Consider the following 57404-nt stretch of genomic DNA (forward strand, 5'->3'; position numbering starts at 1 on the left):
CAGCATCGGATGGTCAACCAAACCGTATACTTGAAGATTCCATTTCGTCATATCTTCGTAATATGGGACATCTCCGGTATGAAGCACAGGAAATGAAGTGGTGACGTTTTGATTTGGCGGCACTCTTCCAGATTGATCGGACTGTCTTGTTTTTCCGAAATACATATGGGCCTCCTTTTTGTTAACCTAATTTAAAATCATGTTGACAATCTTTTTGTTCTTTATTACTCTATGATTGTGTATGTCAACCTAAGGGGGAACAACGATGAAACAACGTAAACTTCGTGCGGGAGATATGGCGCTGATTGGCATGTTCGCCGCACTTATGGCTGTCGGGGCCAACATTACATCAGTAGCACCCTTTTTACAAGTAGCCGGCATTCCGCTTTCGATGCAGCCGTTTTTCTGTCTCTTGGCAGCTTTGCTTCTTGGCAGCAAACGAGCAGCGATTGCCATGATTGTATATGCACTTGTGGGATTGGCCGGAGCGCCTGTGTTTGCTCAATTTTCAGCAGGCTTCGCACCGTTTGCAGGGAAAAGCGGCGGGTTTATTATCTCATACATCCCGGCAGCATTTGCAGCGGGGTGGTTTTTAGAACGAAACATTCAGCCAAGTAAAATTCGATTTCTCATTGCTTCACTTATCGGAACGGCGATCATGTATCTCATCGGCACTACCTATATGTATCTTGCACTGAAGCTGTGGATTCATACGCCAGTGAGCTACGGCACGGCTTGGGGCTTTATGATTTGGTTTATGGTAAAAGATACAGCGCTGGCTGTGATACTGTCGTTTATCGCACCAGCAATCTACCGCTCTATTCATAAAGCAACCGGCTTTAACAGAAATCACATATCATCTACGTAAAAACCGTTCTAGTGGACGGTTTTTTATCATAACGAGAAAAGGCTCCCCAGTAAAGGGGAGCCTTTTTCCTATAAAACAAGCGCTGCAATCCAGCCAAAGATGACAAGCGGAATATTATAAAATATAAATGTCGGCACACAAGTATCCCAAATGTGATGATGCTGGCCGTCCGCACTCAAACCTGAAGTCGGTCCAAGCGTACTGTCACTGGCAGGTGAACCGGCATCGCCAAGCGCAGCAGCAGCTCCGATAATCGCAATCGTTGCCATCGGGCTGAATCCTAGCTGCATGCATAGAGGCACAAAGATGGTTGTGATAACAGGAATCGTCGCAAAAGAAGATCCGATTCCCATTGTAATTAATAAGCCGACAATGAGCATCAGCAATGCGCCCAAGGACTGACTGTGTCCGATAAAACCAGCTGACGTTTTGACCAGTGACTCGACATCCCCGGTTTTCGTCAATACGTTTGAAAACCCGGCTGCAACAAGCATGACAAAGCCGATAAAGGCCATTAAAACCATTCCATCAGTAATCAGTGAGTCCGCTTCATCACGCTTCATCACACCGCTGACAAACAGAACAATCAGACCAGCGAGCGCCCCTATAATCATTCCTTCTACTCCCAAAGTCTGAGATAAGTAAAGCTGGACGCCGAGTGACACAACAATGGCTAGAACCGCGATACCAATACTTTTTCTCGTATATGGCGATGCTTCTGCACCTGAAATGTCTTTTGTTTCATATTGTTTCGGTTTACGGTATACGATCACTGATAAAATAAGGCCGACAACCATACCTGCAACTGGAATAATCAGTGCGTACGGAATGTCAGCAAGCGGAACGTTTAACCCGGCATCCGCCATATTGTCCTTCAGCATGCCTTGGAAGATTTGGCCGAAACCGACCGGAAGCAAAATATAAGGAGCCGTTAAGCCAAATGTAATTACACACGCGATCAGACGGCGGTCCATTTCAAGTTCATTAAAGATTTTCAAAAGCGGCGGAATCAGCACCGGGATAAACGCGATGTGAACCGGAACGACGTTTTGCGAAAAACAAGATACAATTAAAATAATCAGCACAATCAGCACCTTAGACAGTGCTTTTTTTCGAGAATCTTCTTTATTTCCGATTAATTTAACGGAGGCTTCCACCATTGCGTCCGGAAGACCCGTTTTCGTCAAAGCGGCGGCAAACGCGCCAAGCATGGCATAGCTGACTGCAACGGTGGCATTTCCGCCGAGACCGTCTGTGAAAGCTTTAACCGTTTCGCCAAGACCGAGCCCGCCTGTTAACCCGCCGGCCAAGGCGCCTATAATTAATGCGATAACAATATTGACACGCAGCAGGCTTAATACAAGCATAAGCATGACTGCGATGACGACTGCATTCATGATGATACCCCTCCAAAAATCCTTTAGTTTGCTAATGTAGTAGATAAATAAAGTACGAACGTATCGTATCATAACCGATCCACTTTAGTCAACTAAAGATTCCGGAAGAAAAAAATCCCTGCCGCATCATACAGCAGGGATTTTTCATTACTCGTTTTTATCTTCTTCCAATGTAAATCGCTCCGCAAGTGTAGCCAGTGTTCTTGCCATAACGCCAGTAGCCCCGGCCGGCCCGAAGCAGGTTGCTTTATTGGCAGTCGCTGTTCCTGCAATATCAAGGTGAACCCAAGGTGTTGACTCAGCGAATTCACCAAGAAACGTTCCTGCCATAATCGCATGTCCCTCGCGTCCCGGTGAATTGTTGAGATCCGCCATTTGGCTGCTTTTCACGCGTTTTTTATCCTTCTCTGTTATCGGCAGCTGCCAGATTGCCTCGCCGCACTCTTGTGCAGCATCAGCTACCTGCTGGTAAAAGCTTTGATCATTTGTCATTGCACCGGTTGTTTCAGTTCCTAATGCCACAACGACGCCGCCGGTAAGCGTAGCTACATCCACAAGAACTGACGCGCCATGCTGTTTCGCGTATGTAATGCCATCTGCAAGCACTAGCCTTCCTTCAGCATCCGTATTAAGGATTTCTATTGTTTTTCCGCTTAAAGATACGATCACGTCATCCGGCTTCATGGCCCCGCCGGAGATCATATTATCGGTTGATGGAATAACGCACAGCACGTTTTGCTCAGGACGAAGCTCTCCGATCGTTTCCATAGCACCGAGAACCGCAGCAGCTCCTCCCATATCTGATTTCATGCCGACAATTCCAGATTTCGTTTTAATGGAGTAGCCGCCTGTGTCAAAGGTAATTCCTTTCCCGACTAGTCCGACGACGTCTTCCCATTCCTTTTTGCCCTGATATTTCAACACAATCATTTTCGGCGGTTCGGTGGAGCCTTGGTTTACCGCAAGTATTCCGCCCATACCGAGCTCTTCCATCTCTGATTTCTCCAATATTTCACACTCAAAATCATATTTCGCCGCAAGCTCTTCAGCATACGAAGCGAGGTCAGTCGCTGTCAGCATGTTTCCCGGCATATTCACAAGCGTTCTAGCCGAATTTGTCCCTTGTCCGTATGCCTGGCCGACGCGAAGCCCGGCCTGCACTTCCTGTGTATCTTCATCTGTTACAACATACACGGCTTCAATTTGTTTGTCAGGCTCATTTGATTTGTGCTTATAATCCTGCACCTCATAGGAAGCAAGCAGGCAGCTCTCAGCTAAAGCATGCGCGGCATCGGCTGGAGGCACGTCTTCCGAAATAAACGTATCAAGCAGAACAGCAGTTTCTTGTTTTCGATCTTTATGAATGGCTTGAAAAACATGAGCAAAACGTTCCTTCGCCTGTTCAAACGAATAATTTGCTTCTCTCCCCAGACCAACGAAATAAATCCGTTTCATACCCGCAGAAGATGGAGGGAATACTTTTGATACTTGATTCGGTTTCGCAGAGACATCACCCTCTTTTAAAAGCTGTGTCAGATGGCCTTCAAGCATTTCATCAATTTCCAATGCTTTTCCTGTCAGCTGGCTTTTTTGAAAAAGCCCGACCACAAGGGTTTCTGTATGCTCTGATTGTTGAACCGCATAAAACATGAGGCTTACACTCCTAACGTAATGGGTATTTGTAATGAACAATGGTATAATAGGAAAAACATTCTTTCCACTATACTTATTTTAACAAACAACAGTCTAAGACTTGCTTTTTTCTTTTGAAACACGAAGGATTTTTCAAATAGAAAGGATGTCGCCGATGGAACTTTTAACGAATTTTCCTTTATTATCAAGCCTGGCCGCAATTATTTTTGCTCAGGTCATCAAAGTGCCCATACAGTTTATCGTGTCCAGAAAACTGGACTGGTCGCTGGTCACAAGCACAGGCGGCATGCCCAGCTCTCACTCCGCAGCGGTCACTGCACTTTCAACAGGCGTAGCCTTAGAGCATGGATTAGACTCCTCACTCTTTGCGGTTTCCGCCATTTTCGCCGTCATAACCATGTTTGACGCAACTGGCGTCAGACGTCACGCCGGTGAGCAGGCAACAGTCATTAATAAGCTTGTCATTGATTTTAACCGTTTCGTAAATGAAGCGAAGGACTTCCCTAAGGCAGCAGAGAAAGAAAAGCAAAAAAAGCTGAAAGAGCTTCTCGGACATCAGCCGATCGAAGTCTTTTTCGGAGGACTAACAGGTATTTTACTGACATTGGTACTCGCTTACTTTTTCATGTAAAAAAACGCTCCTGCTTTCGCTGGAGCGTTTTATTCTTTCACAGTTTTATATTGATTTCTGAACACTTGCAAAGATTTTGTTTCATTGAGCTTCTCAAGCTCATCCTCGGTAATCTTTCCCGTTCCCTTTTTAATCACATATACATCAAGGGTTTTTTTGCCCCATTCATTGTATACATCTTTGACGGTTTCAAAGTACAGATCAAGGCGGTTTCCCTTAATTGCCGATCCTGTGTCAGCTACAACGCCGAGACCGTAGTTCGGAATGAATAAGATCGTGCCAATCGGAAATACGGACGGGTCAGCAGTAACCGTGGAATATAAATCCCTTTTCACTTTCACACCGGAATATGTAAGCCCGTATAATGGATCACCGGGATTTTTGCCCGTCGACTCAGCTCCTGCTGTGTAGCCTGTTGCTGTTACTCTTTGGACTGGATATTCATCCCAATCAAATGCCTCTTCTAACGGTTTAGTTTTATCCTCAGCCGCGGACGTGGTTTGTGTTTGTTTCTGCTGCAATGCTTTTAATGTCAGTCCTGCATGCTTCAAGTGCTTTTCCTGATGTTCCTGCACCCATTTTGACAAGTCCTTCGCTTCAATTCCTGACACTGATAAAAATGTCGTGCCAAATGCAAGCAGAAATAAACAGGTCATCAGCAAACGTCTGATCATATTCACATCATTCACCTCTCCTCCGAATCATTGTTCCCAAGTGGAGAGAGCATTATTCAAAATGATGAATGAGCTGAACGCATAAAAAAAGCTTTCTTTAGAAGAAAGCGGCATTTAAAACATTTGATATCCTCTTTTTCTGAGCATGTTGATCGCTATACCGGACACGATGGCGCCGGCCAAACCGCTGACTAAAATCAGCACATCAGCAGCCGCTAATGATAAGACACGATGAAACAGACTGGCAAAGGATTCTCCCGGCGACTGGACATAGCTGATCAGCTTTTCTTTGCTGATAATGAAAAGGCATACAATTGGATAAATCACAGCCATAATCCAAGACATTCTCAGCAGCATGTTTAATAAGAAACCGATTCCAAAAAACAAGACAAAAAACAAAACAATTGAGATGATTACGACTGGCAGACTAATCAACCTATTCCACCCCCCTGCGTTGTTTTTAGTGTAACGCGGGGGCTGAAATAAAGTCAACGGCTGGAAAAAGAATGACTGTCTTTTCCTGTCCCCTGGCAAGACGGACAAGTCTCTGAACCGCCGAGAATCAATTGAAAATATCCTTTTCCTGAACAAAATGGGCATGCATGTGAAGCGGTTGTCGTTGCAGTTTTCATCTAATCATCACCCTTTTTTCTTAATTTTCTGATAATATACCATATCAAGCTGTCAACAATAAAGTCAGATCATGTGACAAATCTTTTGATGTAAGCGGAAACATACTTGTTTTCCTCTCGTTCTCTTTTTATTTTGGCGTTTTTTAATAAAGAAAACCCGCTTCCGCGGGTTTTTAGAAAAACTTGAACTTGCCTTTTTTCAGTGTCAGTCCGAGTCCGCCAATCATAAACAGCGAGCGGTTATCAATGACTTTTTTCATAAACGAAGCAGGCGTGCCTTTCAGCTTTCTGCCATAAACAACCCCAACCGCGTTATGCTCGCCAAGAGAAGCCACTGTTCCCTTAATGTCCGGCTTGAATTCCTCAAGCTCTCCGCCTTTAATAAGCCTGCCAAGGTTTTTAGCGACCGTTATGCCCTGCTGCATTGCAATTTGCGCAGTCGGCGGATACGGGCGCTCTGTATCTTCATTCATAAACAGCGAGCTGTCGCCGAGAATAAAGACATTGTCATGTCCCGGGGCGCGGAGATCAGGATTGACTTTGACTCGGCCGCGCATATTCTCAAAACCGGCTTCCTCCACAATCGGATGACCGCGGACACCTGCCGCCCATACAACGGTTTGCGATTTGATCTGCTCTGGTTCCTCATCTTTTTTGCCGACTCTGACTCCTTCTGGTGTACATTCTTGTACAGCCGTGCCGATCTTGAACTCAACTCCGTTTTCCTCAAGATAATGTACGGCGTAATCAACAAGTTCCGGATCAAAGCCCGGCAAAACGGTCGGCGCTGCTTCCACACAAATGATGCGGACAAGGCTTCTGTCAACGTCATATTCCTTACAGAGCTCGGGCACGCGAGCAGCCAGTTCGCCAAGAAATTCAATTCCCGTAAATCCGGCACCACCAACAACGATCGTTAACCTGTCCGGCCGTTTTTCCGCTTCCGTATTGTAAGTCGCAAACTGCAGCTCAATATGTTCCCGTAGCAGTCGCGACGTGTTGATGTTGGCAATCGGAAACGCATATTCTTTTAAGCCTTTAATGCCGAACGTTTCAGGCACGGCGCCGAGCCCGATGACTAAATAATCGTACTGCAGTTCTCCATTCGCAAGCACAACTTTTTTCTCATCAATTTTGATTGCCTTTACGGTATCCTGTACAAAATTCACCCGTGTCTGGTTGATTACATCTTTTATCTGATAACGGCAGCGGTCATGATGGAGCGTACCCGCGCTCGCTTCATGCATCCATGTCGTTTCATAATGATAATTGTGTTTATTTACAAGCGTAATGTCAGCATCATTCGGCCCGACATACTTCGTCAGCCTTGTCACCGTCATCAATCCGCCATATCCTGCACCTAAAATCACGATTTTGGGCTTATTCAATGCCATCACATCCACCTTCTCTTTTTTTGCTTTTGTTAGACCCATAATAAAATCATCATTTGTGTTAGCTTCAGCTTATTGGCGGGATTTTATGAAATATATTGAAAAGTTTTTTGTGAAGTCCTTACCCGTAGCACTATTATCATGTTTATCCGGCTGGCCCAAGAAACATTCAGAAAAAGATCATTTCATTTGGTTATTATCGTAGCGGCCTGCGGAAATATTTTCAAGAACGGATGGGCACGTTAGATCCTTACGATTTTTTCTGCTGACTCGTCAATTTGAACGGCAATATGGTATAATTAATAACAATTTTCATTTAGGAGGCAATTTTCGTATGCGAGAGGATACAAAGGTTTATGATATTACAATTATAGGCGGGGGACCGGTCGGCTTATTCACCGCTTTTTACGGCGGGATGAGACAGGCAAGCGTCAAAATTATCGAAAGCCTGCCTCAGCTCGGCGGACAGCTTAGCGCCCTATACCCTGAGAAGTATATATATGATGTAGCGGGATTCCCGAAAATCCGTGCGCAAGAGCTTATCAATAACCTAAAAGAGCAAATGGCAAAATTCGACCAAACCATTTGTCTGGAGCAAGCGGTTGAATCTGTTGAGAAACAAGCGGACGGCGTGTTTAAGCTTGTAACAAATGAAGAAACCCACTACTCTAAAACGGTCATCATCACTGCAGGAAACGGCGCATTCAAACCGAGAAAGCTGGAACTTGAAAATGCCGAGCAGTATGAAGGCAAAAACCTCCATTACTTCGTTGATGATCTGCAAAAATTCGCCGGCAGACGCGTTGCGATCCTTGGCGGTGGAGATTCCGCGGTTGATTGGGCGCTTATGCTTGAGCCAATCGCAAAAGAAGTATCGATCATTCACCGCCGCGACAAGTTCCGTGCGCACGAGCACAGTGTGGAAAACCTTCATGCGTCGAAGGTTAATGTCCTGACACCATTCGTCCCTGCGGAGCTGATCGGCGAAGACAAAATCGAACAGCTAGTGCTTGAAGAAGTGAAAGGCGACCGCAAAGAGATTTTAGAAATTGATGACTTAATCGTCAACTACGGTTTCGTTTCATCTCTTGGACCGATCAAAAACTGGGGCCTGGACATCGAGAAAAATTCCATTGTCGTGAAATCAACAATGGAAACAAATATCGAAGGCTTCTTTGCAGCAGGTGACATTTGTACATACGAAGGAAAAGTCAACCTGATTGCCAGCGGCTTCGGTGAGGCACCGACAGCAGTGAACAACGCCAAGGCTTACATGGACCCGAAAGCCCGCGTACAGCCTCTTCACTCAACAAGTCTTTTTGAAAATAAATAATAAAAAAAGAGAGCTTGTGTCTGCGACACAGCTCCTTTTTTATTTGAAGATATTTATATAATTCAATGCAGTTCCTACAACCAGCGCAATCACAAGGGCTGCGACTACCCAGATCATTGCCATAATAATGCGGTCCTGAATCTTTTGGGACTTCGGTGTTTTTTCTTCGTTTTGGGCCATTTTATTCGCTCCTTTCCCATGTCCATGCCATAAAGAAAGCCTGGTGCTGAACGACCAAGCTTTGCTGAACGTATATCATTCGCGTTTTGATCCGCTCTCTAAGACCATTCGTTAAAACTATGATACCTAAACTCACCCTGCATGACAAGCTTCGGCACTTGCACCACACCTGCCAGCAAATCATAATGTTTGACATCCTAAATAAAACAGAGTACATTATAGAAGGCGAACATTTAATATAATATAATTTTAAATATTCGTTTTTAGGAGTGAAAACCATGGAAAACGTATTTGATTACGAAGATATTCAGCTAATTCCTGCAAAATGCATTGTGAATAGCCGTTCAGAATGTGATACATCCGTACGTTTAGGCGGACGTACATTTAAATTGCCCGTCGTCCCTGCCAATATGCAGACGATTATAGATGAAAAACTAGCGATTTCATTAGCCGAAAATGGCTACTTTTATGTGATGCACCGATTTGAACCTGAAAATCGGATTGATTTTATTAAAGATATGAACGCACGCGGGTTATTCTCTTCTATCAGCGTGGGCGTCAAAGATGAGGAGTATGAATTTGTCCGCCAGCTGGCAGAAGAAAATCTGACTCCTGAATACGTGACAATTGACATTGCTCACGGGCACTCAAATGCTGTCATTGAAATGATCCAGCACCTTAAAAAACATTTGCCGGACAGCTTTGTTATTGCTGGCAACGTCGGAACGCCAGAAGCAGTCAGAGAGCTTGAAAATGCGGGAGCGGATGCCACTAAAGTCGGCATCGGACCGGGAAAAGTATGTATTACGAAAATCAAAACCGGCTTCGGCACAGGCGGCTGGCAATTAGCAGCGCTGCGCTGGTGTGCCAAGGCTGCCAGCAAACCAATTATCGCGGATGGCGGCATCCGCACCCATGGTGACATCGCAAAATCAATCCGATTCGGCGCAACGATGGTCATGATCGGTTCACTATTTGCCGGACACGAAGAATCGCCAGGCCAAACGATCGAAAAAGACGGAAAGCTTTACAAGGAGTACTTCGGCTCAGCCTCTGAATTCCAAAAAGGCGAAAAGAAAAATGTCGAAGGAAAAAAAATGCATGTGGAGCATAAAGGCTCAATCAAGGATACACTGATTGAAATGGAGCAGGATCTTCAATCTTCTATTTCTTATGCAGGCGGAACAAAGCTTGACGCCATCCGCAATGTGGATTATGTGATTGTGAAGAATTCCATTTTTAATGGGGATAGGTTTTAAACATAAGAAAACCATTCTTTTTAGAGAAAAAATCTCCTAAACCTAAAAAAATGACATTCATGAAATGAATGTCATTTTTCACTAAATACGAAAATATAGAGCAGCACTTGCTAAAAGATTAATCAGAAATACAAATAAAAAAAAGTAACGAACGAATCTATTTTGTATCGGAGCAAATATAAATATATATAATCCTGCTGCTCCGAATGTAAGAACAGGAAATAACCACTCAAAGGATAAGGAAATGATATAACCGATAATCATAACAATTGGCACACCGATCAATGATAACTTGCTTCTCATATTATTTCTGCCCCCTTTACTTAAATATTGGTGTGATATAAGCTTCAATAATTGCAGCGGTGATTAGTAAACACATAATAACCAGTATCAAAATTCCGATATGCATAAAGGTTGGGGTTATTACCTTTTTTTCCTTAGAAAAACATAGTCTAATGACTAATTCAATCCCCTTAAAACCAATAGCACCACTTAATAATAACGCTGGAACTTCAAATATACCATGAGGAATTAGCAGTAAAATAATCTGATATAAAGGAACCTCATTATGCAGATTTTCTATAATTGAGCCGCTTAAAATAAACCCATTGGTGAATAAATAAAAAATCGAGGTTAAGCCAAAAGTAAAAAAACCTGCCACTAAAAACAGACAAGCTATTGCATTATTCTTTAATAATTCAACTGGGCCTGACGAACCATTATAGGGGGCTGTTGAAAAAAACTGATCGGAAAATATCGCAGCGATAGCACCGACTAAAAAAAACAGCAATGATGCGGTTAACGGAATAAACGACATCTTGATTGATAATGAGATTCGATTCATCATGTATAAATACTCTCAGCCAATTCTTCAATTTCTTCTAATGAATACTTTGATGATTGATACTCCGCCGCAAAAGTCCCCTCATGAATAATCCCAATTGTATCACACAAAGAATGAGCCAGTTCCAACAAGTGAGTCGATAGCAATACCGTATTTCCTTTTTTGACGTACTCTCTTAATAACATGCGTATAGTCTTGCCGCTGATTAAATCAATGCCTGTAAGCGGTTCGTCAAGAATTAAGATTTTAGGCTGATGAATGAGTGCAGCTGCAATTGATAATTTTTGTTTCATTCCATGTGAATATGATTTAATAAGCTGATTTCCATCTTTTGAAAGCTTCAGCGTCTCTAACATATTCTCTATATAATCATTTGCCCGCTGAGTCGGTACTTGAAACATCTCAGCAGTAAAACGCAAGTATTCGACTCCCGTTAAATATTCATATAAAAAGGCATGATCGGGCACAAATCCAATATCAGCCGATATTTGCCCTTCCCTTTCTGAATCCATTTCTTTATCGTCAATCATGACGCAACCTGAAGTGGGATTAAGCAGGCCCGAAATAATTTTCAAAGTTGTTGTTTTCCCGACTCCATTGGTTCCCAGCAAAGCATAAATGGAACCTTTTTTCACTTCAAAAGAAATATCTTTCAACACCTGTTTTTCACCATAGCTTTTTTGGATATTCTTTAATTTAATCATTGTTCGCAAACCTTTCCGCCATATTGATTCTGCGAAGAAACAGAAACATGACTCCATAGTTTAATAGCGTGAACAGGACAAAAATACCTGATGCAGAATGAATAAGCATCGTTTCAAGTTCCGGGTTTTTATAGATAAAATACGAGGTGATCGCAGCGATTTGAAGCGATACAATGAAAATGAAAGAACCATATAAGTTGTTATACGTCTTTGCTTTCCCCGCTTCTCCAATTTCGTACAGATGCTCCCAGTTTTTCTTAGGATACAGAGCGGTGCTTGAAATCTGGACAAGACTGTATAAAAAACCCGAACACAAAAATACAATAAACAAATAGATCGTCAGCGCAACGGAAGACGGAAAAAACACCGTAATTAAAATGGTAATGATGAACGAATAGATGAGAGCTGCAAGATTATAAATACATACTTTCGGAAATACCAGTTGCCACGCATGTTTGATATTCCGATGAAACAGATGCTGATTTTTTATTTCTCCGTCAACAGATAATACTGTTTTGAGCGCATCCCCGACAAGCTGATACGAAAAGTTCGCAATGATGACCGCCGCCGATACGATGGCAGCTGCCGAGTACTCGGTAAAATGATGAGAGAGCAGCGGCACACAAAAACCTAAAAACAGCATGAATAAATAAAGCATACTGCCGAAATTCCTGATAAAAAACCCGTCAATTCTTGATAGAAACAGCAGATCTTTTTGAAAAATGGCATGAAATATTTTGTTATTTCTATATAATTTCAGCTTTGGCGCAAAATCAGAGTTTGTCAAAAACATATAAGGAATAAGATCCATTTTCTTCAGGGTAGCCGACCACAGCTTAAACTGCACCGCCGTTAAAAGGACGGCAGCCGCAAACACCGCAGAGAAAACGAGCACAGAATGTGAGCGGAACGTTAACCATACATACGGCGTATTCATGAGGATATTACGAAAAGCCGGTGATTCTGTAAACCCGGAGATATCCTTTACCGTATACTCTCCAAACACGAGAAGATAAACAGCATACCCGACTGCAAGCGGAACCAGCAAGCTAACACTGAATAAAATGCCTTTTAGGATTTTCAAGTAAAACATTTTGCTCCACATATTCGTAAGAAGGTAAGCAACATAAGAAAACAGCATAGATAAAAATAAATTGAGAAGAAAATAAACGAAGCCCAGGAAAAATACGATGACCGCTTCAGATCCAGCCATGCCTGCGCCGGTTAAAAATAAAAAGATCGGAAAAACAAAAAGATACCATATGAAAATGGTTTTTTTGATCGCCTGACCGGCAAAAACAGAAAACAGCTGTAAAAAACGAACCTTCTTTAATTGATGAATAACCTTGCGTGTATCGAGCAGAAAGGCATTTTGATGTTCTTTAAAGAAGCCGGCAGCCCAAAAAAGCTGCTCGAGTGAAACGGCGATTAAAACAAATTGTCCCCATGCGCTGAGAGGGAGCTGAATCAGTTTTGACCCGAATAGAACACCGCATCCCAGTAAGATGAGATAAACACATAACAGAGAAATAATAATAGCAGACAGCAGTTTGCCGCTGAGTTGAGGAATTCCCCAATCTTCTTTTCTTTTGCGAAACGATGACAGGGTATTATATTTGATAAGAGCCGCAATTTGTTTGACTATCATACTTTCAATCCTTACCATATGTATTTGGGAGAGAGGCTCTTTTTGCAGCTAGTACAAAAAGAGCTATTATTTATTGATTGATTTTACCAAGCGGCTGCATATTTTTTGCCGTATTTCTTAATCATTGTTTTTGCTGTTGCAACAATTGCATAAGAAATAGCACCTGCTCCTGTAACAATACCGATTAGAGAAATGATAGAAGCAACTGTTGAAGCAGCATCAATAATATCAATTGCTTTTTTAGCCGCTGCTGTAGAGATCCCAAGAGTCGATGCTAATTCAGCATTGGCTGAGAATGCATGAGCCGCCGCCACATTTAATTCTGTACCAGTTAACAAAAGTGCATAAACCAATGTTGCTGCAGCAAGAGCTGCACCAAATAAAATGAATGATTTTTTATTAGATTTTACTAAGTTCATCTTAACATCTCCTACTCTTCTTTTTAATATATAATAAAATTTAGCTGAAATTACTCTCTCCCGAGCTAAATTTTATCCACCATAAAATAATTAAATAAAATATTAAAGAGCTTTAATAAAACAAAACATCCCGTCAATATTATTCTCTTGCTTTTGTCGAGATCGGTAAGTTTTCCTGCGACAACATATACAGCCGCAATTGATATAAGCAGAAATGGGTCCAGCAGCTGTAAACTCAATTCAGTGCCGCTGGCTGAATATATAAGTGAGGAATCGGCAGTCAAATAGTTAACTACTGAAAGAATTAACATTTTAAACGCCGAAATTAAAGAAGTTAATGTATATAGAACCAAATATGTTTTTTTTGGTTTCTTTGAACCAAGAATAAAAGCAACAATAAATAATATAAATCCGCCAATTAGAATCTCTAAGAAAGTTGTGAAGATCATAAAGCCTTGCAGAAACATGACAATTGTACGAACACTTTTTTCCCCGATATCAAAGGTACCTTCTCCGACAGAAGAGTAATATGTGTGCAAAACCTTATCTGAAATACTATATTGGAAGAGAAATGAACAGATCAAAATTATGAAAAACGAACCGAAAAGTATTTTTTTATTGCTCCATTGACCTATCATAATATCATCCTTTTCTTACAAAATAAATCAACTATTCTATACTTTTACAATTTACTCTATCTCTAGAAAAAAATCAACATATTTTTACAAAAAATATTTTTGAATTAAAATTATCAGAAAATAGAATACCTCTCCTTAATTTTAGTTCTAAACACCCTTTATTTTTATACAAATATTTTTTTCCTCCGGATTAAGGGCGATTACGGCGAAATGGCTCCACCATCTGGGGCAACTTCAAGCTATTTGTATGTTAGCTTGACAGTTTTAATCGCATAACCCTTTTCATTATAAATAACCTGATACTACTATCTTTTGGAGGAAGCCAACCAACCCGAACTAGGCTGATTGTACCTATTAATATCAGACAGATGAAAAATGCTGAAACTATACTTTGTATCATTTTCCGCTTACTCCAGACTTCAATCGTAAAGACTCTTCCTTTCTCGTCATTGTAGACTCTTCAAAAACGTGCGGTTTCCCATTTGTAGGGTGAAATCCTATGCTTCATCACTTAGTCTGAACGACCTAATTTTAATCATGTTTTCTCTCGGCATATCTATCCCTTTCCTTTTTGGGGCAATAAAAAAAGCCTCTTAAAAAGATGAATCTTTTCAAGAAGACTTGCCATGATCATTCTAGTGCACTTTAGGCATACATTCATTACTATTCTAAACGAAGAACAGTTACTACAGACAACCTGTTTACAGTAGATGAAAACACTAACATATCGACGTTTATATAGTACGATGTGAAAATTATTATTGTTCAATTAAATTGTTTACGCTGCGTACTCCTGACGACTAAGTAATGCCCTTTTACCTGAATTTCACTTTTTGTTTAAATGCCTCCGTTTTTAGGTACAATCTTTCATGTTTGAGGAAAAGCTGCAATATAAGAGCTCCGTTTTCTTTAATCTGAGGGTTTCATAATAGGTGAGCTTTATAATTGATCTTTCAATCTGTTTTCCATCAGTTCTGCCATTTGTTTTGCATTTGGATTTTCTTCATTTTGCAACTGTTCAATGATGTTCATATAATCCGTTTCATTTCGGTTCTGGCTTAATTTATATGCCGCTTGAATGTCTTCCACCTTAATCTTAAATCCAACGATACCTTTCAATTCACGTTCTAAGAGTTTTGGAGAAAGCTTATCCCATAAAACAGGATTGTCACGATGTTTTTCGTATTTCTCCAGCATGATTGTTAATTCTTCTGCTAATTCATCTTTCTCTAACATACTTGCTTTTCCATACATGTGGACAGTCTGATAATTCCACGTCGGAACATTTTCGCGTGAATACCAGGAAGAAGAAATATAAGCGTGCGGTCCCTGAAACATGACAAGCACATCTTCACAGGCTTCAAACGTTCTCCACTGAGGATTTCCATAAGCGAAATGCCCCGTAATATAGTAATGATCATCTTTTTTATTGAATCCTAACGGCAAATGTGTGGCAATTGGTTTTCCTTGTTCTGTTGTGACAATCGTACCAAAGGAGTTTTCTTGTACAAAATTCCAAATTTCTTCAGCATTTGTGACTTTAAAATATTTTGGAATATACATCATCATCCACCCTTCGAAAAATATTATATGAGTGTTTTAGCCATGATTAAATCCGTTTGCTCTTCATCACCCATATAAAAAGAGTGGGCGCCGGTCTGAACAAACCCCATTCTCTTATAAAAGGCAATGGCATTTTCATTTTTTTCCCACACACCTAGCCAAATGTTCTTTTTATTACGTTCCAGTGCAATTTCTATAGCTTTATTCAGCAGATGTTTGCCAAGCCCATGTTTTTGAAAGTTGTTCTTTATATAAATTCTCTCAATTTCAAGTGATTCAGCACCCATTTCTTCAGACTGAGCATCATCGATATTGACCTTTACATATCCAGCGATTTCATGATCAAAGTAAATAAAAAAGAATTGCGAAGACATATTGGATAACTCTTTTTCCAGCTGCTCAGTGTTAAATGCGCTTTCTAAATAGGCTTTCATATTTTCAGGTGAGTTCTGTTCTTTAAAAGTGTCATTGAATGTTTCAATACTCAATTGTTGAAGTGTTTGTAAATCTTCCCGGCTGCATTTTTTCATTTTTACACTCATTGTTCGGATTCAGCCCCTTTATTTAAAATTCAATTGTCTTGTGTCCCTTTTTAATATATTTAAACACGGAACAGATACTGACCTTGTTACCATTCCAAAAATCTTCTTCAACACCAACTCCCTATCGTGATTTTGTTGCAAATGCAATAAAACATACCCCGCATTAAATATAGCGTAACTTTGCTGTATTTACAACAAAAATCAAACAACAAAGCAGCGTTTCTCTTGCCGAAGTTCCCGGAACTCTCTGCATCATTTCCCCATAATAAAAACGCCTCCCTTAACGATGATTTATCGCTAAGAAAAGCGTCAGTAATAGTTGCTATCCGTTTTTAGTGCTTAGCACTCTTCAGGCTTGCCTGCATTCGTTGCTGTTCTGAACGAAGAACCGCAGCCGCATGAAGCGATGGCGTTTGGATTGTCGATGGTGAAGCCGCCGCCGAGCATGGATTGTTTATAATCAATCACGGTGCCGTTCATGATGTCAAGGCTTTCTTTGTCAACTAGAACAGTGATGCCGTGCTGATCAAACACACTGTCTGATTCACTCTTTTCATGCTCAAAGCCCATGCCGTAAGAAAGTCCGCTGCAGCCGCCGCCTTTGACGCCTACACGCAGAAACGCGTTTTCTTCTTCATGCTCTTTCATCATATCTTTTATATGCAAAGCTGCTGCTTCTGTAATTGTTACCGGGTTGCTCATCATTGTGAACCTCCTTTTAAAAACCGGTTGCTGTCTTTTATTATAAACATGATCGTTCCAATTCTCAAACAAGGTGTTTTACAAGAAATAGACACCCTCACAAACGGTTTCAGCCGGCCCTGTCATCATTACATGGCCGTTATCTTTCCAGTTTATCACCAAATCCCCGCCTGCTAAATGCACCGTGATGTCTTGATTTCGCTTTGATACGCCGTTTAATACAGATGCGACTGCCGCTGCACATGCTCCTGTCCCGCATGCCTGAGTAATCCCTGATCCCCGTTCCCAGACGCGGAAATGCAATTCTTGTTCATTCACGGTTTCAACGAATTCCACATTGATGCCTTCCGGAAATCTCGGATCTTTCTCAATCACCGGCCCCAGTGTCGTTAAGGGTGCCTGTTCAATGTCTGCGATCGGAAAAACGATATGCGGATTTCCCATTGAAACGGCAGTGCCTGTTAGTTCTACTTCACCAAATGCCATCGTTTCATTGATTGTGTGCTCTCCCCCGCCGTCAAGCATCGGAAGCTCGGATTTTGTCAAGCGCGGTTCGCCCATATCGACAGTGACCACATTCACTTTTCCGTTTTCGACTTGAACCTCCGCTTTCACAAGCCCGGAGAGAGTTTCAATCAGAAAAGATGTTTCCTCAACTAGCTTATGCTCATATGCGTATTTTGCGACGCAGCGCAGGCCGTTGCCGCAGTTTTTCCCTTCAGATCCGTCATTATTAAAAATCCGCATTTTAACAGGCGCTTGGTCTGATGGGCATATCAGGATCATTCCGTCCGATCCGATCCCTGTATAAACAGAAGAAACCTGAATTGCAATCTCTGACAGTTTTTCTTCTGGAAGCTGTTCTTCAAATTGATTCACATAAATATAACTGTTTCCCAGGCCGTGCATTTTGGTAAATCGAAATGAGTTCATAGGTGCCTCCAACTTTTTTTCTTTTTCTTAGTATAAAAGCTATTATAAGCGGACACAATACAATTTTCCCCCGTTTTTCATACATAAAAGCTCCTTGCACTGACGCAAGGAGCTTTTATCGTTTATATAAACATGCCGGCAATGGCTGCGCTGAGCAGATTGGCTAATGTTCCTGCAAGAACAGCCTTCAGGCCGAGACGCGCGATATCTGAACGGCGGCTGGGTGCTAATCCGCCCAGCGTACCAAGCATAATCGCAATTGATGAAAAATTGGCGAATCCGCATAACGCGAAACTGATAATGGTAGCAGTTTTCTTAGAAAACTCGCCGATGTGCGGACCGAAGTTAGAATAAGCGACAAACTCATTCAGCACCAATTTCTGACCGATATAGCTTCCCGCCTGCAATGCTTCATGCCAAGGCACGCCAATCAAAAAGGCGATAGGAGAAAACACATAACCGAGAATGGATTCTAATGTTACGCCTTTTAAACCGAACAAGCCGAAAGCCCCGCCGAGAATACCGTTTACTACAGCGATTAACGCAACAAACGCAAGCAGCATCGCCCCAACGTTTAACGCTATTTGCAGTCCTGTTGACGCTCCCTTTGCAGCTGCGTCAATGACGTTGGCTGCGCCTTCGCCTTCATCCATTTTGAAATCGCTTTTTACGGTTTGCGTTTTTTCCGTTTCGGGTATAATCAATTTACCAAAGACTAGTCCAGCTGGAGCAGCCATAAAGCTGGCCGCCAGCAAGTATTCAATCGGAATACCGAGAAGCGCGTACCCAAACAAGGTAGATCCCGCAACTGCCGATAGACCGCTCGTCATAATCGTAAACAACTCAGAGCGCGTCAGCCCGGCAATCAGGGGTTTGATCACTAACGGAGATTCTGATTGTCCTACAAAAATATTGGCAGCAGCCGCCAGAGATTCCGTTTTGCTTGTTCCAAGGAGCTTCGACAATCCGCCGCCAATGACACGGAAAACGAGCTGCATGATTTTCAAATGATATAAAACTGCAATCAGTGCTGAGAAGAAAATGATAACGGGCAGTACACTTAATGCAAATGCCGGACTGTCTCCGACCTTTAGAAGCGGTCCAAAAATAAAACTGATGCCTTCATTCGCATAGTCAATCAGAAGCTGTACACGGCTTGAAAACCATAAAAAAACAGCGCGTCCCGCTTCCCATTTCAACACGATGTATCCAAACGCCACCTGTGTGCATAAACCAACGATGACGGTTCTTATCTTAATATTGCTTTTCTTTTCTGAAAATAAAAACGCGATAGCAATGATCGCAACTGCGCCCAGCAGCCCCCACAGAACATTCATGAATACTCGTACACCTCTTAAATTTTATTTAAAAAAATATCTTTTATACGATAACAATAATATTTTTTGATGTCTACACATTTTTTTAGTTCTTTTGTACGGCAAAATAAAAAAGGGCCTGTCCAGGCCCTTTTCTTTAAAACATTGGATTTTCTTCAATAAAGGTATATATATTCTCAACAAGCTCAGCAGGCGTTTCACCCATGACGACTTCTCCGTTTACCAGAGCGAAAAGCGATTCCATGCATGTCCCGCAGTAGCTTAAGCAGCCATATTCAAGGACATCAAGGTTGGGATCCTTCTCCAAAATCGCCCGGGCTTCCTGAGAGCCGTGAGCCAGATTGCTGACACAAAATTCAATCATTGGATTCATGCGGTTTCACCTCACATATGTCCATTATCGCGAATTTTTCACTATTCGTCAAAGACAACGGATGATTCAAAATTTATTATCGTAACATATTATTTCTCAAATAACGTTTTACTAATTTGTGTTTTCAGGCTAAATTGTAGGTTATTTTGAAACTATTATTGTGATTTTAGATCAAATTCGATATAATTCTAGATGTTATTTTACATAGTTCGTATTTTCTTCAATGTATCTATCATACTCTTCGGATTAAAGGGGAATTCAAATGAAAAAATTGGTCTTGATCGGCGGAGGTTACGGGAACATGCGTGTTCTTCATCGCTTATTGCCAAACCAGCTGCCTGATGATGTTTCAATCACGTTAATTGACAGAAATCCTTATCACTGCTTGAAAACAGAATATTATGCCCTTGCCGCAGGCACAATTTCTGACCATCATATCAGAGTGTCATTCCCAGAGCACCCTCGCCTGGATGTCCAATACGGTGATATCACATCAATTGATATTGTACAAAAACAAGTGCTGTTCCAAGATCGTGAACCGATTTCTTACGATGACGCCGTAATCGGGCTCGGCTGTGAGGATAAATATCACAACGTGCCGGGAGCGCCTGAATTCACCTACAGTATTCAAACCATCGATCAGTCCCGCGAAACCTACCAAAAGCTGAATAATCTGAGCGCTAATGCCACCGTCGCCATTGTCGGAGCGGGCTTAAGCGGCGTTGAGCTTGCAAGTGAATTGAGAGAAAGCCGTGATGACCTGAACATTATTTTGTTCGACCGCGGTAATCTCATTTTATCAAGCTTTCCCGAGCGTTTAAGCAAATATGTGCAAAAATGGTTCGAAGAGCACGGTGTCCGCATTATTAACAGGGCAAATATCACAAAAGTAGAAGAAGGCGTTGTGTATAACCACGATGATCCGATTTCTGCAGACGCCATCGTGTGGACAGCCGGCATCCAGCCAAACAAAGTCGTCAGAGACTTAGATGTGGAGAAGGACGCACAAGGGCGTATTGTATTAACGCCACATCACAATCTTCCAGGTGATGAACATCTGTACGTTGTCGGCGATTGCGCCAGCCTTCCTCATGCGCCGAGCGCCCAGCTGGCAGAGGCTCAAGCAGAGCAGATTGTCCAAATCTTGCAAAAACGCTGGAATGGAGAAGCCCTGCCTGAATCAATGCCTCAGTTTAAGCTTAAAGGCGTCCTCGGTTCACTCGGAAAAAAAGCCGGCTTCGGGCTTGTTGCTGACCGTCCGCTGATCGGCCGTGTTCCGCGTATGCTGAAATCCGGCTTGCTGTGGATGTATAAACACCATAACGGTTAATGATAGAGAAGAACCGCTGATCAAGTCAGCGGTTTTCTGTATACCCATGCTTCTCCATTTCCTCATAAACGTCTTTTAATTTTGGATTGCCTTCACCGACAATTTTGTCTTCTACGAGCACAAGCGGATAAAAATACTCGTCATTTCTGATTTTTTCCGCAAGCTCTTTCGCATGTTCATTGTCAGGCGGCTCATAAATATCGATGTACTGCATCTCAAAAGGCTGATTTGGATATTTTCTTTTCAGCGCAGCCTCAAGCCACTCGTATGTATCCTTGGCTGTCGGCATATTGACACAGCTCGCACAAACGGTTTCTGCTCCGTACACGCTTAGCATGACTGGTTTCATCACTTGTAAACGCCCCCTTCTCCTATGTAAGTCCTTTCTTTTAAGTATACAGAGCCAAAGGGCGTTTTTATAGAAAAAAACCGTTTTTGTGTTGAAGTCTGAATGTGCTATAATAGGGAGAGCAACTTTGCAAACCAAACAATAGATTTTTATTGTTACACTGAATATAATGGTTTTATGACGACGAAAGGAGCGAATGTCATGACTGAAGTTGAAATGAAAGAACAGGTGCAGGAAGTACTGGACAAACTTCGTCCGTTTTTACTTCGTGACGGCGGTGACTGTGAGCTTGTAGACGTAGATGAAGGTATCGTTAAGCTTCGCCTTCTAGGCGCATGCGGCAGCTGCCCAAGTTCAACAATTACGCTGAAAGCCGGAATTGAGCGCGCTCTTCTAGAAGAAGTGCCGGGTGTCGTTGAAGTAGAACAAGTCTTTTAATAAAGCAGCCAGGCGGATATTTGATCAGCCTGGCTTTTTTTATTAGAGATATTGGTCAAACCATGAGCTGATATAATTCAGGCGCTTGATCCGCTGTCTTGGGTGTCCGGTGCGTGACAAATTGTGCGATGCTTTCGGAAAACGGACAAGCATGGTTTCCTTGCCCATTTTTTTCAGAGCGATAAACAGCTGCTCCGCCTGCTCGATCGGGCATCGGTCATCCCGCTCGCCATGCAGTATCAAAAGCGGTGTCTCCACGTTTGCTGCGTATTTTAAAGGAGACCGGTCCCAGAGCTTTTCTGTGTCCTCAAACATGTCATGCTCAAGCTGCCAGTCTGTAAAGAAATAGCCGATATCACTGACGCCGTGAAAGCTGATCCAATTTGATATCGAGCGCTGGGTAACGGCAGCTTTAAAGCGGTTCGTCTGCCCGACGATCCAGTTGGTCATAAAACCTCCGTAGCTTCCGCCCGTGACACCGAGCCGCTTAGGATCAATATGCGGATCTCGCTTGATAGCCTCATCCACAGCTTGCATCACATCGTCATAATCTTTTCCTCCATAATCCCCTCTGACCGCATTCACAAATTCCTGCCCGTAGCCGTGGCTTCCTCTCGGATTGATATAAACGACCGCGTATCCTTTCGCCGCCAGCACCTGAAACTCATGAAAATATGTATGTCCGTACATCATATGCGGACCGCCGTGTATGTTGAGAATAAGTGGATATGTTGTCTCACCTTCCATTTGTGCAGGCTTCATCAGCCAGCCGTTCACCATCACGCCGTCTTCTGTAGCATATTGAATCTCTTCAGGTATTGATATCGTATGCTCACTGACAAACTTGTCATTCGCGCCAGTCAGCTGTTTCTCTTCCTGTCCAAGCGGGATACTGTAAAGCTCACTCGGTCTGTCCGGCTTTGTCACACTGGCAATAAAGTGCTGTTCATCAGGTGAAAGAGAAAAGCTATTGATGTACTCTTTTTCCAGACGAACCGGATATACAAGGCCTTCAATCGAAATATAATAGATGCCCGTACTGCCTTGATCTGTGCCGATGACATAAAACCCTTGGCTGTCCTTTGTCCAAATCGGGCGCTGTTCAGCACCACCGATCAATGAATCTCCAATCAGCGCATCTGCTAAATGAACGTCCAGCATCTCAGTCAGACATGTGAGGCGGCCTTGTTCGATATCATAGAGCCACGCCTTTGAGAGCGTTGCATTCTTATATTCCTTTTCATTTCCAAGCAAAGCAAGATACCTTCCGTCTGGTGAAAATGAACTAGATCCGAATGAGCCGCGATGAGGTGTAACCTGCTTAAGATCTCCAGACTCCAATGACATTATGTAAACATCATGAGGCTTGCTGGCATCATCTGTTTCAGTTAAATTAGCTGAGAAAACAAGCCATTTGCCGTCAGGAGAAAAAGCAGGATCACCATGATCAGCTTTGTGACTTGTCAGCTCCTTCATCTCACCCGACTTTACGCTGACAAGCACAAGCTGGGCATACGCGCCTCTCGTCAGCCCTTTGCCGTCCCGTTTGTAGGAGAGGCTTTGCACTTCAACAGGTTCATAGCTGTCCTGCTCCGTTTTTTCTCGGTCATCAATGCTTTCCCCCTCTCCCAAACTGACAGTGACCAGAATCGATTCACCGTCCGGGGACCATAGCGGCTTTGACACGCCATATGGGATATCAGTCAGTTTTCTTGCTTCTCCGCCTTCAGTGCTCATGATATAAAGCTGTGCCGCATCGCCTTCTCGATCAGAAATAAAGGCAAGCGTGCGCCCGTCCGGAGACCATCTTGGGTCGGTGCTTCGCTTTTCTCCATGTGTCCAAGGAACAGATCCGCCCGTTTTCGTTTCATAGATCCATATATTTGATGTATACGAATCTTTCTCTTGATTTACTTGTGATTTTACATATGCGGCACGGGTACCGTCTGGGGCGTATTGAGGATCGGTCACAGAGACAATCGCTGTGATGTTGTCTGCGGTTATCAGCTTTTTCATATTCATCTCCTCCTTTTTACATGTATTTCGTTTTTCTAAATAAAAACTCCTTTATCTCCAGCAAAAAAAAGCGCCCTCCGCTGACGCTGAGGAACGCTTGGCATGATCTATACACTTTTTACTTGATATAAAGGATTTCGCTCTATTATACTTCCCTCTTTCGGAACGGTCAAAGCGTCTACTTCACAATGAGGGAAATGAAGCGCGAGCTGTTCTTTTAGCTCTTCTCCCTTTCCTTTTTCGGTCATGACGAGAATCGTTGGGCCTGCTCCGCTGAGAGCCGTTCCATATGCGCCCTTCATCTCGGCGACGTGCTCTACTTTTGACAGCTCAGGCACAAGCATCGCCCGGTACGGCTGATGGAACATATCCTTCTTCATAATTTTCCCGACAAGCGGCCAATCCTTGGACATGATCGCAGCAATGAGGATATTGCTGACAGCACTTGCTTTTACGGCATCGGCATATGGAAACTCCTTCGGAAGCACGTCTCTCGCGTCTCTTGTCAGCACTTCATAAAAAGGAATGACAACGACTACGTCAATGTCAGCATTCGGGACGCGGATCATTTGGGTCTCGTCATCCTCATGCAGGCCGATCACAAGTCCGCCGACGAGAGAAGCGCCAGCATTGTCCGGGTGTCCTTCTTCTAGACTCGCTAAATGCAGCTTGTCCGCTTCAGACAGCTTTAAGCCGCATAATTCATCAGCCAGTTCAATGGCCGCTACAATTGCCGCGGCGCTGCTGCCAAGGCCGCGTGCAAGCGGGATGTCGCTCCACACCTTCACATGGACAGGAGGCATTTCTTTTCCGTACAAATCTGCGGTCCGTTTAGCCACTTGATAGATCAGGTTATCTGTACCCGCCGGAATTCCGGCGACTGTTTCTGTTTCAGCCTCAAAAGACCATTTGTCGCTTTCAAAGACGGTCAGCTTCAAATATCTGCTGAGCGCCATTCCGACTGAATCAAAGCCGGGGCCTAGGTTAGCTGTGCTTCCGGGAACAGTGACAGAGAACAGCATGTCGGCTTCGTTCATACACGGGCCGCTCCTTTTACATATTCAAGGATGCTGTCTTCATCAGTCGGCAATGTGACAGGCTTGATTTCTGAAATGTCGACCGCTGTGTTCGGATCTTTCAGTCCGTTTCCTGTTAACACAGCTACGACCTTGCTGCCTTTCGGAATTTCTCCGGATTTCACCTGTTTCAGCACTCCTGCGATAGACGCGCAAGAACCCGGTTCTGCAAACACGCCTTCTACACGGGCGATCAGCTGATATGCGTGAAGGATTTCATCATCAGTGACTTCGTCAATTTTCCCATTGGATTCCTCGGCTGCCTTTACAGCTTTGTCCCAGCTTGCCGGGTTTCCGATACGAATGGCTGTCGCTATTGTTTCCGGATTTTCAATCACTTCATTGCGCACGATTGCCGCCGCACCCTCAGCTTCAAAGCCGCGCATTTTCGGAAGGCCTGTGCCGTTTTTCTCATGATATTCCTTGAAGCCCTTCCAGTACGCAGTGATGTTTCCCGCGTTTCCGACCGGGATCGCTAAAACATCAGGCGCTTCCCCCAGCTGTTCGCACACTTCGAAGGCAGCAGTTTTTTGGCCTTCAATGCGGTAAGGATTGACTGAGTTGACAAGGGCAATCGGTGATTTCTCACAGATGGAACGAACAATTTTAAGCGCATCGTCAAAGTTTCCGTCAATTGCGATAATCTCGGCTCCGTACATGACAGCTTGAGCGAGTTTTCCAAATGCAATTTTTCCGTTCGGGATGATGACAATGCATTTCATGTTAGCGCGGGCTGCATATGCTGCCGCAGCAGCGGAAGTGTTACCTGTTGACGCGCACATAATCGTGTCATTGCCTTCTTCTTTTGCCTTTGCCACAGCCATAACCATTCCGCGATCTTTAAATGATCCCGTAGGATTGACGCCTTCCGTTTTGACATGAAGCTCAATTCCGAGCTGCTCAGACAGCTTCGGCAGGTGAATAAGAGGTGTGTTTCCTTCATGTAAAGTTAGCGCCGGTGTTTGATCTGTTACAGGTAAAAATTCTTTATATTGATGGATAAGTCCTTTCCACATTAGCTCCAACCGTTCCCTTCTACACGATATGTGCTTTTGACTTCTTGAACGACTTCCAAATCATTTAGGTTTTGCAGGATATCACTGAAATCAGCTTCTGATGTATGATGTGTGACAATTACGATTTCAGCTAACTCATCATGGCCTTTAATTGGCAGCTGAAGGATTTTTTCAAAGCTCACGCCCCGCTCTGAGAACACAGATGTAATTTTCGAGAATGAACCGACCTCATCTTTCACATGAATTCTTAAAAACTGCTGTGCATAAATGTCAGACGGCGATTTCATGTTTTTCTCATATTGCGGTCCGACAAAGCTGTTGCCGGTTACACCGAGGCGCATATTTTTCATGACAGCGACGAGGTCAGAAACAACGGATGTCGCTGTCGGCATGCTTCCGGCTCCCGGCCCGTAGAACATCGTCTCACCGACAGCCTCGCCGTATACATAAACAGCGTTAAACTCATTATGAACAGCAGAAAGCGGATGATGGTCAGGAAGCAGTGTCGGCTGTACGCTGACCTCGATTTTGCTGCCGTCACGCTGAGCAATCCCGATCAGCTTCATTGTATAGCCGAGGCGTTTGCTGAAGCTGATGTCCTCGTCTGTAATTTGGGAGATCCCCTTTACTTTGACGTCTTCCAGATCCACGTTCATCGAGAAGCCGAGGCGCGCCAATATCGCCATTTTCCGTGCGGCGTCAAGCCCTTCCACGTCAGAAGTCGGATCAGCTTCGGCAAAACCGAGATCCTGCGCTTCCTTGAGCACTTCCTCGTATGGGCTTTTCTCTTTGATCATTTTGGTTAAGATAAAGTTTGTTGTGCCGTTCACAATTCCCATCATTTTTGTAATTCGATCTGATGAGAGGCCTTCCTCTAACGTGCGCAGAATCGGAATCCCGCCGGCAACACTGGCTTCAAAGTAGATATCGCATCCATTTTCCTTCGCTTCGGCAAGCAGCTCGGAGCCGTACACAGCCATTAAGTCCTTGTTTGCTGTGACAACATGCTTTTTCGATCTCAGCGCGTCGACCAAATATTGTTTTGTCTGTTCAACGCCGCCGATCACCTCGATGACGACATCAACATCTGGATCATCAATGACATCATACACTTCTGTCGTGAGCACTTCCTTCGGCAAATCTACTTCTCTCTTTTTCTCTAAATCTTTTACAAGCACTTTTTTTATCGTAACCGGACAGCCGACCTGATGCATAAGCTTATCCTGATGGTCTTGAATAATTTTAACGACACCGCTTCCGACGGTACCTAAACCTAAAAGCCCTACACGAATCGCTTTCAAAAAAACTCCACCTTTCTTTTGGTTGTCCTCTTGAAAAAGACAATTGTTAACTCAACACAGACATATAAGTTACAAACATTATATAAGCCCGCTCCTGTTTTGACAAGACAGCATTAGGCTGAATTTTGCGAATGTAAACGCTTAACGCATTGATATGACAAGATTCTTTATTTTCTAATTATTTTTGTCAGATTTTCTCCTCACCCTGAGCTGCCTTTGCCGAGCCAGCTGACGCGTGGAACAAACAGCTTCTGCGCCCGCATATTCATGAATTCCTGCGCTGTATTGAGAAATTGTTCATAACGCCCACAGTCATTAAGAATGAAGTTAAGCTGTTCTTCAAAATAATGCTTTTCTGATTCTGATGACATGTAATAGCTTTCTACGATTTCAAAATAATGAAGCGGGAAAAGCAGACGGCTGTATAAAAGGCGTTTCGAAAATGAAGACAGCGGTGTGACTTGCTCGTATTCCTGTAAAAAGAGAAAGCCCTGCTGATTAAAATCTTGTCTGTGATGCAAAAACGTATGCCTCATATATTCAGCCAAATCACGGGAAGCGTGGTCAAACACCCAATCGGCCGGAATCCTGATCAATGATTCCGGTGACCATGTATGCCTTTCCATCCGCTGATGGCATATCGTTCCTGAATCAGCGGCTTGGGGCTTGTCATCCAGCTCAGTGTCCACTAAATATTGTATCGCGTTTTCTGACAGTCCTAAATAATATGGAAATGATTCGATCATTTTTTTATCGAATGGCTCATGCGGAGGGGTCTGAACCTTTCTCTGCCAAAATGCTTCCAGCTGATCAATTCGTTTTCCCCACAGATCCTTCCACTGGCCGATTCTTCCGGCCGCCTTCACCTCATATGGATATCCTCGGCCTTTTCGGTGAAATTCCGCCAGCTCCGCTCCAATGGAGAACGCCCTGTTTGAATAAGGGGGGGCCGCCTTCAGCAGAGCGTACGTTTTTCCCTCATGTTCAAATGTCAATTCACCTTCTTTTGTAAAGATAAAAACCGAAACGTATGGGTCACTTTGTTCTTGTAAATACTGACTCATGTAATAAAGCTCCGCCAGCTCTGTTTCTGAGAATTGGGAAACGGGGACAATCAGAAAGTATGAATTAGGCGTCTGAAAGCATTGATATGTGTGCTGATACATGGAAAGCTGCCTGATGTGAATGCCGTATTTTTCTTTTATTGTACCTTTCACCATGATCACCTGCCTGTTGAATTTGGGCTCATCACATCGTAGTCATACACAGCCGGAATTATGAATACATATTTTAATCCGAAGAAGGCGCAAGAAAAAGTCGTAAACTTCTCAAGCATTTTGTATAAACTAGTAAAAAAGATTGGGTGAAGCTGATGTCAGAAAACGAACAATTCAGTCAGATGGAAGCTAAAGCAAGAGCACGGATGAAGGAGCGCGGCATTGAGGTATCAGACATTGCCGAGCTTGTCTTTTTTCTGCAGAAAAAATATCATCCGGATTTAACCATTGATGAATGCACGCTGAACGTCAATCGTGTTCTCGCAAAACGCGAGGTGCAAAACGCGATTTTAACGGGCATTGAATTGGATGTTCTTGCTGAGCAGAAAAAACTGTCTGAACCGCTGCAAACGATGCTGGAAATAGATGAAAGCCTATATGGAGTAGATGAAGTTCTGGCATTTTCCATTGTGAACATTTACGGATCGATCGGGTTTACGAACTACGGTTACATCGACAAAGAAAAACCCGGAATCCTTAAACGATTGAATGATAAATCAACCGGTGAATGCCATACCTTTTTAGATGACATCGTCGGAGCGATTTCTGCCGCGGCTTCAAGCAGACTTGCTCACCGCGCGCGGCATACAGAATAAGGGCACCCTTTTAGGGCGCCCTTTTTTCAAATGTATGGAATCCATTCAGTCAGAGAGTCAATGGCGCGAGTCGGTTTTTCCATATCGTCTGTTATATGTTCTCTTTTCGTTACGCCTGTGTGAACGAGCAGCGTATCCATACCCGCGTTAATGCCGGCCATAATATCAGTGGCGTAGTTGTCGCCGACCATGAGTGTTTCAGACACATCTGTGCCGAGAACGCGCATCGCCTGCTCCATAATAATTGATTCCGGCTTGCCGATAAATACAGGCTGTACACCTGTAGATACGGTTAACACCGATGTCAGTGAGCCGTTTCCCGGCAGGAGCCCTCTTTCAGTCGGAATCGCAATATCTCCGTTAGTGGAAATAAAGCGGGCGCCATTTCTGATTGCCAGGCAGCCGACAGCAAATTTTTCGTATGTAATGGAACGGTCGATGCCAACAACGACAAAATCCGCGTTTTCTCCGCCAAATGTCAGGCCGTTTTCTTCAATCGCCTGGCGGATTCCTTCCTCCCCAATCACATACACAGACGCGTCTTTTTTCTGCTGTGCAATGTGCTGGGCAGTTGCCATGCTGGTCGTGAAGACCTGCTCTTCTGTTGCCGGAATATCAAAAGACACGAGCTTGTCCGCTACCTGCTTCGGTGTGCGCGAAGAGTTGTTTGTCACGAAAAGATAAGGAACGCCGCGATCTTTCAGCGTTCTGACAAATTCACACGCCTCCTCGATTTTTTCCGTGCCATTGTACATTGTTCCGTCTAAATCAATTAAATACCCTTTATATGTTTTCATATCCAACACTCCTGTGGCTTTCCAGTTGTTATTTAAACGCGGAAACAGGTCCTAGCTCTGTTTCCAAATAGCTTCTGATCCGTTTCGGGAAGTCCTGAAGAGCTGTTTGATGCGCCTTGATCAGCCTGTAAAGCTCGCCGCTGTCAGCGAGCAGATACTGTTGAACCAACGTTTTGCGGTAGGCGATCAATTTTTTGAGCTCATCACCCTCTTTTTCCGTGACAACTTTCTCATCAACAAGTATATCCATAATGTCGTCATAGCTGCCCGGGTCCCGCATAATAAAGCCGTCAATCATGTCATTGCCTGTATCCAAAATGCATTCGATTAACAGATGGCCTATACGCTGAAGTGCCAATTCCCCGATTTCAGACTGCCAGTCTGTTTGTGAGTCAAATAGCGCCAGCTGGTGCTCGAAGAACCCTAGTGTTTTCTCGATTTTGCTTCTGTCAACAAAATACATGACAGCATCCCCTTTGTGTATATTTATTTTCTGATCCGTTTCAAGACAAAATACGCACAGCCGAAATTGCAGTATTCGTAAATATATTCATCTAATGTGCTGATTTTCGTTTCGAAGGTTGCCTTTTGATTCTGGTCGTCAAAGAAGCCCTTGAGCCTTAACTGACCGTATCCCCAGTCTCCCACAATATAATCGTATTTATTTAATATATCGGAGTAGCGGGCTTTAAAAGCCTCTTCGTTGAAGCCGTCTTTGAAATTGTGCACCAATTCAAATTCGGCATTTTGAATAAGAATCATGATCTCACCTCTTTTTCACTCATTCCTATCATAATTCATTGCCCCGTCCCCATCAATTGCTAAAGAATAAATCATGCGATTTGGCTACCCTACACATGAGGAGGGATTGATAAATGAAACGAACCGCTGTCAGCCTCTGCCTTCTGACCGGACTTTTATCCGGGTGCGGAGGCGCAGGATTGGATAATGCCCAAAATGTCCGGAATCAGACGCAGAATCAAACCAAACCCATTCATGTGTCGGACCGCAACGAGGCTTTTAACAGGCATAATGAGAACGAACAATTTGGCTATGTCCGCTATCAAAGAGAACAATTTGACGGAGACCAGCAGAAAACGCCGGTGATGAACCGGGAAGAAACCGCTCACATGATATCAAGTTTAACGGTTCAGCTCCCCCATATTCAAGATGCTGCGACATTGGTGACTGACCGAGAAGCGCTTGTCGTATACAAAACCGATTCTAAAAACCGGGAGCTGACCGCCGATCAAGTGAAGAAAACAGCGGCTTCTGTGATCCCGCGATACTATCATGTGTATATTTCAGATAACCCAAACCATATGCAGTCGATCGAAAATTACAGCAATCTCGGCTCTGGTTCAAGGGATATCAGAGAGATCATGTCGGGGACGATTCAAGAAATGAAAACCTCCCCGCAAGGAAGCCCTGTCTCAGAGAATGAAAATGCCAATGGAGAAACGCGTCAGGACATGAAAATCGATAGGAATGACAAAAACGCCAGATGATCTGGCGTTTTGGCATTATGCTTGTGCTTGACGCTTTTTAGATGCTTCGTTTACTTGTTCATCCGCATGGTAAGAGGAACGGACAAGCGGACCGGCTTCACAATGGCTGAAGCCTTTTTGCATCGCGATTTCTTTTAATTCTGCAAATTCATCAGGATGGTAGTATTTTTGGACTTTCAAGTGTTTCTTCGTCGGCTGCAGATATTGGCCGATTGCCATAATATCCACGTTGTTCGCCAAGAGGTCGTCCATTACTTCAATAATCTCTTCTTTTGTTTCGCCGAGCCCGATCATGATACTTGATTTTGTCGGAATGTCAGGCTGCATTTCCTTCGCACGGCGCAAAAATTCCAATGAACGGTCGTACGTCGCACGCGCACGGACTCTTGGCGTCAGGCGGCGAACCGTTTCGATATTGTGATTCAGGATGTCTGGGCGTGTATCCATTAAGGTTTTTAGGTTATCGTAGTTTCCGCCCATATCAGACGGCAGCACCTCAATTGTTGTGAACGGGCTTTTTCTGCGGATCGCTCGGACCGTTTCCGCGAAAATGCCTGCCCCTCCATCTTTCTGATCGTCACGCGCAACAGCCGTAATGACCGCGTGCTTCAGATTCATAAGCGCGACTGAATCCGCTACGCGTTCCGGCTCTTGCAGGTCAAGCTCAGTTGGAAGGCCTGTTTTGACAGCACAGAAACGGCATGCTCTTGTACAAACAGAACCTAAAATCATAAATGTCGCTGTACGTCTGACCGCCCAGCATTCATGAATATTCGGACACTTTGCTTCTTCGCATACGGTATGCAGGTTGTTTTCCCGCATGAGTTTTTTGAGCCCTGTATAGTTTTCATTTGTATTTAATTTAATTTTAAGCCATTCGGGCTTTCTGAGGTGTTCGTCTTTCTTTGCCAATTCCCATCATCTCCAATATCCAATATACTCAATTTCTGACACGAAACATTCTGAAAACGAGAAAGGTGCAGGTTTTAGTTCTGCAACAAAAATAATGTTTTTCTAACTAAAGAAAGTCTTTTCTTTAGACACTTTAACATAGGAAAAATTTCTCGACAAGGGAAGATGATTACTGACATTTTTAAGCCGGGTTGCCGCAAACTATGTGTATTCAATATGAAAGGAGATTATTTTGTGAAACTTTTGTTATCCGCTCTTCTTCTCCTTTTGTTTGCATTTGAGCCTTCTGCGTCTGGAAAAAAACTTTCAGATCCAGTGCTGTCGAAACGGATGGAATTATATCATAAAATCGAAGCTGTGACGCAGATCCCTTGGTATGCGCTCGCCGCTGTTGATCAATACGAAGAAAACGTGCGGAGCAACCGGAAAGATCTGCCTGACAAGGCGGGAATCATCAGCATCTATATACCCGATGACATCTGGAGCGGGCCTGAAAACCCGAATCCGAAAGACGATGCGCCGTTAAGCATTAAAGTGTTTGACGGAATCGGAATGGATGGCGATGGAGACGGGAAAGCCGAGGTCAGCAACGATGAAGATATTTTGTATACGTTCAGCCAATACTTACTGTCGTATGGCACAGATGAAGACAACATCCGGATCGGGCTTTGGAATTATTACCGGCGTGATCAGACAGTGGGGATCATATCTGAATTCATGAAGCTGTTTAAAGCCTACGGCCATATTGATCTGGGCGAGCATGCATTCCCGCTTCCGATCAGAACCGATTACAGCTATCGAAGCACGTGGGGAGATGCCCGCGGCTTCGGAGGAAGGCGGATTCATGAAGGTACGGATATCTTTGCCCATTACGGCCTTCCTGTCAAATCCACATGTTACGGCGTAGTTGAAATGAAGGGCTGGAACCGCTTCGGAGGATGGAGAATCGGCATCAGGGACATTAACAATACGTATCATTATTTTGCCCATCTCAATGGGTTTGCCAAAGGGATTAAAACAGGACAAATCGTTGAGCCTGGCCAAGTGATCGGATCAGTCGGCAGCTCCGGATACGGCCCGCCGGGAACCGCCGGGAAGTTCCCGCCGCATCTGCACTATGGCATGTACAAAGATAACGGAAGAACCGAATGGTCATTTGATCCATACCCGCATTTGAGGGCGTGGGAGCGATATGAATACCAAAAAAAGAAGTAACAAAAGCCGCCTCTTCAACAGGCGGCTTATTTGCTGCTTTTTTCTTTTTTTGAATCGGCACCGTCTTCTTTGCTGCTCGGAAGCTGGACAGAAGGCGTGACACCCGAGCCGCCGCTTCCATTATAAAACTGCGGCACTTCGCCCTGCACTGCTTTAATTGATACAGGAACATTATTTGTGACGACAGCGGTTTTGCTGGCAAATGGAATGATGACCTTCACTTTAATTTCGACAAAGATGCTGATATCAATAAGTGCGTTATTTATGCCATACGGCTTGATTTTGGTTTTGACATCTGTAAAAGCGTCACCGATTAAATTGAACCGGACCGGGATTTTCGGCCCGAGGTTTCCAAGAAGGCTGTTGCCGGTTACCTGTCCCAGCGGAATGTTGATCATAATGTTTTCACTGGCGCCGCTGTGTCCGGTATGGGTTTCCATCTCTTTCAAATTAGCCTGAAGCTGCTTTGTCACTTTTGTTTTCACACTGTTTACAACCTGTGTATTAAAATCGATTGTCGTTAAGTTTCCGTTTTCATCAGAATTCATTTGAAACATATCTTTCATATTTTCACTGTCAGACATATAGTCCTCAATCGAATCCTGGATCACCTCTGTCGCTATACGCTTCGTTTCCATCTCGCCGATGTCCATTAAAACAGGTTTGATCGAGCCATTGATCATCCAAAGGCTGACCGTTGTTGACAGGATAAAAAAGACAACGGACAGGAGCATCACGTAACGGAAAGGCAAAGGTCCTCTCTTGCGAAAAGGGCCGCGATATCTTGGCAAGAAAATCCCCCCTTACATATCACAATGTATGCTTGTAAGAGGGGACATAGTAATAGCCGGGGCCAATTTATTTTATTTCATCATTTTTAAAAGCGCTTCTCTGCCGCTCATGCCGACTTTGATGCCAAGATCTTCCGCAGCGTACGTGACGGATTCTAAAGGTGCGTCTAACAGCTGGTCAATGGTGCGGACACCAACTGCGCGTCCCGCCACGATGCCGCGCTCCTTTAATTTTTCATTCAGCAGTGCCACATCAAGCGCGCCGCACATAATGTATCCGTGATCATTGGCGACGGCCATAAAATTCGTTTTGGGAAGCTTTACTGTCACAGCTGTAAAAGGCTGTCCTTCTATCATGATCGGTGTCAGGTTTACCACGTCAACCACTCCCTTCATTCATCACTTTATGATGAAGGGCACAGCTTGTTGTGGGCTGACTGCCTTATTGTGCAAGCTTCCAAGCAAGCAGATCCCGCAAAAATTCCGGCATAAAATATTCTTTTTCTGCAGCGTCGCGAATCAACGGAAACAGTTTGCCGAGCGTAAACATATCAAGCACCGCAACGGAGTATTGTTTATGTTTTTCAATATCTTCCCCGTTCAGTGTGATCCGAGTGACGTGGGTGATCCCGTCATCGAGCCGTTTCGTTTCTACCTCAACGCCGGCATACACCATTTTCCCCATCACTTCTCCGCGGAAGCCGAGTCCTTTGATCCGGAGCTGCTCCATTTGTTCGGAAGCGGCATGGACAATGGTTTCCTTCAGTTCTTCTCCCGTCAGGCGGACAGCCACCGGGTTGATCGGATGCGGACAGATGCGGTGCAGATCCAGCTTTGTCACAGGACCTGCTTTTAGCGGACCGAGAATGACACCTGAATTGACCATACTGATGTCCGTCTCGCACCATTCCTTTAAGGCGTATGCCAAAAGCAAAGGCAGCTCTGATTCTTCAAACCACTTCACCTCAGCATCTTGTGCAAGCTCTGCAACGGCATCGGACAGTTTCTCCTCGGCTTCACGTTCTTTTTCATTGAGAAACGCTTTTGTTTCTGCGGATTCTCCTGTCCATTCCGCCATGTTCTGCACAGAAGCCGTTTTGCTGATGATGCTTCGCTGTACGCTGTCCACCGTGATTTCTACACAGCCGACATAATGCCCGTATTTCTCGGCGCTGGCCAGCAGTACCCCATTCACCACTTGTCCATCTTCAAGCAAATGATGGGTATGTGATTCGAGGATTACATCAATCTCAGGTACCGCTTCAGCCACTGCCTGATCATCTAGAATGCCTAAATGCGACAGCAGAACGATAATATCAGCCTGCCCTTTCACTTCCCGAATGGTTTCCTTTATGCTTTCAAGAGCATCCGTTACTGTCCATCCCAGCTTGTCATATACAGGATAATACGGCACAGTTACACCTAAGAAAGCAATGGACATACCGTTTTTCAATGATTTGATATGGTAAGGCACCGCCCAGGACGGACGGTTTCCATTTTTATCAAACAGGTTAGAGACGATGACAGGAAATTCAGCATGATCATATAAGGCAGCAAGCTCTTCATGCGGAAGCGTAATCCCTTCGTTATTGCCGATCGCCGCTCCATCAATGTGAAGGCGGTTTAAGAGATCGACATTCGCTTTTCCGAATGTCGCCTCTGTCACGAATTGAAAACGATCAAGATGATCGCCAATATCAAAAACGAGCGTCTCTTCACCGTCTGACTGATGCTCTTTTCTTTTCTGCTCGATATAATCTACAATTTTCGGCCAATTTTCAAAATGGCTGTGCAAATCATTTGTATGATATAAGCGGAGCTTCTCCTTCATAATATCTCTCCCTAATCGTTCAGCTGAAAATGCCTTCATAAATGAGCTGGCAGCCGATCAAAATCAATACGATCCGCATGATCATAACGATCGTTTTCGTCTGCATTTTTCTGTTGATGGCGGCGCCAAGCTTTCCGCCGAACCAAGCGCCGGGCACAAGCGCGAGGGCATACAGCCAATTGACGTGCCCGGAAATCATATGTGAAACAGACCCTGTCATAGAAGACAGGAAAATAATAAACATGGACGTTGCCACCGCAACCTTCGGCGGAAACAGAAATAACAGCATCATCGCCGGAACCATCAGTGATCCGCCGCCTATACCGAAAAGTCCGCCTAAAAAACCGACAACAAAGGCAATGGCAATACCCACAGAGGCCTGATATGAGTACGTATAAGGCTCACCGGCATCATCCTGAAATGTCCGGATAATTCCTTTGTGCGCTTTGTTGATTGGCCGGGCTTTCGCTTTCAGCATTAAGGATAATGAAATCAGAATCATAAAAATGCCAAACCAAACGGAAAACGAGTTTGAATTGAACAGCTTTGACACGTAAGCCCCGATCATGCTGCCGGGACCTGAACCGATAAAGAAAATGAGCCCGCTCTTATAATCAACTGTTTTATATTTAATATAAGCCAAAGTTGAAGAAAGGCCCGTAAAAATAATGACCAAAAGCGAAGTTCCAATCGCAACCTGCGGCGTCACATCCTGAAACAGCTGCGTCACTGTGCTTAAAAACATCAGAGACGGCACAATGACAATTCCGCCGCCAAGCCCGATCAGACTTCCTACCGTACCTGCGATTAATCCCAGTACGACCAAAATCACAAACGACATCAATAAAAACCTCTTTTCTAAAATAAATCGAGCTGTCTCGGAGCAAGTCCGCTGTACTCGATATCAAGCAGTTCAAGCATCTGCTTGCCATTATCCGCAGCGTCACCGCCGGAATTATTGTTGAACAGGACAAAAACATCCTTACATTGCTGCTGCAATTCATTCAGGTGCTTTTTCCAATCCTCCAGCTCCTGTTGGTTGTAGCGGTATAAGTACCTGACCTCCCGCCAGTTTTTCCCGCCATCAGGCTTCATCCAGCCCTGCTTGTTGCGCCCGTGAAACCTGACGAGCGTTTTGTTTTCATCGGTCGCGCGCAACACGGTCGGAACGCTGCCTTCTCCGATTTGCGGTTCATCACAGACACTGTGAATCCAGCCTTCCGCTTTCATAAATGAAAGCGTCTGCTCATAAAATGGCGGCGAGAACCAGGAACGGTTTCTGAATTCAAGCGCGCAAGGAATATCTCCCATTTGGTGCTTGCACCATCTCAAATAGGCGACATTCTCCTTCTTGCAGTCAAACCACGGCGGAAATTGAAACAGCACCATGGCGAGCTTATTGCTATGTAAATATGGCGTTAAAGACACCTTAAACGCATCAAACATCTCCTCTTTTGAGTCAAAGGGAATTTCGCCGCGCTGATGCCCTGTCATGCCCTGATATGCTTTCACGATAAATTGGAAGGTTTCGGGCGTTTCCTTCACCCACTTTTCATTATTGCGCGTCGGCTGAATCGCGTAAAAGCTCGCGTCTAATTCCACGATCGGAAAATGGGAGGAATAGGCCTGCAATTTTTTCTGGCTGGCCGTTTTCGGCGGATAGATGCTGTCATGATCCCCCCACCCCGTCAGTCCGATATAAATCACACTCATTCACCTCTCTTCCAGTTTATCACACGTGTTTTCAGGTTTCCTCGGAAATGCTGTTCATATGGCGGGAAAATGCAGAACGAAGATGCTGATATTGTTCCTCATTCGTATCTAAAAACGCCTCTTCTCTTGAGGAAGGAATATGCTGATATTCAATAGGCGCCTGAAACTGCTCACTCGTAAAATCGTACATCACACCATTGATGCTGTTGTAAAAATGCCAGCTCTCACCGACTTTTGTTTTGAAAATCGTGCCGCCGAAATGGTCTTGAATCACCAATGCCGTCACGCCGCATTGGCCGCATGACGGGCATTCTTCCGTCCATTTAGAGCTCGAATGGCGCGACCAGGATTGCTTAAGTATGTATTTGACATGCTCCATTGCCTCCGCCTCCTTTTTAAAAAAAGATACCACGTTGATGAGATTTTAAAAACTAGAACGGAGGAAATCAAAAAACCCGGCGGTAAAATCCGCCGGGCTTACGAAGGAACGACCAGAGCTCCGTCAATTTCAGTGACTTTTTCCCCATCATTGTACACGCACCGGCCTTTGCTGTAAGTGGCCGAAATGCTGCAGGGAAATGTATGTCCTTCGTAAATGCTTTTTTTATGCTTTGCAAACATCGATTCTCTTGTAACAGTGTACGGCTCCATGCTGACGAGCACGAAATCTGCATCACACCCCGCCTCAAGCCGCCCTTTTTTCTGAAGGCCGAATCGTTTTGCAGGGGCCGCCGCTGTCCATTCTGCGATGGTTTCAAACGGAATCTGATGCCCAAGCGCCAGTTCCAGCATTCCTAATAAAGTGAACTGCCCGCCGCTGATTCCGCCCCATGATAAAAACATGTTATCCTCCCGCTTCAAGGATGGACGGCAGGGGGAATGGTCTGAGGAAACCATGTCAATGTCCCCGGCAATAAGCGTCTCGATCAGCGTCTCTTTTGATTGCCGCGACCGGAGCGGAGGCGCGCATTTTGCGACAGAGCCCCTTTGCCGTAAATCGTCATGGCTAAACAAGACATAATGCGGGCATGTTTCAACCGAAACATCAAGACCTTCCTGTTTCGCCTCTCTGATCAGCCGGACCGCTTTCGCCGTGCTGATATGGACAAAATGAACCGGACAGCCTGTCACCTTCGCATACTGAATCGTGCGATACACCGCTTCAACTTCTGCTTCCTCCGGGCGGGAGGCGGCGTACGCATCCGCATCCACCTTTCCTTTATTGGCCAAAACCATCTGCAAGTAGCTTGTGATCGCGTCGCTTTCCGCGTGGAGAGCGAGGATTTTTCCTGCAGCCGCGATTTCTGCCATGCCTTTGAGCAATGTCCGTTCATCAACAGAGCGGAACTCATCAGTACCTGACTTTGATAAAAACGCTTTAAACCCGATCGCTCCCGCTTCAGCCATCGGACGGATGTCCTCGATATGGCCTGGCACAAGGCCGCCCCATAGCGCAAAATCCACGGCAGATTTTTGCCTGCCTAGCTCAGCTTTTGCGAGAAGATGCTCTGCCGTCACGGTTGATGGAATACAGTTGAGCGGCATATCAAAATAGGTGGTGCAGCCGCCTGCGGCCATCATTTGAGAACCTGTTTCAAACCCCTCCCAATCCTCCCTGCCCGGTTCATTAAAATGAACATGGCAGTCTATCACACCAGGAAACACGTATTTCCCGTCTGCCTGGATGATTTCCGTCCCGCTTGCTTCAATGTCAGAACCTATCTCGGCAATGACACCGTTTTGAACTGCAATATCAGCTTCTATAACGCCATCTGGCGTAACTGCCTTCGCACCTTTTATCACCATATCGTAAGCCATATTGATCCCCCCATGTAAGGATGACGATTTTTCATGTCAGTTTATGTAACACAACCAGTTCTATTTTCAACAGCTTACTGCTACTATGATCGTATTACATCAGCAAAACCGCTAGAATTCCTATTGAAAATTATTCACCTTAACCAATGTTTTTATAGAAAAGGAGAATGCGCTATGAATATTTTTGATGTGATGAAAATACCGGCTTTTGAAAACGCCAATTTAATTGCTGGTAAAGCAGGAGGAGAAAGAGAGGTTCAGCATGTCAATATGATGGACGCTCCGGATATCGCAGACTTTTTGCATAAGAATGAATTGCTCGTCACCACCGCCTATCACCTGAAGGATCACCCGCATCAATTATCTGAACTGATTCAGCAAATGGCAAAACGGGGCTGCGCGGGCCTCGGCATTAAAACAAAGCGCTATCTGGAAGATATCCCGAAGGAAATCATCGAACTGGCCGATTCATATGCGTTTCCGATAATTGAGCTTCCGGAACACATCCGCCTCGGCGATATTGTGAATGCCACACTCAGCCATATTCTCGATATGCGTTCTAACGAGCTGCAGCAAGCCATTTACGCGCACAAAAAATTCACAAACCACATTATGAGCGGCAAGGGGCTGCAATCCCTCCTCAAAAAGGTGTCAGACCTCCTTCAGCTTCCCGTGCTGCTGCTTGACCAGCATGCCAAAATGCTGTCTGCGTCTCATCAGATTTCAGTTGAGACCGAAAAGCTGAAAGGCACCCTGAATACCGTATCCGGGCCATTTTTCACTTGTTTCTCTACAATCTCAGATCAGAAAACATATTCTGTCCTGCCTATTTATAATCACGAAAAAAACTGCGGCTACCTGCTGATACCGGACATGGTGCAGGCCGGCGACAAAGGATTGATCCTCACGATTGAACAAGCGGCCAACGTCATTTCCTTTGAACTGCTGAAGGAAAATGCGCTGAAGCAGTTCAGCCGGCGGGCCCGCAATGAGTTTTTCAACAATTTTATTGAGCGGTCCTTTTCTTCAGATGACGAAATCAAAAACCGGGCGAAAGAATTCAAGCTGCGATGGGATCAAAAATACATGTGCATTGCCGGCAAACTCGATCGCAATGACGAATCAATCAGCTTTACAGAAAATCAGCTCGCTTCCGACAGCGTATTCGAATTTCTTGAAGGTGAATTATCAGCCTTCCCGTTTCCGCCTCACTTCTTTATGAAAGGAAATGTCGGCATTATTCTAATCGAAGCGACAGACAGCTGGAGTGAAATGCACGCCTCGGTGATCAGCTTTTTAGAACAGTTTCAAACACAGGTCAGCGCTCAATTTAAACGAACCGTGTCCTTTGGCATCAGCAATATCTGCCAAAAGCTCATTGATGTTCCCGACGCTTTCACAGAAGCTTCTGATGCTCTGCAATCGGGGCATTTGTCAAGAAGCACCGCATTTATCCAGGTGTATCACGCCAAAGATGTGCCTGAGCTTCTGCGCTTGCTCCCGGTTGAGGATTTGAAGAAATTTTACAACTCCACGCTTCAGAGCCTCGCTGAAAAACAGCAGGAGGATCAAAGCCTGCTTCATACGCTTTCCGTCTATTTAGAGACACACTGCCAAATTTCAGAGACGGCAAAGCGTCTGTACGTTCATCGCAATACGGTCATATACCGCCTTGAAAAATGCGAAGAGCTTCTGGGGAAAAGCTTAAAAGATCCTGAAACAACGATGCGTTTGCGGCTTGCATTACGTATGCAGCGGCTGATCAGCTAATGTTTGTTACATTTTATTACAAAACGAATCATTTTTCGTCACTTTCAGCAATCACACCTGTCTTTTTCAGCTACTGTATCCAATGACACCCCTCGATCGGCACGATATCATGTTACTAAAGTTCACATACAGGGAGGGACTATAGTGAAAAAAAGATCGTTTAAGGTGTTTACGCTTAGCCTGCAGCATGTGCTCGCCATGTATGCAGGTGCGATTTTGGTGCCCCTGCTTGTCGGCAGGGCGCTGAATGTAACAACTGAACAGCTGTCCTACCTATTGGCGATTGACCTGTTAACATGCGGCGTCGCGACGCTTTTGCAAACCTTGCGCGGAGCATACATCGGCATCGGGCTTCCCGTCATGCTTGGCAGTTCATTTGTGGCCGTCACCCCGATGATCGCAATCGGCAGCAATTACGGCATTCACGCGATTTATGGTTCCATCATTGCGGCCGGTGTGTTCATCTTTTTGTTTGCGCGTTTTTTCGGCAAGCTGACTGTGTTATTTCCTCCTGTCGTAACAGGTACCGTTGTGACCTTGATCGGCCTTTCACTTGTTCCGACAGGTGTGAAAAATATGGCTGGCGGCGAAAAAATAAACGGCAGCGCCAACCCCGAATACGGTTCGCTCGAAAACCTTCTTCTCTCTGTCGGTGTCCTTGTTCTGATCTTAGTCCTCAACCGCTTTCTCAAAGGATTTGCCCGAACACTATCCGTTCTGATCGGCATCGCCGCCGGAACAGCGGCAGCAGCGATCATGGGCAAAGTCAGCTTTTCTTCTGTTACAGAAGCACCGTTCTTCCAAATCCCGAAGCCTTTTTACTTCGGAGCCCCCACGTTTGAAATCGGTCCGATCTTAACGATGCTGATCGTCGGAATCGTCATTATTGTGGAATCAACCGGCGTTTTTTACGCAATCGGAAAGATATGCGGCAGACCTTTAACTGAAAAAGATCTCGTCAAAGGCTATCGAGCGGAAGGAATCGCCATTCTCATCGGCGGGCTGTTCAATGCCTTTCCTTATAATACCTTTGCGCAAAACGCCGGCTTATTGCAGCTGACCAAAGTGAAAACAAGAAACATCGTCGTTACCGCAGGCTGTATCCTTGTCTGTCTCGGACTGATTCCGAAGATTGCCGCCCTTGCATCTGCCGTTCCTGCTGCTGTACTTGGCGGCGCGACCGTCGTCATGTTCGGCATGGTGATTGCCTCCGGCGTCAAAATGCTCAGCACAGCGGATCTCAAAAATCAATACCACCTCCTAACCATCGCATGCTCAATCGCACTCGGCATCGGCGCCAGCACGGCCCCCGGGATTTTTGCTGAATTCCCCGCTCCGATTAGAATTCTGGTCAGTGACGGCACCATCACTGGCAGCCTGACCGCCATCTTTTTGAATCTATTTTTCAGCTTGCGCGACAAAAAAGAATTAACAGCACAGCAAACAGAACTTCCGGTATTAGAACATACACTCGCATTAGAAAAAGAGGTGTAAAAAAGATGAAGGAACAGCACAATGCCTTACAGCTAATGATGCTGGGGCTTCAGCACATGCTTGCCATGTATGCGGGAGCCATTCTCGTTCCGTTGATCGTCGGAGCAGCGATCGGGCTGAATGCGGGGCAGCTGACGTATTTAATCGCGATTGATTTGTTTATGTGCGGGGCGGCAACTCTTTTGCAGCTCTGGAGAAACCGATATTTCGGCATCGGCCTTCCCGTTGTGCTCGGATGCACGTTTACCGCAGTCGGCCCGATGATTTCCATCGGAAGCACTTACGGTGTCCCAGCGATATATGGTGCCATTATCGCCGCAGGACTGATTGTCGTCTTAGCCGCGGGCTTCTTCGGGAAGCTTGTCCGTTTTTTTCCGCCTGTCGTAACCGGATCAGTCGTCATGATCATCGGCATCAGCCTGATTCCAACGGCAATGAATAACCTGGCCGGAGGTGAAGGAAGCAAAGAATTCGGCTCACTGGACAACGTGCTCCTCGGGTTTGGCGTCACAGCATTTATCTTATTGCTGTTTTATTTCTTTAAAGGCTTTATCCGCTCCATAGCGATTTTGCTCGGTCTTATCGCAGGAACAGCGGCTGCATATTTCATGGGAAAGGTCGATTTTTCTGAGGTCTTGGAGGCGTCTTGGCTTCATGTTCCATCTCTGTTTTATTTCGGACCGCCAACCTTTGAGCTGCCGGCTGTTGTCACGATGCTTCTCGTTGTGATTGTCAGCCTCGTTGAATCGACAGGTGTTTACTTTGCGCTTGCCGATATCACAAACCGCAGGCTATCGGAGAAGGATCTGGAAAAAGGCTACCGGGCAGAAGGCCTTGCGATTTTGCTGGGCGGCTTATTTAACGCGTTTCCCTATACAGCTTTCTCGCAGAATGTCGGCATCGTTCAGCTTTCAAAGTTGAAAAGTGTCAACGTCATCGCCATTACAGGAATCATGCTGATGGCGATCGGGCTGGTTCCAAAAGCAGCGGCCCTGACAACAGTGATCCCCACCCCAGTTCTCGGCGGCGCAATGATCGTCATGTTCGGCATGGTCATTTCTTACGGGATCAAAATGCTATCCAGCGTTGACCTTGATTCGCAAGGCAACTTGCTGATTATCGCCTCTTCCGTCAGCTTGGGGCTTGGCGCTACAACAGTTCCCGCGTTGTTTTCATCTCTTCCGGGCGCGGCCTCTGTCTTGGCAGGAAGCGGAATTGTGATCGGCAGTTTGACGGCCATTGCACTGCACGCTTTTTTTCAAACCAAACAGCCGAATGGCACAGACATAAAAACGTAAAGGAAGATGCCAATGTTCACAATGGATGACCTGAACCAAATGGATACACAAACACTGACAGACACACTTGGCTCTATTTTTGAACACTCTTCATGGATTGCGGAGAGATCCGCAGCACTACGGCCGTTTTCGTCCCTTTCTGATCTTCACCGCAAAATGACTGGCATTGTAAAAGCCGCGGATCGCGAGACACAGCTTGATTTAATCAAAAAGCATCCCCGGCTCGGAACAAAGAAAACAATGAGCGGTGACTCGGTACGAGAGCAGCAGAACGCGGGGCTCGGCAAATTAGAACAGCAGGAATACGAGGAGTTTCTCATGCTGAATGAACACTATTATGATCGCTTCGGCTTTCCTTTTATTTTAGCGGTGAAGGGAAAGACGAAACAGGACATTCACCAAGCCCTGCTGGCAAGGCTTGAGAGCGAACGAGAAACGGAGTTCCAGCAGGCCCTTATCGAAATTTACCGAATCGCCCGCTTTCGTCTGGCTGACATCATCACTGAAAAAGGAGAGACGCAAATGAAAAGAACCATGTCTTATGGCAAAGGAAATGTATTTGCATACCGAACGTTTTTAAAACCGCTCACTGGAGTGAAGCAAATCCCAGAATCATCTTTTGCCGGGAGAAGCAATACCATTGTCGGCGTTGATGTGACATGCGAAATTGGCGGAGAAGCCTTCCTGCCATCATTTACAGACGGAGACAATACTCTCGTCGTGGCAACGGATTCAATGAAAAACTTTATCCAGCGCCATCTCGCATCCTATGAAGGAACGACAACCGAGGGGTTCCTACACTATGTAGCTCACCGATTTTTAGATACTTATTCTCATATGGACACGATCACTCTGACTGGCGAAGACATTCCGTTTGAAGCAATGCCTGCATACGAGGAGAAAGAGCTCAGCACAAGCCGCCTCGTCTTCAGAAGATCGCGTAATGAACGAAGCCGCTCTGTGCTGAAAGCAGAACGAAGCGGGAATACCATAACGATTACCGAGCAATACAGCGAAATCATGGATCTTCAGCTCGTCAAGGTGAGCGGCAACTCCTTCGTCGGCTTCATCCGGGACGAATATACGACTCTCCCGGAAGACGGCAACCGCCCGCTGTTTGTCTATTTAAACATCAGCTGGCAATATGAAAATACCAATGACGCATACGCTTTTGATCCAGCCCGCTACGTTGCGGCTGAACAAGTCCGCGACTTGGCGAGCACCGTTTTTCACGAGCTCGAAACCCCTTCAATCCAAAACCTAATCTATCATATCGGCTGCAGAATATTAGCGAGGTTCCCACAGCTCACTGATGTCAGCTTCCAATCTCAAAATCACACGTGGGATACGGTTGTCGAAGAAATCCCGGGCTCAAAAGGAAAAGTCTACACCGAACCGCGCCCGCCATACGGTTTCCAATATTTTACCGTGACAAGAGAAGACGCCGAGAAAGAAAAACAGAAAGCCGCTGAAAAATGTCGGAGCCTGAAAGCCTGATGGGAAAACTGACAACCCATATTTTAGATTTAACCAGCGGCAAACCAGCGGCGAACGTAAAAATTGAATTGAAGCGGCTGGGCGAAAGTATTTTGAAAGAGGTTTACACTAACAATGACGGCAGAGCCAATGTCCCTCTGCTGGCTGGTGAAGAGCTGGTGTCCGGAGAATATGTGATGGAATTTCATGCAGGAGACTATTTTGCGAATAAATACGTGAATACGGTCGACCAGCCGTTTTTAACCATAGTTACCGTCCGTTTTCAGCTTGCAGATCCAGATGCACATTATCATATCCCGCTCTTGCTGTCGCCGTTTGGTTATCAGGTGTATAGGGGGAGTTAAGAAGGAAGCCCGCCTCACCGGCGGTCTTCTATTTGCACTTCAATAAACTTTTGATCAGTACTTGCAGTAATCCCACGCTTAGTGAAACAACAGCTAGAATAAACATTCACCTATATTTTTCAGGATAATTGCCTACGACAAAAATATCCTGTAGTCCTTTCATTTATAAATCGAGGTTTCAAACTAATAAGTCAGCTCTTAGCAGCCGAGCTCCCTTCTCCAATCCTATAAACAGACCGCGTTTTTTCTCGAAAAAATACTCTGAAGACAATTGCTGCGTTTTTAATAGTTTTGATAACGCGTTCTCTCTTACACCTTTAGACAAAATATTCATTTTTTCTTTTTTAGACTTAAATCTATGTCGAAAATGATCGTTGGCATATCTTATACTATCTCCACTAAGGAGGTGACATTATGGGATTCTACAATTCTGGTGGATACAGTGGAAACTCTGGTTACTCAAACGGTTTCGGGAGCTCCTTCGCTTTGATCGTGGTGCTATTCATTTTGTTGATCATTGTTGGAGCAGCTATCTTTAATTATTAAGTTTAACTTTCCTTGCCTCCGCCGTATCCAACACCTCCCTGTCCGACAGACGCCATAAGAAGTTTTTATGGCGTCTTTGCTATGTGCTCACTAATCTTTTTGTAATTCAGAAGCTGTCAAGTTCTACGAGATTTATCGTGTGTTTTCCCACAACGCTTCTGCGTCTTGATCGCGCTGTCTGACTGAGGCTAAAAAAGTCCGGCTTTTAAAAGCCGGACTCCCGTCTACCCCCGTTCAACTCTCTTCTAATCCTGCAAGCTGACCGCATAATCCCGCCATACCCGGTACACCGGCACAAATTCCCCGCCAGCCCTTCTTCTATATCTTCGTCAGAAGGTTGAGGGGTTTCCCGAAACAGTGCTTTAAGCGCAATTATCATTCCTGGGGTACAGTAGCCGCATTGGAAGCCTCCTTCTTCCAAAAAAGCGGTTTGGCAGATATCCAGTTCCTCTTTTTGTACGCCCTCGATTGTTGTAATGGAATGGCCGTCCACTTGATAAGCCATGGTCATACACGCATTGGCCAGCTTTCCGTCGATTAAAATAGAGCAGGCTCCGCAGCGGCCGATTCCGCAGGACACCTTTGTCCCGGTCAGCTGAAATTCCTTTCTAAGCAGGTCACTCAGATGTGTCGTAGGAACGGCAGCAACCTCCCGCTCCTGCCCATTCACGGTCATCCGGAACTGTTCCTTTTTTACAGGAAATGGCCCGGCCTCTTTTACGTCCATTGCTTCAGCCCCTTTCTGTCTATCGCTTCAAGCAGCTCTTCTCTTGAAATTGGCAGCTTGTTTATCCAGCATCCGACCGCATCATGTACTGCCTTTACAATCGCCGGAGTGATGGCGATTGTTCCGATTTCGCCAACACCGCGCGGTCCATATACGTCTCCCTTCATTAAGTCTTCTATTGCAATCACCTTCATGTCAGGAACATCTTTGATTCCGGGAATCAAATAGTGATCGAGATTTTCCGCAGCATAACGGCCATCCGTCATTTTCGCTTCCTCCATCAGTGTGTAGCCGAGTGCCATGGCAGCGCCGCCTTCAATTTGACCTCGATATCCCTGCGGACTGATAACCGGACCTGCCGCAATAGCGTGCTCACAATCTATCAATTTGACATCGCCTGTTAACAGATCTACCTCCACCTCAACGGCAGCCGCTCCAAATGAGTAGAGGAAATGGCCGCCCACCACAGGATCAGGCGTTGTTGGAAAGTCAAATGCCGTTTCCTCTGCCAAAGGGCCTTTTTCAGCCAGCTCCTTATACGTCACCACGAGCGCCTTTGTGTTTTTGTCACGCAAGCCTGCAGCGCCGGGAATAAGATTTTCCGCTGAACAGCCGCTCCATTCTGCCGCCCGTTTTTTCAACTGAGCTAGAAACGGCTTCTTCAAACGCTGGATCGCGTGCCACACCATGCTTGTGCCGCGGGATGCTGTGGAGGAGCCTGACTTCGGCACTTTTGCGGTATCCCCAATAACAATGGAAATATCCTCTGCGGCACAACCTAACTCCTCCATGACAATCTGTTCAATCGCTGCTAGAATCCCCTGTCCGCATTCTTCAAATCCAAACGAAGCAGTGATTTTGCCTTCACTCGAAAGGGACAAACGGCCTCCTGCCGCATCCATTCGGCCAAACCCCAGCCCGCCGCCGTGCATTGTAATTGCCGCTCCCGTGCCTCTTTGCAGATACCCGCAGTTCCGGCTTGTTTTTTTAAGAATGGGAGATTTAGATATGGCATTCAACACCTGTGCCGCTCCGTCAGTTGGTGCAATTCGATGCTCAAGCGGCCCCAAGTCATGCGGTTTTCTGATATTTTTTCTTCTCAGCTCGAGCGGGTCGATGCCAAGCATGCCGCTGAGACGATCGAGATGGGTTTCGAGTGCAAATGTGATTTGGTTGCCGCCAAAGCCCCGAAATTCCCCCGCCACCCCGTTGTTCGTAAATACTGATATTCCTTCAGTCCGGATATTCGGAATACGGTACGGCCCCGCGGCATGCTCGACAGAAAAATCAAGAACAGCCGGTCCGAGCGTAGCGTAAGCGCCTGTGTCCGCCACAATTTTCACGTCGTGCGCCAATAGATTTCCCGAATGATCTGCACCCGTTTTTATCGTAATCTTCATCGGATGGCGCTTAATGCCAGAACGTACAGATTCCTTTCGTGTCTGATGAATTTTGACAGGGCGTCCGCTTTTCAGGGCCAAAAGCGCAGCATACGGCTGAATATTCAGCTCATCCTTCCCTCCGAACGAGCCGCCCATCGGACTTGACACAATTCTGATCTTCTCTTCAGGAATATCAAAAATACGGGCAAGCTGGAAACGGTCTTTATAGCCGTGCTGGGTTCCTGCATACATCGTAAAACCCCCGTCGTCTTCCGGAACGGCTACACCTCCCTCCGTTTCCATATACGTATGCATCTGCCGCGGCAGCTCATAGGTTTCTTCAAAGACTGTGTCAGATGCTTGAAACCCTTCTTCCACATCACCGTTTGAAAAAAATGCGCGGTGCAGGATATTCCCGTCCTCATGCAGTCTTTGCGCATTCGGCCGAAGCGCTTTTTCTGGTGAATCCATGACTTCCAGCTCTTTATACTCAACTCGAATCAGCTCCAGCGCCGCTTCCGCGATTTCTTCCGTTTCCGCAGCAACTGCGGCGATCGCATCCCCGACATACCGCACCCTGTCCTCACATAAAACCGGCTGATCAGGGATGACAATGCCAAATCGGTTTAAGCCGGGAACGTCTTTATGTGTGACGACGGCCTGCACGCCTTCCATTTTCTCAGCTTTTATGGTGCAAACCGACACAATCTCTGCATGAGGATAAGCACTTCTCAGCACCTTGCCATACAGCATTCCTGGAAAGCTGAGATCGGTCATATATTTCAATTCCCCTGTGACCTTATCCCTTCCATCCGGTCTGACTCTTGACGGTTTGTTGATGATCATTTATTCCCCTCCCTCAGCCATCAGCTCTGCCATGATGACGTTGGCAGCGGCTTTTTTTCTGTATGCCGCTGACATAAAAGCATCTGAGGAAAACGACAGCTCATGAATAAGTGTTTTGTACAGCTCATGCGAGTCCCACCCTGGTGCCATCCATTTCGCTTCGCTGTCCAATAATCTCCTAGGAGTGATATCGGCATGGCCAGCGGCGAGGCGAATGCCGCCGTCTTTCAAAAAACGTCCAGCTGCAACAGCAACCGCTCCTGTAAAAGCCTGACGCCTTCCAAGCTTGTGATAAAATACACGCTCTCCCTCCGCCCGCGGGATGATGACACGCGTGACGATAGCCGTTCTAAAGTCTTCCTCAATGAGCCAAGCGCCAAGCGGCAGCCTGATTAGCTTCTTTTGATATACGATAAGATCAGCATCAAGCACAAGCAGAAGCGGAATGAAATCACCGATTTTACTCGCTATGTTGCCGCCAATCGTGGCACGGCTGCGGATTCCCGGTGCGGCGACAGCGGAAGCAGCGTCACTGAAACAGCCAAGCGTGCTCTTGATCAAAGGGTTCTTTCTGCATTCACTCAGTGATGTGAGCGCCCCGATCGACACGTGGGTGTCACTGGCGCTGATCCCTCGCATCTCGTCAATCCCTTCAAGGCTGACAAGGTGCTGTTTCGGTAGAGTTCCTTTGTCCCACTGAAGCTGAAGCAGCGTGCTTCCCGATGCGGCACACACATCCGGAGCAAGCTTCTCTAAAAGCGAATAGGCCTCATCAAGCGCTGCCGGCCTCCATAATTGAATATTCATCCTTGCTTTTGTCACTTGGCCGTTCAAGCCATCGCCCTCCTTACCATGTCATATTCCTCGGGTGTATCAATATCGTCCAACTCGCCGCTATCCTTTGCCTCCAAAACCGCTCCTGCTCCAAGCTGTCCGCTTTTCAGGAGCCTGCGAGCCCCTTCATCTCCCGTTAACCCCTTTACATAAGGAAAACAAGCCGACGAGAAGTAGATTGGCGGGGTGAACGCCCCTAAAAACGATGACACGGCAAATGGCTCAGGGGCCAGTGCCACAAGGGCATTGAGATGATCGACGGAAAGCTGAGGCTGGTCGGCTAACAAAATGACAACGCCGTCCGCCCCCATGCTTTCTGCTTTTCTCACCCCGCTGCTGACTGAATGCCCCTGACCCTTTTCTGCGTCTTGGCAAACGTGCAGGCTCCAGCGTTTTTGAAAAGGCGGAGCGTGATACGGCGCTCCTATCCACTCAAGGGAGGCATGTTCTGTCCGCTCGACGACCAGCACGTGATCAAGGCGGGACGACAGAGCAGCTTTCAAGGAAAGTGAGCCGATGTTTTCTCCTTTTAGCGGCAAAGCCAGCTTGTTTTGACCCATTCTTCTGCTTTTGCCGGCAGCGAGAAACACGCCGATCAGATAGGGGCTTCTCATACAACCGCTATTCGTTTTCTTGTTTGAATGATTTCTGCAACTACACTTACCGCAATTTCCTCTGGACCTTCCGCACCGATTTTCAGCCCGACCGGACTGTAAAAGTGAGACGGAGGATGTTTTCCGTTCAGCAGCCGTTTCGTGCGGTTTGCCGAACCCAACAGTCCAATATAATGGAGGTTTTGAGAAAATAAGAAGTTGATGATCGTTTGATCGTGCTGATAATGATGGGTTGCCACAACAGCTGCATCATGCGGAAAAAATTGAAATTTGCTAAGCATTCGTTCCGGAAAAGCGGTGATCAGCTGATCCGCTTTTGGAAAAAGAGAGGATGTACAATAAGCGGGCCGCCAATCCGTCACGATAACAGAAAACCCTGTGTCAGCCGCCAAATTGGCCAGCGGTACAGTATCCGGTCCCGCCCCAAACAGAATGAGGCGCGGCTTCGGTTCAATTCGCTGAATAAACATGTTAGTGGGTGGATCGAAATGCGGTAAATGAAGCGTTGAAACAGTACGTTGAATATCTTGCAGAGGCGCGTCCGGCCAGTTGCCAAAATGCCCGTTCTCCGTCAGAAATAAATAATGGGAGGATTCAATCTTTATAACAGAAGTGACAGCTTTGCCTGAATGAAGGCAATCCCTCACTTTCTCATAGTGCCGCCTTTTTTCCTGAGTGATTCGCTCTGCATGAACATGAATAATGCCATTGCACCCGGCTCCCATGCCCCAAGAAAGATCGTCCTCCGACCGCATGTCGTAGGGAATCAGCGTTGATGTGAGCTGATCGCCCAGCGCACTGATTCTTTGGAATACATCTTCTTCCACACACCCGCCGCTCAGCAAGCCAATCCGTCTGCCTTTTTTCTTAAAGAGCATAGAGGCGCCTGCTTTTCGATACGCGGAGCCTTCAACTTGAACAATTGTCGCCAGTACAGCCTCCTCCTGGTCTTCCAGGAGCGCATCTAACATCGTGTGAAAATTCCCCAATGCCGCATCCTCCTCTCGAAAATTGCCGTGAGAAACAACTAGTTCAGCGTGATTTTATAGGTAACTTGTATAAAGAATAGACGATGGAAGAAAAAATGACTCATGATTTGTCAGAAAATGAAACACATAGAAAGAGGATTTGTAAAAAGAGTCAAACGAAGAAAATCAGATTGGAGAAAACACGAAATCATATCGTTAAAAAGCTTGCGGAGTTCCGCAAGCTTTTCTTTACACCGCTGCCTGGCGGCCAGCGTTTTCATACACATCCAGCGCTGCTTGGAGCGCTTTTCCTGCTTCGATTCCTGCGTTATGTCTGAGAAGCACAGCCTCTAACCCGGCAAGCACGAATAGCACGTTTTCTTTTCTGCAGCTGTACCCCATCGTGCCGATCCTCCAGATCTTCCCTGCAAGCGGGCCGAATGAGCTGGCGATTTCAATGCCGAATTGTGCCAGCAGCATGTCACGGACAGACTCGCCGTCAATGCCGCCGGGAATTTCGACACAGGTGACAACAGGCATTTTGCAGCTGTCATCTCCAAACAATCTTAGCCCCATTGCCTTTATCCCTGCTGCTAATGCGGCTTCATGGTGCCGATGCCGCTCGAAACGCGTCTCAAGACCTTCTTCAAGCACCAGTCTGACTCCCTCACGTAAGGCGTACAGCATTGTCGTCGCTTCTGTATGATGATTGAGCCGTCTTTCGCTCCAATAATCCTCAAGCTGGCTCAAATCAAAGTAGTTGCTTGTAATTGGCCGATTTCCCGAAAGTGCTGCCCTGTCAGCTTGTGTCGCAATCCCGCGTTCCACCTTTTTGCGAGCTGCAATCACGTCCGCCACCCGCTCATTATATGTAATCGGCGCCATTCCTGAAGGCACAGACAAACATTTTTGCGTTCCGCCGATGGCAGCGTCAATCTTCCATTCATCGACTTTAACCTCGCAGCCCCCAATCGTTGCGACTGCATCGACGATAAACAATGCATCCTCGGTGCGGCAGGCTTCGCCGATGGCTTTCAGCGGGTGAATCCGTCCTGTCGATGTTTCTCCATGCACCATGGCCACAATTTTCGGCTTCACTTTTTTTATCTCCCGTATGATGTCCTCCGGGTCAAAAACCGTTCCCCATTCGCACTCCAGCATATGAACATTTGCCCCATATCGCTCGGCGATTTCAGTCAGCAAATAACCGAAACGGCCGTAAATGGGAATGAGCACATCATCTTCCGGCTCTATCACACTAGCCAGCACTGCTTCAATTCCCGCCCGTGAAGTGCCGTCAATCGGGTATGCCCAGCGGTTTTTTGTTTGGAACAGCTCCCGAAGCATCTCCATCGTTTCATTCATAATACCTGTAAACGCCGGATCAAATTGGCCGACAACCGGGGTGCTCATTACTCTTAATACACGCGGATCAACCTCAACAGGCCCCGGCGTCATAATCGTTCTTAACGGGGTGCATAATTCTCTTCTGCCTGACACAGCCATTCCTCCTTTATCAGTAAGCCAGTTTGTATAATAAATCAGTCAGTGCGCGGACGCCGATCTCAAGCTGTCTGGCTGACGTATATTCCTTCGGTGAGTGGCTGACGCCGCCTCGGCTCGGCACAAACAGCATACAAGCAGGATAGCGCCTTCCGATCATTTGCGCGTCATGCCCTGCTCCGCTCACCATTTCCTCACAGCTGAAGCCGTTTTCTAATGCTGTTTCAAAAGCCGCAGCCTTCAGCCTTTCGTCCATCGGCACAGGCTCTATCCGCATATATTCATCAATCACAGCGCGAATTCCTTTTTGTAGGCAAATGCCGTTGATCAAAGCAACCATGTCTTGATGAAACTGTTCCAGCACATGCTGATGCTGATGGCGAATATCGATTGAAAACTGGACGCGGCCCGGTATGACATTGGCTACATTGGGCTCTGCCGTTATTTTTCCGCATGTCAGACGGAGCTCATCCGGCAGCTCCTCCGACCGCAGCAGCAGCTCATGAATGATACGGCTGCTGGCTGCGAGCGGGTCCTTGCGCCATTTCATGGAGGTGGTTCCTGCGTGATTGCATTCTCCTTCGAGCGTGACGAGATATCGTCTCTGCCCCGCAATACTTGTCACGATGCCGAGATCCCGGCCTGACATTTCCAACGTCTTCCCCTGTTCAATATGCAGCTCAACAAACGCGCTGATATCTGTCCTATATGCTGACTGAAACACACCTTTGCCAAAACCGCTCTCATGCATCGCTGTTTGGAGGGAGACTCCCGACTCGTCTCTTGGCTCTTTTGCATCTTGTTCTGAAAAAACACCCGTCATATTCCCCGACCCCCAATAGGTCATTGGAAAACGGCTGCCTTCCTCCTCACATAAGGAGACCGCCTCGAGCGTTTTTTTTGGCGCTCCGTATGTCTCTTTGAGCCGCTTTATCGCAAGCATCGCCGCCAGAACGCCATAGGCGCCGTCGTATTTTCCTCCATTGATGACAGTATCGATATGTGAACCGGTTACAATGACTTCATCCGGAGACTGGGTGCCCGAAAGCCTTCCAAACACATTGCCGACATCGTCGAATCTTGTTTCAAGCCCGAAAGAAGACATTTCCGTTTTCACAGCAAGCTGTGCGTCCATCCACTCTTTTGTGTATAAAAGCCTCGTTACGCCGCCATCCGCAGACGCACCGTATTGGGCGAGCCATTCAATATAATCTGTGATGCTGTTTTTTACTGAAAGCTTCTGCTTTTCCATGTACTCCCCCCTCTGGCCGCTATGGTGACTTCATTATAGAAGGAAGAACATGATAGTTCATTGACAGATTAACCAAAAAAACGTTTATTTTTTAGTCGCAGTATCTATCCAACAACCAGATTCACCCTATATGTCACAACTATTTTAGTGTAAAGGTCAAAAGAAAACACGGTAAGGAAGAGAGCCAGCAAGAGCGAAAGAGAGGGTCAAGCTCAGCTTGCCAGAGAGGCGATGTTTGCGGAACGGATGAAAACGGAAATGCCGGCAGCTCGCAAAAACAGGACCTAAAGATATGGAACAGGAGATTTCCGCCTCCTCCAAAGGGACTAATTTACAATTTTAATGAAAAATATACAAAATGACACTTCTATCCTTTATTTGAATTTTAGATAATAGACATGATCTGATAAAAGGAGGGCAAGTGATGACAAAAAAAGCATGGTTTCTGCCGCTCGTCTGTGTATTACTGATTTCCGGATGGCTTGCGCCGGCAGCTTCAGCAAGCGCGCAAACCGCATTAAGCCTCAATGACCGATTGGCGTCTTCCCCTTCAGGAACAGGAAGCCTTCTCTCATTAGCCGCCCCCGCTGCACCCTATGCTGACACAGATACCTATTATGAAGGGGCTGAAGGTAAAACAGGAGACTCGCTAAAAAGCACCCTGCACCGTATTATCAGCGGACACACGATGCTGTCCTACAGCGAAGTGTGGAACGCGCTGAAAGAAACGGATGAAGACCCGAGAAATCCGAATAACGTCATCCTGCTCTATACGAATGAATCGCGGTCCAAAAGCCTGAACGGCGGCAATGTCGGCGATTGGAACCGCGAGCACGTCTGGGCGAAATCCCATGGCGATTTTGGTACGAGCAAGGGACCTGGTACTGATATTCATCATTTACGCCCAGCCGATGTTCAAGTTAACAGCACAAGAGGAAATATGGATTTTGACAATGGCGGCACTGAATATGCGAAGGCACCCGGAAATTATTATGACGGCGATTCATGGGAGCCCCGCGATGATGTGAAAGGCGATGTTGCCCGCATGCTGTTTTACATGGCTGTCCGTTACGAGGGTGATGACGGCTATCCTGATCTTGAGCTTAATGATAAGACAGGCAACGGCTCAGCTCCTTATCATGGCAAACAATCTGTCCTGCTCGAATGGAATAAGCAGGATCCGGTTGACGACCGCGAGCGGAAAAGAAATGAAATCATTTATGAAAAATATCAGCACAACCGCAATCCATTTATCGACCACCCTGAATGGGCGGATGAGATTTGGCCGTAAGAAAAAGGTGCTCCTTTTGAGGAGCACCTTTTTCTAATACACAGCCTCTTCCGTTTCCGCATCGAAAAAGACGACGTGGTCCATTTTCACTGAGAGCTGGATTGAATCGCCTGCATCGATTCGCGTGTTTCCGTCCAGGCGGACCTTGAGCCGCTCGTCCCCAGCCATGACATGCACTATGAGCTCCGAGCCCAGATTTTCATTCACTTCCACCTTCGCTTGAAACACTGAATCAAACAACTGGTCATTTCCTGTCATTTGTGTGATGTGCTCCGGCCGTACACCGGCAATCATCTGTTCTCCGGCATATCCCTTTTCCTTCAGCCGCTTTGCTTTTTCTTCAGGAATATGAAGCCGGATCGAAGAATTTGTGAAAAACAGCTCGCCATGCTGCTGTTCTATGATGCCTTTCAAAAAGTTCATCCCAGGAGAGCCAATGAAGCCTGCGACAAACAAATTGGCCGGGTAATGATAAATGTCATGAGGTTTCGCCACTTGCTGAATTTCCCCTTCATTCATGACGACAATCCGATCTCCCATTGTCATTGCTTCGGTCTGGTCATGCGTGACATAAATGATCGTTGCCTCTAATCGCTGGTGCAGCTTGCTGATTTCTGTCCGCATCGTCACTCTTAGTTTTGCATCCAGATTAGAAAGCGGCTCGTCCATTAAAAAGACCTTCGGCTCCCTCACAATCGACCTGCCAAGCGCCACCCTTTGCCGCTGCCCGCCGGAGAGCGCCTTCGGTTTTCTCTTCAGCAAATGTTCAATTTCTAAAATTCTGGCTGCCGCATGAACCCGCTCGGCAATTTCCTGTTTCGCCATCTTTCTGAGCTTTAATCCAAACGCCATATTATCAAAAACCGTCATATGCGGATAAAGCGCATAGTTCTGGAATACCATCGCAATATCACGTTCTTTCGGCGGAAGATCATTGACCCGCTCCCCATCAATAAGAAGATTTCCTTCAGAAATGCTTTCTAATCCAGCCACCATCCGCAGCGTTGTTGATTTTCCGCATCCTGACGGCCCCACCAGCACCAAAAGCTCCTTATCCTTTACATCTAAATCAAAGTCCTTCACGGTTAATTGTGAGTGATATGATTTTTTGACGTGTTCAAATGTTAATGAAGCCATCAGAAAAGTCCCCCTATCTTTTGACCCGTTATTTCGTCACTGGAAACAACTTGGTCTTTCTGTTATTTTTAGAGTAATCGATTCCCATTTTTGCTATATTTCTAAAATAAAAAATGTAAATTTGTATTATAACGTCATAATACATTATAATATAAATAATAGGTTAAAAGGAGGCTACCCTTTGTTAAACAACGGA

At 45.6% G+C, this 57404-nt stretch carries 61 protein-coding genes and 2 pseudogenes (2 of these 63 cut by a window edge); 18 read left to right on the forward strand and 45 right to left on the reverse strand.

Annotated features, from left to right (window positions below; all coding sequences use genetic code 11):
• Positions 1–165, reverse strand: the 5' end (the start) of a protein-coding gene (locus tag SB658_RS11195) for a sulfite oxidase-like oxidoreductase (RefSeq protein ID WP_003228739.1). Its footprint begins 432 nt before the window's first position; the window shows 165 of its 597 coding nt (coding positions 1–165); its start codon is at positions 163–165; its stop codon lies beyond the left edge, outside the window.
• 100 nt (positions 166–265) lie between these two features.
• On the opposite strand from SB658_RS11195, the gene SB658_RS11200 reads away from it, so the two are divergent.
• Positions 266–868, forward strand: a complete 603-nt coding sequence (locus SB658_RS11200) for a biotin transporter BioY (RefSeq protein ID WP_003228737.1) — start codon at positions 266–268, stop codon at positions 866–868.
• A 68-nt stretch (positions 869–936) separates the two neighbouring features.
• On the opposite strand, the gene SB658_RS11205 is transcribed toward SB658_RS11200, so the two are convergent.
• Entirely contained in the window at positions 937–2265 is a 1329-nt protein-coding gene (locus SB658_RS11205) for a Na+/H+ antiporter family protein (protein ID WP_085185924.1), read from the reverse strand.
• A 147-nt stretch (positions 2266–2412) separates the two neighbouring features.
• Positions 2413–3915, reverse strand: coding sequence for a leucyl aminopeptidase (locus tag SB658_RS11210; protein WP_015251314.1), 1503 nt, complete (start codon positions 3913–3915; stop codon positions 2413–2415).
• Positions 3916–4072: 157 nt separating this feature from the next.
• On the opposite strand from SB658_RS11210, the gene SB658_RS11215 reads away from it, so the two are divergent.
• Positions 4073–4549: a divergent PAP2 family protein gene (locus tag SB658_RS11215; RefSeq protein WP_003244337.1), complete on the forward strand. Its 477-nt coding sequence runs from the start codon at positions 4073–4075 to the stop codon at positions 4547–4549.
• Positions 4550–4578: 29 nt separating this feature from the next.
• Here the strand turns inward: SB658_RS11215 and spsC are convergent, their stop codons facing one another.
• The 4 genes from spsC to SB658_RS11235 form a co-directional block, all read right to left on the reverse strand.
• Positions 4579–5223: a stationary phase survival protein SpsC gene (spsC, locus tag SB658_RS11220; RefSeq protein WP_144500554.1), complete on the reverse strand. Its 645-nt coding sequence runs from the start codon at positions 5221–5223 to the stop codon at positions 4579–4581.
• A gap of 114 nt (positions 5224–5337) precedes the next feature.
• Positions 5338–5658 (reverse strand): YuiB family protein, encoded by a 321-nt coding sequence (locus SB658_RS11225; protein WP_003243877.1) that lies wholly within the window; start codon positions 5656–5658, stop codon positions 5338–5340.
• Between the two features lie 53 nt (positions 5659–5711).
• Complete coding sequence (locus tag SB658_RS11230; protein ID WP_003243733.1) at positions 5712–5855, reverse strand: YuiA family protein; 144 nt, start codon at positions 5853–5855, stop codon at positions 5712–5714.
• Positions 5856–6028: 173 nt separating this feature from the next.
• A complete protein-coding gene (locus tag SB658_RS11235; protein ID WP_038828079.1) occupies positions 6029–7249 on the reverse strand; it encodes an NAD(P)/FAD-dependent oxidoreductase in 1221 nt (406 codons plus the stop codon).
• Positions 7250–7580: 331 nt separating this feature from the next.
• On the opposite strand from SB658_RS11235, the gene yumC reads away from it, so the two are divergent.
• The gene (gene yumC / locus SB658_RS11240) at positions 7581–8579 is read left to right on the forward strand and encodes a ferredoxin--NADP reductase 2 (RefSeq protein ID WP_003220618.1); all 999 of its coding nucleotides are present in this window, start codon (positions 7581–7583) and stop codon (positions 8577–8579) included.
• 39 nt (positions 8580–8618) lie between these two features.
• Here the strand turns inward: yumC and SB658_RS11245 are convergent, their stop codons facing one another.
• Complete coding sequence (locus SB658_RS11245; protein ID WP_003228723.1) at positions 8619–8759, reverse strand: hypothetical protein; 141 nt, start codon at positions 8757–8759, stop codon at positions 8619–8621.
• A 278-nt stretch (positions 8760–9037) separates the two neighbouring features.
• On the opposite strand from SB658_RS11245, the gene guaC reads away from it, so the two are divergent.
• Positions 9038–10018, forward strand: coding sequence for a GMP reductase (guaC, locus tag SB658_RS11250; protein WP_144500540.1), 981 nt, complete (start codon positions 9038–9040; stop codon positions 10016–10018).
• A gap of 81 nt (positions 10019–10099) precedes the next feature.
• On the opposite strand, the gene SB658_RS11255 is transcribed toward guaC, so the two are convergent.
• The 12 genes from SB658_RS11255 to SB658_RS11310 form a co-directional block, all read right to left on the reverse strand.
• On the reverse strand, positions 10100–10321 hold the full coding sequence (locus tag SB658_RS11255; RefSeq protein WP_021480522.1) for a DUF5970 family protein: 222 nt from the start codon (positions 10319–10321) through the stop codon (positions 10100–10102).
• A 16-nt stretch (positions 10322–10337) separates the two neighbouring features.
• Complete coding sequence (locus SB658_RS11260) at positions 10338–10865, reverse strand: stage II sporulation protein M (RefSeq protein ID WP_021480523.1); 528 nt, start codon at positions 10863–10865, stop codon at positions 10338–10340.
• Positions 10862–11566 carry an ABC transporter ATP-binding protein gene (locus tag SB658_RS11265; protein ID WP_021480524.1) on the reverse strand — a complete coding sequence of 235 codons (705 nt, stop codon included), beginning with the start codon at positions 11564–11566 and terminating at the stop codon, positions 10862–10864. Before SB658_RS11265 ends, SB658_RS11260 begins: the two co-directional genes overlap by 4 nt.
• The gene (locus SB658_RS11270; RefSeq protein WP_144500539.1) at positions 11559–13214 is read right to left on the reverse strand and encodes a hypothetical protein; all 1656 of its coding nucleotides are present in this window, start codon (positions 13212–13214) and stop codon (positions 11559–11561) included. Before SB658_RS11270 ends, SB658_RS11265 begins: the two co-directional genes overlap by 8 nt.
• Before the next feature lie 83 nt (positions 13215–13297).
• Positions 13298–13633 carry an uberolysin/carnocyclin family circular bacteriocin gene (locus SB658_RS11275; protein WP_014477869.1) on the reverse strand — a complete coding sequence of 112 codons (336 nt, stop codon included), beginning with the start codon at positions 13631–13633 and terminating at the stop codon, positions 13298–13300.
• A gap of 65 nt (positions 13634–13698) precedes the next feature.
• Complete coding sequence (locus SB658_RS11280) at positions 13699–14271, reverse strand: hypothetical protein (RefSeq protein ID WP_144500538.1); 573 nt, start codon at positions 14269–14271, stop codon at positions 13699–13701.
• 939 nt (positions 14272–15210) lie between these two features.
• Positions 15211–15834: a protease synthase/sporulation negative transcriptional regulator PaiB gene (paiB, locus tag SB658_RS11285; protein WP_144500537.1), complete on the reverse strand. Its 624-nt coding sequence runs from the start codon at positions 15832–15834 to the stop codon at positions 15211–15213.
• Between the two features lie 23 nt (positions 15835–15857).
• Entirely contained in the window at positions 15858–16376 is a 519-nt protein-coding gene (paiA, locus tag SB658_RS11290) for a spermidine/spermine N(1)-acetyltransferase (RefSeq protein WP_003228717.1), read from the reverse strand.
• A gap of 339 nt (positions 16377–16715) precedes the next feature.
• Entirely contained in the window at positions 16716–17078 is a 363-nt protein-coding gene (locus tag SB658_RS11295) for a HesB/IscA family protein (protein ID WP_003244166.1), read from the reverse strand.
• Positions 17079–17156: 78 nt separating this feature from the next.
• Positions 17157–18011, reverse strand: coding sequence for a diaminopimelate epimerase (gene dapF, locus SB658_RS11300; RefSeq protein ID WP_032677054.1), 855 nt, complete (start codon positions 18009–18011; stop codon positions 17157–17159).
• Between the two features lie 122 nt (positions 18012–18133).
• The gene (locus SB658_RS11305; protein WP_003228710.1) at positions 18134–19348 is read right to left on the reverse strand and encodes a NupC/NupG family nucleoside CNT transporter; all 1215 of its coding nucleotides are present in this window, start codon (positions 19346–19348) and stop codon (positions 18134–18136) included.
• A gap of 136 nt (positions 19349–19484) precedes the next feature.
• A complete protein-coding gene (locus tag SB658_RS11310; RefSeq protein WP_003222913.1) occupies positions 19485–19721 on the reverse strand; it encodes a YuzB family protein in 237 nt (78 codons plus the stop codon).
• 262 nt (positions 19722–19983) lie between these two features.
• Between SB658_RS11310 and SB658_RS11315 the strand changes: the two genes are divergently transcribed.
• Positions 19984–21051, forward strand: coding sequence for an NAD(P)/FAD-dependent oxidoreductase (locus SB658_RS11315; RefSeq protein ID WP_003228707.1), 1068 nt, complete (start codon positions 19984–19986; stop codon positions 21049–21051).
• A 25-nt stretch (positions 21052–21076) separates the two neighbouring features.
• Here the strand turns inward: SB658_RS11315 and SB658_RS11320 are convergent, their stop codons facing one another.
• Positions 21077–21403 carry a YuzD family protein gene (locus tag SB658_RS11320; protein WP_014477874.1) on the reverse strand — a complete coding sequence of 109 codons (327 nt, stop codon included), beginning with the start codon at positions 21401–21403 and terminating at the stop codon, positions 21077–21079.
• A gap of 99 nt (positions 21404–21502) precedes the next feature.
• On the opposite strand from SB658_RS11320, the gene SB658_RS11325 reads away from it, so the two are divergent.
• Positions 21503–21838, forward strand: a complete 336-nt coding sequence (locus SB658_RS11325; protein WP_010886606.1) for a NifU family protein — start codon at positions 21503–21505, stop codon at positions 21836–21838.
• A gap of 42 nt (positions 21839–21880) precedes the next feature.
• Here the strand turns inward: SB658_RS11325 and SB658_RS11330 are convergent, their stop codons facing one another.
• The 5 genes from SB658_RS11330 to cotNH form a co-directional block, all read right to left on the reverse strand.
• Positions 21881–23854: a S9 family peptidase gene (locus SB658_RS11330; protein WP_032677053.1), complete on the reverse strand. Its 1974-nt coding sequence runs from the start codon at positions 23852–23854 to the stop codon at positions 21881–21883.
• A 107-nt stretch (positions 23855–23961) separates the two neighbouring features.
• Positions 23962–24891: a homoserine kinase gene (thrB, locus tag SB658_RS11335; RefSeq protein ID WP_003228699.1), complete on the reverse strand. Its 930-nt coding sequence runs from the start codon at positions 24889–24891 to the stop codon at positions 23962–23964.
• Positions 24888–25946, reverse strand: a complete 1059-nt coding sequence (gene thrC, locus SB658_RS11340) for a threonine synthase (protein WP_003228697.1) — start codon at positions 25944–25946, stop codon at positions 24888–24890. The genes thrB and thrC overlap by 4 nt, the downstream gene beginning before the upstream one ends.
• Positions 25946–27247: a homoserine dehydrogenase gene (locus SB658_RS11345; RefSeq protein WP_003228694.1), complete on the reverse strand. Its 1302-nt coding sequence runs from the start codon at positions 27245–27247 to the stop codon at positions 25946–25948. Before SB658_RS11345 ends, thrC begins: the two co-directional genes overlap by 1 nt.
• A 200-nt stretch (positions 27248–27447) precedes the next feature.
• Positions 27448–28467: a spore coat-associated protein CotNH gene (gene cotNH, locus SB658_RS11350; protein WP_014480751.1), complete on the reverse strand. Its 1020-nt coding sequence runs from the start codon at positions 28465–28467 to the stop codon at positions 27448–27450.
• A 152-nt stretch (positions 28468–28619) separates the two neighbouring features.
• Here cotNH and SB658_RS11355 point away from each other — a divergent pair, with 152 nt between their 5' ends.
• The gene (locus tag SB658_RS11355; RefSeq protein WP_029725888.1) at positions 28620–29120 is read left to right on the forward strand and encodes a phosphatidylglycerophosphatase A family protein; all 501 of its coding nucleotides are present in this window, start codon (positions 28620–28622) and stop codon (positions 29118–29120) included.
• A 26-nt stretch (positions 29121–29146) separates the two neighbouring features.
• Here the strand turns inward: SB658_RS11355 and nucF are convergent, their stop codons facing one another.
• Genes nucF through SB658_RS11370 form a run of 3 tightly spaced genes read right to left on the reverse strand, consistent with a single transcriptional unit; the run spans position 29147 to position 30679 of the window.
• Positions 29147–29917, reverse strand: a complete 771-nt coding sequence (gene nucF, locus SB658_RS11360; RefSeq protein ID WP_003228686.1) for a 5' nucleotidase NucF — start codon at positions 29915–29917, stop codon at positions 29147–29149.
• Between the two features lie 28 nt (positions 29918–29945).
• A complete protein-coding gene (locus tag SB658_RS11365) occupies positions 29946–30380 on the reverse strand; it encodes a DUF86 domain-containing protein (protein WP_003228684.1) in 435 nt (144 codons plus the stop codon).
• Positions 30381–30403: 23 nt separating this feature from the next.
• Positions 30404–30679 carry a YutD family protein gene (locus SB658_RS11370; RefSeq protein WP_003228682.1) on the reverse strand — a complete coding sequence of 92 codons (276 nt, stop codon included), beginning with the start codon at positions 30677–30679 and terminating at the stop codon, positions 30404–30406.
• A gap of 113 nt (positions 30680–30792) precedes the next feature.
• Here SB658_RS11370 and SB658_RS11375 point away from each other — a divergent pair, with 113 nt between their 5' ends.
• Positions 30793–31425: a YhcN/YlaJ family sporulation lipoprotein gene (locus SB658_RS11375; RefSeq protein WP_003228680.1), complete on the forward strand. Its 633-nt coding sequence runs from the start codon at positions 30793–30795 to the stop codon at positions 31423–31425.
• Between the two features lie 15 nt (positions 31426–31440).
• Here the strand turns inward: SB658_RS11375 and lipA are convergent, their stop codons facing one another.
• On the reverse strand, positions 31441–32337 hold the full coding sequence (lipA, locus tag SB658_RS11380) for a lipoyl synthase (protein WP_003222888.1): 897 nt from the start codon (positions 32335–32337) through the stop codon (positions 31441–31443).
• Positions 32338–32571: 234 nt separating this feature from the next.
• Between lipA and lytH the strand changes: the two genes are divergently transcribed.
• The gene (lytH, locus tag SB658_RS11385) at positions 32572–33552 is read left to right on the forward strand and encodes an L-Ala--D-Glu endopeptidase (protein WP_029725889.1); all 981 of its coding nucleotides are present in this window, start codon (positions 32572–32574) and stop codon (positions 33550–33552) included.
• A 26-nt stretch (positions 33553–33578) separates the two neighbouring features.
• On the opposite strand, the gene yunB is transcribed toward lytH, so the two are convergent.
• The 7 genes from yunB to SB658_RS11420 all read right to left on the reverse strand — a co-directional run bounded on the left by yunB (position 33579) and on the right by SB658_RS11420 (position 39705).
• Positions 33579–34343 (reverse strand): sporulation protein YunB, encoded by a 765-nt coding sequence (gene yunB / locus SB658_RS11390; protein WP_144500536.1) that lies wholly within the window; start codon positions 34341–34343, stop codon positions 33579–33581.
• A 72-nt stretch (positions 34344–34415) separates the two neighbouring features.
• Positions 34416–34721, reverse strand: coding sequence for a YunC family protein (locus SB658_RS11395; RefSeq protein WP_003242587.1), 306 nt, complete (start codon positions 34719–34721; stop codon positions 34416–34418).
• Between the two features lie 64 nt (positions 34722–34785).
• Complete coding sequence (locus SB658_RS11400) at positions 34786–36174, reverse strand: bifunctional metallophosphatase/5'-nucleotidase (RefSeq protein ID WP_029725890.1); 1389 nt, start codon at positions 36172–36174, stop codon at positions 34786–34788.
• 19 nt (positions 36175–36193) lie between these two features.
• Positions 36194–37015 carry a sulfite exporter TauE/SafE family protein gene (locus SB658_RS11405; protein ID WP_003228670.1) on the reverse strand — a complete coding sequence of 274 codons (822 nt, stop codon included), beginning with the start codon at positions 37013–37015 and terminating at the stop codon, positions 36194–36196.
• A gap of 17 nt (positions 37016–37032) precedes the next feature.
• Positions 37033–37881, reverse strand: coding sequence for a DUF72 domain-containing protein (locus SB658_RS11410; protein WP_410601791.1), 849 nt, complete (start codon positions 37879–37881; stop codon positions 37033–37035).
• A gap of 37 nt (positions 37882–37918) precedes the next feature.
• The gene (locus SB658_RS11415) at positions 37919–38266 is read right to left on the reverse strand and encodes a YunG family protein (protein WP_015714653.1); all 348 of its coding nucleotides are present in this window, start codon (positions 38264–38266) and stop codon (positions 37919–37921) included.
• 98 nt (positions 38267–38364) lie between these two features.
• Positions 38365–39705 (reverse strand): allantoinase, encoded by a 1341-nt coding sequence (locus tag SB658_RS11420; protein WP_003228663.1) that lies wholly within the window; start codon positions 39703–39705, stop codon positions 38365–38367.
• 174 nt (positions 39706–39879) lie between these two features.
• Between SB658_RS11420 and pucR the strand changes: the two genes are divergently transcribed.
• The 6 genes from pucR to yuzJ all read left to right on the forward strand — a co-directional run bounded on the left by pucR (position 39880) and on the right by yuzJ (position 46654).
• Positions 39880–41475, forward strand: coding sequence for a purine catabolism transcriptional regulator PucR (gene pucR, locus SB658_RS11425; RefSeq protein ID WP_003228661.1), 1596 nt, complete (start codon positions 39880–39882; stop codon positions 41473–41475).
• A gap of 144 nt (positions 41476–41619) precedes the next feature.
• Entirely contained in the window at positions 41620–42969 is a 1350-nt protein-coding gene (pucJ, locus tag SB658_RS11430; protein ID WP_038427896.1) for a uric acid permease PucJ, read from the forward strand.
• A 5-nt stretch (positions 42970–42974) separates the two neighbouring features.
• On the forward strand, positions 42975–44267 hold the full coding sequence (pucK, locus tag SB658_RS11435) for a uric acid permease PucK (RefSeq protein ID WP_014480761.1): 1293 nt from the start codon (positions 42975–42977) through the stop codon (positions 44265–44267).
• 12 nt (positions 44268–44279) lie between these two features.
• Positions 44280–45764, forward strand: a complete 1485-nt coding sequence (gene pucL / locus SB658_RS11440) for a factor-independent urate hydroxylase (RefSeq protein WP_029725893.1) — start codon at positions 44280–44282, stop codon at positions 45762–45764.
• The gene (uraH, locus tag SB658_RS11445; protein WP_029725894.1) at positions 45764–46108 is read left to right on the forward strand and encodes a hydroxyisourate hydrolase; all 345 of its coding nucleotides are present in this window, start codon (positions 45764–45766) and stop codon (positions 46106–46108) included. Before pucL ends, uraH begins: the two co-directional genes overlap by 1 nt.
• 414 nt (positions 46109–46522) lie before the next feature.
• Complete coding sequence (gene yuzJ / locus SB658_RS11450; RefSeq protein WP_009968115.1) at positions 46523–46654, forward strand: YhzE/YjcZ family sporulation protein YuzJ; 132 nt, start codon at positions 46523–46525, stop codon at positions 46652–46654.
• A 205-nt stretch (positions 46655–46859) separates the two neighbouring features.
• Here yuzJ and pucE read toward each other — a convergent pair whose 3' ends face one another.
• From pucE to allC, 7 genes are all read right to left on the reverse strand, one after another.
• Entirely contained in the window at positions 46860–47381 is a 522-nt protein-coding gene (pucE, locus tag SB658_RS11455; protein WP_015483659.1) for a xanthine dehydrogenase subunit E, read from the reverse strand.
• Positions 47372–49609 carry a xanthine dehydrogenase subunit D gene (gene pucD, locus SB658_RS11460; protein ID WP_038427897.1) on the reverse strand — a complete coding sequence of 746 codons (2238 nt, stop codon included), beginning with the start codon at positions 49607–49609 and terminating at the stop codon, positions 47372–47374. The genes pucE and pucD overlap by 10 nt, the downstream gene beginning before the upstream one ends.
• Positions 49610–50443, reverse strand: coding sequence for a xanthine dehydrogenase subunit C (gene pucC / locus SB658_RS11465; protein ID WP_038427898.1), 834 nt, complete (start codon positions 50441–50443; stop codon positions 49610–49612).
• Complete coding sequence (pucB, locus tag SB658_RS11470; RefSeq protein WP_410601634.1) at positions 50440–51057, reverse strand: xanthine dehydrogenase accessory protein PucB; 618 nt, start codon at positions 51055–51057, stop codon at positions 50440–50442. Before pucB ends, pucC begins: the two co-directional genes overlap by 4 nt.
• A complete protein-coding gene (locus tag SB658_RS11475; RefSeq protein WP_038427900.1) occupies positions 51054–52046 on the reverse strand; it encodes an XdhC family protein in 993 nt (330 codons plus the stop codon). Before SB658_RS11475 ends, pucB begins: the two co-directional genes overlap by 4 nt.
• A gap of 228 nt (positions 52047–52274) precedes the next feature.
• The gene (gene pucG / locus SB658_RS11480) at positions 52275–53525 is read right to left on the reverse strand and encodes a (S)-ureidoglycine--glyoxylate transaminase (RefSeq protein ID WP_003244520.1); all 1251 of its coding nucleotides are present in this window, start codon (positions 53523–53525) and stop codon (positions 52275–52277) included.
• A gap of 16 nt (positions 53526–53541) precedes the next feature.
• Positions 53542–54780, reverse strand: coding sequence for an allantoate deiminase (gene allC / locus SB658_RS11485; protein ID WP_046663932.1), 1239 nt, complete (start codon positions 54778–54780; stop codon positions 53542–53544).
• A 224-nt stretch (positions 54781–55004) separates the two neighbouring features.
• Between allC and SB658_RS11490 the strand changes: the two are divergent.
• Both SB658_RS11490 and SB658_RS11495 read left to right on the forward strand, forming a co-directional pair.
• Positions 55005–55123 (forward strand): annotated as a pseudogene (locus SB658_RS11490) (hypothetical protein); the annotation flags it as partial.
• A gap of 81 nt (positions 55124–55204) precedes the next feature.
• Positions 55205–56071 (forward strand): endonuclease I family protein, encoded by an 867-nt coding sequence (locus SB658_RS11495; RefSeq protein WP_046663933.1) that lies wholly within the window; start codon positions 55205–55207, stop codon positions 56069–56071.
• Positions 56072–56104: 33 nt separating this feature from the next.
• On the opposite strand, the gene SB658_RS11500 is transcribed toward SB658_RS11495, so the two are convergent.
• Positions 56105–57208 (reverse strand): ABC transporter ATP-binding protein, encoded by a 1104-nt coding sequence (locus SB658_RS11500; protein WP_024572486.1) that lies wholly within the window; start codon positions 57206–57208, stop codon positions 56105–56107.
• A gap of 181 nt (positions 57209–57389) precedes the next feature.
• On the opposite strand from SB658_RS11500, the pseudogene frlR reads away from it, so the two are divergent.
• Positions 57390–57404: pseudogene (gene frlR / locus SB658_RS11505) on the forward strand (transcriptional regulator FrlR); it runs 715 nt beyond the window's last position.

This window comes from Bacillus sp. SIMBA_008, assembly GCF_046535495.1.
Lineage (GTDB): Bacteria > Bacillota > Bacilli > Bacillales > Bacillaceae > Bacillus > Bacillus subtilis.

What these genes read in the sequence shown, in the direction of transcription:
- SB658_RS11200 (WP_003228737.1), top strand. Translation starts at nt 266, where the DNA reads ATGAAACAACGTAAACTTCGTGCGGGAGATATGGCGCTGATTGGCATG.
- SB658_RS11205 (WP_085185924.1), bottom strand. Translation starts at nt 2,265, where the DNA reads ATGAATGCAGTCGTCATCGCAGTCATGCTTATGCTTGTATTAAGCCTG.
- SB658_RS11210 (WP_015251314.1), bottom strand. Translation starts at nt 3,915, where the DNA reads ATGTTTTATGCGGTTCAACAATCAGAGCATACAGAAACCCTTGTGGTC.
- SB658_RS11215 (WP_003244337.1), top strand. Translation starts at nt 4,073, where the DNA reads ATGGAACTTTTAACGAATTTTCCTTTATTATCAAGCCTGGCCGCAATT.
- spsC (WP_144500554.1), bottom strand. Translation starts at nt 5,223, where the DNA reads ATGATCAGACGTTTGCTGATGACCTGTTTATTTCTGCTTGCATTTGGC.
- SB658_RS11230 (WP_003243733.1), bottom strand. Translation starts at nt 5,855, where the DNA reads ATGAAAACTGCAACGACAACCGCTTCACATGCATGCCCATTTTGTTCA.
- SB658_RS11235 (WP_038828079.1), bottom strand. Translation starts at nt 7,249, where the DNA reads ATGGCATTGAATAAGCCCAAAATCGTGATTTTAGGTGCAGGATATGGC.
- yumC (WP_003220618.1), top strand. Translation starts at nt 7,581, where the DNA reads ATGCGAGAGGATACAAAGGTTTATGATATTACAATTATAGGCGGGGGA.
- SB658_RS11245 (WP_003228723.1), bottom strand. Translation starts at nt 8,759, where the DNA reads ATGGCCCAAAACGAAGAAAAAACACCGAAGTCCCAAAAGATTCAGGAC.
- guaC (WP_144500540.1), top strand. Translation starts at nt 9,038, where the DNA reads ATGGAAAACGTATTTGATTACGAAGATATTCAGCTAATTCCTGCAAAA.
- SB658_RS11255 (WP_021480522.1), bottom strand. Translation starts at nt 10,321, where the DNA reads ATGAGAAGCAAGTTATCATTGATCGGTGTGCCAATTGTTATGATTATC.
- SB658_RS11260 (WP_021480523.1), bottom strand. Translation starts at nt 10,865, where the DNA reads ATGATGAATCGAATCTCATTATCAATCAAGATGTCGTTTATTCCGTTA.
- SB658_RS11265 (WP_021480524.1), bottom strand. Translation starts at nt 11,566, where the DNA reads ATGATTAAATTAAAGAATATCCAAAAAAGCTATGGTGAAAAACAGGTG.
- SB658_RS11270 (WP_144500539.1), bottom strand. Translation starts at nt 13,214, where the DNA reads ATGATAGTCAAACAAATTGCGGCTCTTATCAAATATAATACCCTGTCA.
- SB658_RS11275 (WP_014477869.1), bottom strand. Translation starts at nt 13,633, where the DNA reads ATGAACTTAGTAAAATCTAATAAAAAATCATTCATTTTATTTGGTGCA.
- SB658_RS11280 (WP_144500538.1), bottom strand. Translation starts at nt 14,271, where the DNA reads ATGATAGGTCAATGGAGCAATAAAAAAATACTTTTCGGTTCGTTTTTC.
- paiB (WP_144500537.1), bottom strand. Translation starts at nt 15,834, where the DNA reads ATGTATATTCCAAAATATTTTAAAGTCACAAATGCTGAAGAAATTTGG.
- paiA (WP_003228717.1), bottom strand. Translation starts at nt 16,376, where the DNA reads ATGAGTGTAAAAATGAAAAAATGCAGCCGGGAAGATTTACAAACACTT.
- SB658_RS11295 (WP_003244166.1), bottom strand. Translation starts at nt 17,078, where the DNA reads ATGAGCAACCCGGTAACAATTACAGAAGCAGCAGCTTTGCATATAAAA.
- dapF (WP_032677054.1), bottom strand. Translation starts at nt 18,011, where the DNA reads ATGAACTCATTTCGATTTACCAAAATGCACGGCCTGGGAAACAGTTAT.
- SB658_RS11305 (WP_003228710.1), bottom strand. Translation starts at nt 19,348, where the DNA reads ATGAATGTTCTGTGGGGGCTGCTGGGCGCAGTTGCGATCATTGCTATC.
- SB658_RS11310 (WP_003222913.1), bottom strand. Translation starts at nt 19,721, where the DNA reads ATGAATCCAATGATTGAATTTTGTGTCAGCAATCTGGCTCACGGCTCT.
- SB658_RS11315 (WP_003228707.1), top strand. Translation starts at nt 19,984, where the DNA reads ATGAAAAAATTGGTCTTGATCGGCGGAGGTTACGGGAACATGCGTGTT.
- SB658_RS11325 (WP_010886606.1), top strand. Translation starts at nt 21,503, where the DNA reads ATGTGCTATAATAGGGAGAGCAACTTTGCAAACCAAACAATAGATTTT.
- SB658_RS11330 (WP_032677053.1), bottom strand. Translation starts at nt 23,854, where the DNA reads ATGAAAAAGCTGATAACCGCAGACAACATCACAGCGATTGTCTCTGTG.
- thrB (WP_003228699.1), bottom strand. Translation starts at nt 24,891, where the DNA reads ATGAACGAAGCCGACATGCTGTTCTCTGTCACTGTTCCCGGAAGCACA.
- thrC (WP_003228697.1), bottom strand. Translation starts at nt 25,946, where the DNA reads ATGTGGAAAGGACTTATCCATCAATATAAAGAATTTTTACCTGTAACA.
- cotNH (WP_014480751.1), bottom strand. Translation starts at nt 28,467, where the DNA reads ATGGTGAAAGGTACAATAAAAGAAAAATACGGCATTCACATCAGGCAG.
- SB658_RS11355 (WP_029725888.1), top strand. Translation starts at nt 28,620, where the DNA reads ATGTCAGAAAACGAACAATTCAGTCAGATGGAAGCTAAAGCAAGAGCA.
- nucF (WP_003228686.1), bottom strand. Translation starts at nt 29,917, where the DNA reads ATGAAAACATATAAAGGGTATTTAATTGATTTAGACGGAACAATGTAC.
- SB658_RS11365 (WP_003228684.1), bottom strand. Translation starts at nt 30,380, where the DNA reads ATGTATTTTGTTGACAGAAGCAAAATCGAGAAAACACTAGGGTTCTTC.
- SB658_RS11370 (WP_003228682.1), bottom strand. Translation starts at nt 30,679, where the DNA reads ATGATTCTTATTCAAAATGCCGAATTTGAATTGGTGCACAATTTCAAA.
- SB658_RS11375 (WP_003228680.1), top strand. Translation starts at nt 30,793, where the DNA reads ATGAAACGAACCGCTGTCAGCCTCTGCCTTCTGACCGGACTTTTATCC.
- SB658_RS11400 (WP_029725890.1), bottom strand. Translation starts at nt 36,174, where the DNA reads ATGAAGGAGAAGCTCCGCTTATATCATACAAATGATTTGCACAGCCAT.
- SB658_RS11405 (WP_003228670.1), bottom strand. Translation starts at nt 37,015, where the DNA reads ATGTCGTTTGTGATTTTGGTCGTACTGGGATTAATCGCAGGTACGGTA.
- SB658_RS11415 (WP_015714653.1), bottom strand. Translation starts at nt 38,266, where the DNA reads ATGGAGCATGTCAAATACATACTTAAGCAATCCTGGTCGCGCCATTCG.
- SB658_RS11420 (WP_003228663.1), bottom strand. Translation starts at nt 39,705, where the DNA reads ATGGCTTACGATATGGTGATAAAAGGTGCGAAGGCAGTTACGCCAGAT.
- pucR (WP_003228661.1), top strand. Translation starts at nt 39,880, where the DNA reads ATGAATATTTTTGATGTGATGAAAATACCGGCTTTTGAAAACGCCAAT.
- pucK (WP_014480761.1), top strand. Translation starts at nt 42,975, where the DNA reads ATGAAGGAACAGCACAATGCCTTACAGCTAATGATGCTGGGGCTTCAG.
- pucL (WP_029725893.1), top strand. Translation starts at nt 44,280, where the DNA reads ATGTTCACAATGGATGACCTGAACCAAATGGATACACAAACACTGACA.
- uraH (WP_029725894.1), top strand. Translation starts at nt 45,764, where the DNA reads ATGGGAAAACTGACAACCCATATTTTAGATTTAACCAGCGGCAAACCA.
- yuzJ (WP_009968115.1), top strand. Translation starts at nt 46,523, where the DNA reads ATGGGATTCTACAATTCTGGTGGATACAGTGGAAACTCTGGTTACTCA.
- pucE (WP_015483659.1), bottom strand. Translation starts at nt 47,381, where the DNA reads ATGGACGTAAAAGAGGCCGGGCCATTTCCTGTAAAAAAGGAACAGTTC.
- pucD (WP_038427897.1), bottom strand. Translation starts at nt 49,609, where the DNA reads ATGATCATCAACAAACCGTCAAGAGTCAGACCGGATGGAAGGGATAAG.
- pucB (WP_410601634.1), bottom strand. Translation starts at nt 51,057, where the DNA reads ATGAGAAGCCCCTATCTGATCGGCGTGTTTCTCGCTGCCGGCAAAAGC.
- allC (WP_046663932.1), bottom strand. Translation starts at nt 54,780, where the DNA reads ATGGAAAAGCAGAAGCTTTCAGTAAAAAACAGCATCACAGATTATATT.
- SB658_RS11495 (WP_046663933.1), top strand. Translation starts at nt 55,205, where the DNA reads ATGACAAAAAAAGCATGGTTTCTGCCGCTCGTCTGTGTATTACTGATT.
- SB658_RS11500 (WP_024572486.1), bottom strand. Translation starts at nt 57,208, where the DNA reads ATGGCTTCATTAACATTTGAACACGTCAAAAAATCATATCACTCACAA.